General features: G+C 65.9%; 52 protein-coding genes and 1 pseudogene (1 of these 53 running past the window's edge). 21 read left to right on the top strand and 32 right to left on the bottom strand.

Translation table 11 applies throughout. The annotated features are described in order from the left end of the window. From MK313_RS00005 to MK313_RS00020, 4 genes and pseudogenes are all read right to left on the bottom strand, one after another. Positions 1-302: pseudogene (locus MK313_RS00005) on the bottom strand (glycosyl transferase); the annotation flags it as partial. Beyond that, the gene (locus tag MK313_RS00010) at positions 299-1,972 is read right to left on the bottom strand and encodes a glycosyltransferase (protein ID WP_287779224.1); all 1,674 of its coding nucleotides are present in this window, start codon (positions 1,970-1,972) and stop codon (positions 299-301) included. The pseudogene MK313_RS00005 and the gene MK313_RS00010, both read right to left, overlap by 4 nt. Before the next feature lie 79 nt (positions 1,973-2,051). Further along, positions 2,052-3,002, bottom strand: coding sequence for a hypothetical protein (locus MK313_RS00015; protein WP_008945728.1), 951 nt, complete (start codon positions 3,000-3,002; stop codon positions 2,052-2,054). 110 nt (positions 3,003-3,112) lie between these two features. Next, positions 3,113-4,036, bottom strand: a complete 924-nt coding sequence (locus MK313_RS00020) for a DMT family transporter (protein ID WP_008945727.1) — start codon at positions 4,034-4,036, stop codon at positions 3,113-3,115. Positions 4,037-4,204: 168 nt separating this feature from the next. Here MK313_RS00020 and MK313_RS00025 point away from each other — a divergent pair, with 168 nt between their 5' ends. From MK313_RS00025 to MK313_RS00060, 8 genes are all read left to right on the top strand, one after another. Beyond that, positions 4,205-5,392 carry a Bcr/CflA family multidrug efflux MFS transporter gene (locus MK313_RS00025; RefSeq protein ID WP_287779231.1) on the top strand — a complete coding sequence of 396 codons (1,188 nt, stop codon included), beginning with the start codon at positions 4,205-4,207 and terminating at the stop codon, positions 5,390-5,392. A gap of 41 nt (positions 5,393-5,433) precedes the next feature. After that, entirely contained in the window at positions 5,434-5,715 is a 282-nt protein-coding gene (locus tag MK313_RS00030) for a type II toxin-antitoxin system RelE/ParE family toxin (RefSeq protein WP_287779233.1), read from the top strand. 9 nt (positions 5,716-5,724) lie between these two features. Next, positions 5,725-6,042, top strand: a complete 318-nt coding sequence (locus tag MK313_RS00035) for a HigA family addiction module antitoxin (protein ID WP_287779234.1) — start codon at positions 5,725-5,727, stop codon at positions 6,040-6,042. 133 nt (positions 6,043-6,175) lie between these two features. After that, positions 6,176-6,892, top strand: a complete 717-nt coding sequence (locus MK313_RS00040; protein ID WP_008945725.1) for a ribonuclease activity regulator RraA — start codon at positions 6,176-6,178, stop codon at positions 6,890-6,892. 39 nt (positions 6,893-6,931) lie between these two features. Further along, a complete protein-coding gene (locus MK313_RS00045; protein WP_287779237.1) occupies positions 6,932-8,476 on the top strand; it encodes a UxaA family hydrolase in 1,545 nt (514 codons plus the stop codon). A gap of 22 nt (positions 8,477-8,498) precedes the next feature. Further along, a complete protein-coding gene (locus MK313_RS00050; RefSeq protein ID WP_287779239.1) occupies positions 8,499-11,387 on the top strand; it encodes a molybdopterin oxidoreductase family protein in 2,889 nt (962 codons plus the stop codon). 1 nt (position 11,388) lies between these two features. Further along, on the top strand, positions 11,389-12,135 hold the full coding sequence (locus MK313_RS00055; protein WP_287779241.1) for a 4Fe-4S dicluster domain-containing protein: 747 nt from the start codon (positions 11,389-11,391) through the stop codon (positions 12,133-12,135). Between the two features lie 26 nt (positions 12,136-12,161). Next, complete coding sequence (locus MK313_RS00060) at positions 12,162-13,109, top strand: dimethyl sulfoxide reductase anchor subunit family protein (protein ID WP_287779243.1); 948 nt, start codon at positions 12,162-12,164, stop codon at positions 13,107-13,109. 11 nt (positions 13,110-13,120) lie between these two features. Here MK313_RS00060 and MK313_RS00065 read toward each other — a convergent pair whose 3' ends face one another. Further along, positions 13,121-15,430, bottom strand: a complete 2,310-nt coding sequence (locus MK313_RS00065; RefSeq protein ID WP_287779245.1) for a molybdopterin guanine dinucleotide-containing S/N-oxide reductase — start codon at positions 15,428-15,430, stop codon at positions 13,121-13,123. A gap of 127 nt (positions 15,431-15,557) precedes the next feature. Between MK313_RS00065 and MK313_RS00070 the strand changes: the two genes are divergently transcribed. The 3 genes from MK313_RS00070 (at position 15,558) to MK313_RS00080 (ending at position 18,732) form a co-directional block, all read left to right on the top strand. Further along, complete coding sequence (locus MK313_RS00070; protein ID WP_287779247.1) at positions 15,558-16,583, top strand: ligase-associated DNA damage response exonuclease; 1,026 nt, start codon at positions 15,558-15,560, stop codon at positions 16,581-16,583. Position 16,584: 1 nt separating this feature from the next. Continuing rightward, positions 16,585-18,153: a cisplatin damage response ATP-dependent DNA ligase gene (locus MK313_RS00075; RefSeq protein ID WP_287779250.1), complete on the top strand. Its 1,569-nt coding sequence runs from the start codon at positions 16,585-16,587 to the stop codon at positions 18,151-18,153. 84 nt (positions 18,154-18,237) lie between these two features. Further along, positions 18,238-18,732 carry a PAS domain-containing protein gene (locus MK313_RS00080; protein ID WP_287779252.1) on the top strand — a complete coding sequence of 165 codons (495 nt, stop codon included), beginning with the start codon at positions 18,238-18,240 and terminating at the stop codon, positions 18,730-18,732. 7 nt (positions 18,733-18,739) lie between these two features. On the opposite strand, the gene pdeM is transcribed toward MK313_RS00080, so the two are convergent. Genes pdeM through MK313_RS00100 form a run of 4 tightly spaced genes read right to left on the bottom strand, consistent with a single transcriptional unit; the run spans position 18,740 to position 23,291 of the window. After that, positions 18,740-19,411: a ligase-associated DNA damage response endonuclease PdeM gene (gene pdeM / locus MK313_RS00085; protein ID WP_287779253.1), complete on the bottom strand. Its 672-nt coding sequence runs from the start codon at positions 19,409-19,411 to the stop codon at positions 18,740-18,742. Further along, positions 19,411-21,873, bottom strand: coding sequence for a ligase-associated DNA damage response DEXH box helicase (locus MK313_RS00090; protein WP_287779255.1), 2,463 nt, complete (start codon positions 21,871-21,873; stop codon positions 19,411-19,413). Before MK313_RS00090 ends, pdeM begins: the two co-directional genes overlap by 1 nt. A gap of 51 nt (positions 21,874-21,924) precedes the next feature. Then, the gene (locus tag MK313_RS00095; protein WP_287779258.1) at positions 21,925-22,197 is read right to left on the bottom strand and encodes a MoaD/ThiS family protein; all 273 of its coding nucleotides are present in this window, start codon (positions 22,195-22,197) and stop codon (positions 21,925-21,927) included. An 8-nt stretch (positions 22,198-22,205) separates the two neighbouring features. Next, positions 22,206-23,291 (bottom strand): WD40/YVTN/BNR-like repeat-containing protein, encoded by a 1,086-nt coding sequence (locus tag MK313_RS00100; RefSeq protein ID WP_287779261.1) that lies wholly within the window; start codon positions 23,289-23,291, stop codon positions 22,206-22,208. A gap of 90 nt (positions 23,292-23,381) precedes the next feature. On the opposite strand from MK313_RS00100, the gene MK313_RS00105 reads away from it, so the two are divergent. Then, entirely contained in the window at positions 23,382-23,828 is a 447-nt protein-coding gene (locus MK313_RS00105; RefSeq protein WP_121218972.1) for a MarR family winged helix-turn-helix transcriptional regulator, read from the top strand. Here MK313_RS00105 and MK313_RS00110 read toward each other — a convergent pair. Continuing rightward, positions 23,825-25,486, bottom strand: coding sequence for a glycosyltransferase family 4 protein (locus tag MK313_RS00110; RefSeq protein WP_287779263.1), 1,662 nt, complete (start codon positions 25,484-25,486; stop codon positions 23,825-23,827). The two genes, MK313_RS00105 and MK313_RS00110, sit on opposite strands and share 4 nt — an antisense overlap. A gap of 69 nt (positions 25,487-25,555) precedes the next feature. Beyond that, entirely contained in the window at positions 25,556-27,730 is a 2,175-nt protein-coding gene (locus MK313_RS00115) for a thiamine pyrophosphate-dependent enzyme (protein WP_287779265.1), read from the bottom strand. 111 nt (positions 27,731-27,841) lie between these two features. Between MK313_RS00115 and MK313_RS00120 the strand changes: the two genes are divergently transcribed. Then, positions 27,842-28,576 (top strand): SDR family NAD(P)-dependent oxidoreductase, encoded by a 735-nt coding sequence (locus MK313_RS00120; RefSeq protein WP_287779268.1) that lies wholly within the window; start codon positions 27,842-27,844, stop codon positions 28,574-28,576. Positions 28,577-28,582: 6 nt separating this feature from the next. On the opposite strand, the gene MK313_RS00125 is transcribed toward MK313_RS00120, so the two are convergent. The 9 genes from MK313_RS00125 to MK313_RS18175 all read right to left on the bottom strand — a co-directional run bounded on the left by MK313_RS00125 (position 28,583) and on the right by MK313_RS18175 (position 35,558). After that, the gene (locus tag MK313_RS00125) at positions 28,583-28,756 is read right to left on the bottom strand and encodes a hypothetical protein (protein ID WP_156816302.1); all 174 of its coding nucleotides are present in this window, start codon (positions 28,754-28,756) and stop codon (positions 28,583-28,585) included. Positions 28,757-28,829: 73 nt separating this feature from the next. Further along, complete coding sequence (locus tag MK313_RS00130) at positions 28,830-29,237, bottom strand: hypothetical protein (RefSeq protein WP_008945227.1); 408 nt, start codon at positions 29,235-29,237, stop codon at positions 28,830-28,832. A 129-nt stretch (positions 29,238-29,366) separates the two neighbouring features. Further along, on the bottom strand, positions 29,367-31,664 hold the full coding sequence (locus tag MK313_RS00135; RefSeq protein ID WP_287779272.1) for a xanthine dehydrogenase family protein molybdopterin-binding subunit: 2,298 nt from the start codon (positions 31,662-31,664) through the stop codon (positions 29,367-29,369). A 93-nt stretch (positions 31,665-31,757) separates the two neighbouring features. Then, entirely contained in the window at positions 31,758-32,546 is a 789-nt protein-coding gene (locus MK313_RS00140; protein ID WP_287779273.1) for an N-acyl homoserine lactonase family protein, read from the bottom strand. A 69-nt stretch (positions 32,547-32,615) separates the two neighbouring features. Further along, positions 32,616-33,005: a hypothetical protein gene (locus MK313_RS00145; protein WP_287779274.1), complete on the bottom strand. Its 390-nt coding sequence runs from the start codon at positions 33,003-33,005 to the stop codon at positions 32,616-32,618. Between the two features lie 84 nt (positions 33,006-33,089). Further along, positions 33,090-33,293: a hypothetical protein gene (locus MK313_RS00150; RefSeq protein ID WP_008945223.1), complete on the bottom strand. Its 204-nt coding sequence runs from the start codon at positions 33,291-33,293 to the stop codon at positions 33,090-33,092. A gap of 94 nt (positions 33,294-33,387) precedes the next feature. Continuing rightward, entirely contained in the window at positions 33,388-34,809 is a 1,422-nt protein-coding gene (locus MK313_RS00155; RefSeq protein ID WP_287779277.1) for an ATP-binding protein, read from the bottom strand. Then, complete coding sequence (locus MK313_RS18170) at positions 34,806-35,081, bottom strand: helix-turn-helix domain-containing protein (RefSeq protein ID WP_322098623.1); 276 nt, start codon at positions 35,079-35,081, stop codon at positions 34,806-34,808. The genes MK313_RS00155 and MK313_RS18170 overlap by 4 nt, the downstream gene beginning before the upstream one ends. Before the next feature lie 3 nt (positions 35,082-35,084). Beyond that, positions 35,085-35,558 (bottom strand): response regulator, encoded by a 474-nt coding sequence (locus tag MK313_RS18175; RefSeq protein ID WP_322098624.1) that lies wholly within the window; start codon positions 35,556-35,558, stop codon positions 35,085-35,087. 184 nt (positions 35,559-35,742) lie between these two features. Between MK313_RS18175 and MK313_RS00165 the strand changes: the two genes are divergently transcribed. From MK313_RS00165 to MK313_RS00175, 3 genes are all read left to right on the top strand, one after another. Beyond that, positions 35,743-36,603, top strand: coding sequence for a MipA/OmpV family protein (locus MK313_RS00165; protein ID WP_287779279.1), 861 nt, complete (start codon positions 35,743-35,745; stop codon positions 36,601-36,603). A gap of 111 nt (positions 36,604-36,714) precedes the next feature. Then, the gene (locus tag MK313_RS00170; protein ID WP_287779281.1) at positions 36,715-38,808 is read left to right on the top strand and encodes a tetratricopeptide repeat protein; all 2,094 of its coding nucleotides are present in this window, start codon (positions 36,715-36,717) and stop codon (positions 38,806-38,808) included. Further along, positions 38,809-39,090, top strand: a complete 282-nt coding sequence (locus MK313_RS00175) for a hypothetical protein (RefSeq protein ID WP_287779283.1) — start codon at positions 38,809-38,811, stop codon at positions 39,088-39,090. Between the two features lie 51 nt (positions 39,091-39,141). Here MK313_RS00175 and MK313_RS00180 read toward each other — a convergent pair whose 3' ends face one another. Continuing rightward, a complete protein-coding gene (locus MK313_RS00180; RefSeq protein ID WP_287779284.1) occupies positions 39,142-41,967 on the bottom strand; it encodes a DUF4347 domain-containing protein in 2,826 nt (941 codons plus the stop codon). Positions 41,968-42,396: 429 nt separating this feature from the next. Here MK313_RS00180 and MK313_RS00185 point away from each other — a divergent pair, with 429 nt between their 5' ends. Then, the gene (locus tag MK313_RS00185; protein ID WP_287779285.1) at positions 42,397-43,563 is read left to right on the top strand and encodes a hypothetical protein; all 1,167 of its coding nucleotides are present in this window, start codon (positions 42,397-42,399) and stop codon (positions 43,561-43,563) included. Between the two features lie 38 nt (positions 43,564-43,601). Here the strand turns inward: MK313_RS00185 and MK313_RS00190 are convergent, their stop codons facing one another. The 5 genes from MK313_RS00190 to MK313_RS00210 form a co-directional block, all read right to left on the bottom strand. Then, the gene (locus MK313_RS00190; RefSeq protein ID WP_008945216.1) at positions 43,602-44,348 is read right to left on the bottom strand and encodes an ABC transporter ATP-binding protein; all 747 of its coding nucleotides are present in this window, start codon (positions 44,346-44,348) and stop codon (positions 43,602-43,604) included. Beyond that, positions 44,348-45,106, bottom strand: a complete 759-nt coding sequence (locus MK313_RS00195; RefSeq protein WP_008945215.1) for an ABC transporter ATP-binding protein — start codon at positions 45,104-45,106, stop codon at positions 44,348-44,350. Before MK313_RS00195 ends, MK313_RS00190 begins: the two co-directional genes overlap by 1 nt. 10 nt (positions 45,107-45,116) lie before the next feature. Next, the gene (locus MK313_RS00200) at positions 45,117-46,256 is read right to left on the bottom strand and encodes a branched-chain amino acid ABC transporter permease (RefSeq protein ID WP_121219007.1); all 1,140 of its coding nucleotides are present in this window, start codon (positions 46,254-46,256) and stop codon (positions 45,117-45,119) included. 1 nt (position 46,257) lies between these two features. After that, a complete protein-coding gene (locus MK313_RS00205; RefSeq protein ID WP_287779290.1) occupies positions 46,258-47,280 on the bottom strand; it encodes a branched-chain amino acid ABC transporter permease in 1,023 nt (340 codons plus the stop codon). 86 nt (positions 47,281-47,366) lie between these two features. After that, entirely contained in the window at positions 47,367-48,707 is a 1,341-nt protein-coding gene (locus tag MK313_RS00210; RefSeq protein WP_008945212.1) for a substrate-binding protein, read from the bottom strand. A 187-nt stretch (positions 48,708-48,894) separates the two neighbouring features. Here MK313_RS00210 and MK313_RS00215 point away from each other — a divergent pair, with 187 nt between their 5' ends. The 4 genes from MK313_RS00215 to MK313_RS00230 all read left to right on the top strand — a co-directional run bounded on the left by MK313_RS00215 (position 48,895) and on the right by MK313_RS00230 (position 53,860). Continuing rightward, positions 48,895-50,346 (top strand): XRE family transcriptional regulator, encoded by a 1,452-nt coding sequence (locus MK313_RS00215; protein WP_287779293.1) that lies wholly within the window; start codon positions 48,895-48,897, stop codon positions 50,344-50,346. 186 nt (positions 50,347-50,532) lie between these two features. Continuing rightward, positions 50,533-50,907, top strand: coding sequence for a response regulator transcription factor (locus tag MK313_RS00220; protein WP_008945210.1), 375 nt, complete (start codon positions 50,533-50,535; stop codon positions 50,905-50,907). Positions 50,908-50,911: 4 nt separating this feature from the next. Continuing rightward, positions 50,912-51,160, top strand: coding sequence for a hypothetical protein (locus MK313_RS00225; protein ID WP_008945209.1), 249 nt, complete (start codon positions 50,912-50,914; stop codon positions 51,158-51,160). After that, a complete protein-coding gene (locus MK313_RS00230) occupies positions 51,161-53,860 on the top strand; it encodes a sodium:solute symporter family transporter (protein WP_287779297.1) in 2,700 nt (899 codons plus the stop codon). 283 nt (positions 53,861-54,143) lie between these two features. Here the strand turns inward: MK313_RS00230 and MK313_RS18195 are convergent, their stop codons facing one another. The 6 genes in view from MK313_RS18195 to MK313_RS00255 are tightly spaced (at most 47 nt apart) and all read right to left on the bottom strand, a layout consistent with a single transcriptional unit that may run on beyond the window. Beyond that, on the bottom strand, positions 54,144-54,506 hold the full coding sequence (locus MK313_RS18195; protein ID WP_407668692.1) for a cytochrome c biogenesis CcdA family protein: 363 nt from the start codon (positions 54,504-54,506) through the stop codon (positions 54,144-54,146). Next, entirely contained in the window at positions 54,410-54,931 is a 522-nt protein-coding gene (locus MK313_RS00235) for a hypothetical protein (protein ID WP_217895476.1), read from the bottom strand. The genes MK313_RS18195 and MK313_RS00235 overlap by 97 nt, the downstream gene beginning before the upstream one ends. Then, positions 54,928-55,620 carry an SCO family protein gene (locus tag MK313_RS00240; protein ID WP_287779302.1) on the bottom strand — a complete coding sequence of 231 codons (693 nt, stop codon included), beginning with the start codon at positions 55,618-55,620 and terminating at the stop codon, positions 54,928-54,930. Before MK313_RS00240 ends, MK313_RS00235 begins: the two co-directional genes overlap by 4 nt. A gap of 47 nt (positions 55,621-55,667) precedes the next feature. Continuing rightward, positions 55,668-55,964, bottom strand: coding sequence for a hypothetical protein (locus MK313_RS00245; protein WP_287779304.1), 297 nt, complete (start codon positions 55,962-55,964; stop codon positions 55,668-55,670). Next, positions 55,961-56,506 carry a TlpA family protein disulfide reductase gene (locus MK313_RS00250; RefSeq protein WP_086466083.1) on the bottom strand — a complete coding sequence of 182 codons (546 nt, stop codon included), beginning with the start codon at positions 56,504-56,506 and terminating at the stop codon, positions 55,961-55,963. Before MK313_RS00250 ends, MK313_RS00245 begins: the two co-directional genes overlap by 4 nt. Beyond that, positions 56,503-56,795, bottom strand: the 3' portion of a protein-coding gene (locus tag MK313_RS00255) for a c-type cytochrome (protein ID WP_086466084.1). 172 nt of this gene lie beyond the right edge of the window; the window shows 293 of its 465 coding nt (coding positions 173-465); its start codon lies beyond the right edge, outside the window — the gene reads right to left on this strand; the stop codon is at positions 56,503-56,505. Before MK313_RS00255 ends, MK313_RS00250 begins: the two co-directional genes overlap by 4 nt.

Consider the following 56,795-nt stretch of genomic DNA (forward strand, 5'->3'; position numbering starts at 1 on the left):
AGATGCACCGCCTGCGGATTCAGCAGGGCGAGAGTGCGGGCGAACTCGGCCAGGAAATGCCGGCGGTCGCGCTGGGACAGAAGGAAGCGGTCGAACTGGCCGCCCGCCAGCAGCGCGTCGCGTCCGTCCCGGCTGCGGCGCAGGACGGTGCCGGGATGCGGCGGCAGGTTGGTGGCGGCGGCCAGATGCGCCTCCGCCCTGCCATCCGCGTTCAGGGCGCGAACCAGCCGTGCCGCCTGAATCTCCGTGCCGCCCGGATGCGCGTCCGGATGATTATGGACCAGATGCAGGACCCGGATCACGCGGGCACGGGCAACGGCGTTTCGGCGAAGGTCGGATCGGCCATCAGCGCCGCGATGGCCTCGCCCCAGACCCTGTCCTGCAGCCAACCATTATAAGCCGAAGCGATGCCGCCGCGATGACCCGGATGCAGCGCCATTGAGGTCCGCTCCTGATGGGTCAATACGACATCGGCGCAGTAATGGTTCCGCCGCCCCAGCGCCCGGCAGGCCAGCGCCAGCGTGGAATCCTCGAAATCGCCCAGCACATAGCCGGCATCGAATCCGCCCGCCTGCCGGAACAGGCCGGCATCGATCATCAGGCAGGCGCCGGTGACGCCCGGCACTTCGCGGCTGACCAGTGCTGGCGGATGGTCGCCGGGAAAGCCCTTCCAGTAATGCCGGTTCACCCACCATCTCTGCTCCCCGTGCGAGAAGAACAGCCCGGCATGCTGCAAGCCGCCATCGGGGAACAGCAGGCGCGGCCCGGTGACACCGACATCCGGCTGGGCGCGGTGGAACGCCGCCAGCCGCGCCAGCCAGCCGGATTCTTCCGGCACAACATCGGCGTTCAGGAACAGCAACAGCGGGGCGTTGGCCAGCCCTGCCCCCAGCATGCAGGCCGGGCCATAGCCGTAATTCTCCGCACACACCGCCAGGCGACAGGCCAGCCCGTAGGTGCGGTGCAGCCCGTCCAGCCGGTCGCGCACCAGCGCCGCATCCTCCGGCCGGTCGAGCACATAGATCATTTCGGCATCGCGCAGGCCGGGATCGAAGCCGAAGCGCGCCGCCTGGATATCGAGGAAATCATAGGCACCATAGAGCGGCACGATGATGCTGACCGCGGCCTCCGACGACGCCGCACCGAAGCGCTGAACATCGGCCAGATGCCTGCCTGCCATCAGATCGCCATTCAGGGCGGAGAGCGCCGGATGCACGCAGCCTTCCAACAGGGCCGGTGTCACCGCTTCGGCGGGCAGGCTGGCCAGCAGCGCGTCGCGGCTTTGTGGCCGGGACAGGCGATGCACCGGGGAGACCAGTTCCTCGGTCAGGCCGCCCTGCAACGCGATTTCCAGCCGTACCTGCAGGCAATGGCAGGGGTCGCACACCAGTGGCACGAAAGCGGCGAAATTCGGCGGGCCCGGATGGGCGGGCAGGCCGTCCGGCGCAAAATGCCGGCGCACCGGATCGTCATTCAGCGGCAGAAGATGTGGCGTAACAGGCTGGCGCTCACCAAAGGGGCTGATCAGCGTCAGCCCTTCCACCGCACCATGCGGGTCCCACAGCCAACCGCGCAGGAACAGGCCGGCATCGCCGCAGGGTATCGCCAGCGTCAGCCCGGCACCGAAATCATAGGCGCGGTCGGCGCGCTGCCGGGCCGGTAGCGCTTCCAGCCTTTGCAACCAGGCGAAATCGGGACCGAAGGCCGGAGCGCTCATTCGCCCCAGCGCCTCGCGCAGGGCAAAGCGGACCTCCGTGGGATAGGCAGCAGTGCGCTGCAGATAGGCATCCGGCCCGGTTACGGCCTCAATGGCCGGTTCATCGGGCTGAAACCGCCCGAACCGCGTCAGCCCGTCCGCCTGCCGGCCGATAAATACAGCACCATCTGGCACGCCGCCGGCATCGGCGGCCTCCACATAACAGCACCCGCCTGCGAGACGGCAGGCAAACAGGATCGATGGCGTGCCGGCCATAGCGGCCCCTATGACATCCCAGGGCTGATATTAAAAATTGTTTCTGTATAAGAACGCAATCAAAAGGCGAGAAAGCCTGTCAGCGCATCGCGCTGGCGGTCCATTTCACGACCGGAGCATAGCGCTGGCTGAGGAACTGATAGGTGGACCGGATCAGCCGCACCGCATTCTCATCGGCGACAATCGGCGTCTCCCGCCAGAGATCGAAAATCTCATCCCATTCTAGCGAATAGCCGCGCAACAGGTCGCGCTTGTCGCGGATATAGCTGACGCTGTTCTCATAATTCAGCACCAGGCTGCGCACTTCGGACGTATGATCGTCCATATCGGTGAAGATCGCCTTGATATCCTTCTCCGGCGTCGAGAACAGCACCTTTACCCGGCTGATTTCGTCCTTCACTACGCGGCTGGTCTTGAACAGCTTCATCAGCTTCTCAAGCTTCTGCGCGATGGAATCGAGGGCAAGAAAATGCTCCCGCAGAGCCTCGAGATAGGAGAGTTCGCGCACCAGCGCCTCGATGCGCTGGCTCACCCGGTCGGTCGGCGACAGGGTGGCATCGGCCCCACCGCCGATTTCGCTGCCCAGGCGGGTAATGGCGCGATCGAGCTTTTCCTTGGTCTTGGGGTCATCGGCCACCTGCTCCAGCAGGTCCTCATCGACCAGCACCTGCTCGTCGCCGGACACCCAGGAGGCAAGCTGCACATCGATGCGCATGCGCGCGCGCTTGTAATGGCGCGGCTCGATGCTCCAGGAGGCAGAGCCGTCAATCACCTCGTTGGGTATGGAATCGCCGGGATGCACTTCCCGCACATGCTTCAGCGCCTGACCGACCAGGTCGATCAGCGGCGCGTCGGGATGATCGCCCTCGATCCTGAATTCCGTGCGCAGCGCATTGATCGGCAGCACGACCTTCAGATCGTCCGATGGCAGGTTATAGACAGGCTCACCCGTCAGGGAATCGCGGCGGAAATGGCCGCCCTCGATCTTGAACAGACGATGCTGAAACTGGAACTGGGTCGCTTTTTCCATCGCCGATGCCAACTCACCGCTTTTCGTGTGCGGTAACCATACGCCAAGAAAGTTAACGATCTTTAAATTCCAACCTAACTCCCACGACCAAGCCGCGCGGCGGAGTCCCGTCAGGCCACACGGACAATGCCGACAAGGCCGATCAGCACCAGGGCAAGCCCGATCATCTCCCGCCGCGACAGGCTCTCGCGGAACACGCGCTGCGAGACGATCAGGCTGAACAGCAACTCGGTCAGTCCCAGTGTGCGGACATTGGCGACCGGCTCCAGCGCCATGGCGGTAAACCAGCCGATGGAGGCCAGCGCCCCCATCATCCCAGCCAGCAGCGACAGCCGCCAGGCCTTCAGCACGGCCAGAACGACAGGCGCGTTACGCGCCAGCAGCCAGCCGCCCAGCAGCACGGTCTGGATGGTCTGCGCCCAGACCAGCGCGGTCGCTGCCCCCATCACCGGCGAGGCCGGCTCCAGCGCCAGGGCCGCGCCGCGATAGCCCACCGCCGACAGCGCGAACATCGTACCCGACGCAATGCCCAGCAGCGCCGGACGCGAGCCGAGACCGGCGATCAGCGCGGACAGCGACATCTTGCCCGCCGGCAGCGAGACCAGCATCACACCCGCCGTCGCCACCAGCATGGCGATGACCGCCGGCAGGGTGACCGGGTCGCCGATCAGCACCGCGCCGAACACCGCGACCTGCAGGATTTCGGTCTTGGAATAGGCCACGCCCAGCGCGAAATTGCGCTCCGCCATCGCCCGCAGCAGCAACGCCGTGGCGGCGATCTGCGCCACCGCCCCTTCCGCCACCCAGAACAGGAAGGACCAGTTCGGACCCGGCACTGCCTCGCCCGACGCACCCCAGACCAGCAGCAGCCAGGCGATGGCGAAGGGCAGGCCATAGAGGAAGCGCACCAGCGTCGCCCCCAGCGTGCCCAGCCCGGCCACCAGATGGCGCTGGGTGGCATTGCGGATCGTCTGGGCGAAGGCCGCCCAGAGGGTGATCGGTATCCAGATCCAGGCAAGGTCGGCGATGGACATGATGGGTCTCGGCAGGAAGCGGTGCCTGAACTCTACCGCATGAAGGCCGGGCCAGGCCTGCAATATGCGCAGGCCTCTTCCCGCATGCACCCCTGCCCATCGGATGCTATAGAGCGTGTCAGGCCGGCATCCTCGACATGCGGGCACACCGAAACCGACCGGACCAACATGCCTTCGACCCTTCGCCTGGCGCTGATCCTCGGCGCGCTGACCGCCTTCGCCCCCATGTCCATCGACATGTATCTGCCCGCCTTTCCGGCGCTGCAGCAGGATTTCGCGACCAGTGCCGGCAATGTGCAGCTGACATTGTCCGTCTTCCTGCTGGGGCTTGCCGTGGGGCAGCTGCTCTATGGCCCGCTGGCTGACCGCTATGGCCGCAAGCCGCCGCTCTATGTCGGGCTCACTGCCTATGTGCTGGCCTCCGGTGGTGCTGCGCTGGCCGGCGGTATCGACAGCCTGATCCTGCTGCGCCTCGCCCAGGCGTTGGGCGGCTGCGCCGGCATGGTGATTTCCCGTGCCATGGTGCGCGACCTGTTCGACGAGCGCGGCTCGGCCCGCATCTACGCCCATCTCATGCTGGTGATGGGGCTGGCGCCGATCCTGGCGCCGCTGGTCGGCGGGCAGATATTGCTGATCGCCGACTGGCGCGCGATCTTCTGGGTGCTGGCCGGCTTCGGCTTCCTCTGCCTGCTGGCGGTCATCTTCTTCTTGCCGGAGAGCCTGCCCGCCGAAAAACGCCGCCGCGACGGGCTGGGCCAGGTGTTCCGCACCTATGGCGGGCTGCTGGCCAACGGCCATTACCTTGCCTTCGCCATGACCGGCGGCTGCGTGCAGGCGGCGATGTTCGCCTATATCACCGGATCGCCCTTCGTGTTCATCGAACTCTATGGCGTGCCGCCCGAACAGTACGGGTTGCTGTTCGGCCTCAACGCCATCGGCCTGATTGCCGCCGCGCAGCTGAACCACCGGCTGCTTGCCCGCTTTGAGGGGCGCACGATCCTGAACGCCGTTCTGCCGCTTGCCGCCCTGGCCGGCGTCGCGCTGGCGCTGATCGCGGCGACCGGCATCGGCGGGCTGATCGGACTGCTGGTCCCGCTGTTCTTCTGCGTTGCCAGCCAGGGGATCGTCGGCCCGAACGCGCTGGCCGCCGCCATGGCGTCGCAGGGCAGGAACGCCGGCAGCGCCGCCGCCCTGATCGGCGTGCTGCAATTCGGCACCGGCGGCATCGCCGGCGCGCTGGTCGGGGTGCTGGATGACGGCACGGCCCGGCCAATGGCCTTCATCATCTGCGCCCTGCTGCTGGCCGCGCTGGCCTTGCGCCTGTTCGTGCTGCCAAGGATGGAAGCGAGGGTGTAAAGTACGCGTGACGTAACGCGTACCATTCGTTATAGTGCCGTGTGATTAAAAGCTTCGCCGACAAGGAAACGCGGGACTTCTTCGCCGGAAAGCGGGTTCGCCGCTTTGCCGGTATAGAACGTCAGGCATCCCGGCGGCTGCAAATTCTGGAATCTGCCGATTCCATTGAGGATTTGATGCTGCTGCCGTCCAATCGCTTCGAAGCGCTGGGCGGCAGCCGCAAGGGCCAGTACAGCATCCGTGTGAACGACCGCTGGCGGCTTTGCTTCCGTTTTCACGATGGCGAAGCGCAGGACGTGGAGCTGGTGGACTATCACCGATAGGGGATTGCGATGAGCAAGGAGAGTTTCGAGCGCGCTGGAAACGGCCTGCCGCCGATCCATCCCGGCGAGATACTGGCCGGCGAGATGGAGGTGCTGGGCCTGTCCGCGCGGGCGCTTGGCGAGGCGCTGGCCGTGCCGCCGAACCGCATCACCACCATCCTGAAGGGCGAACGGTCGGTCTCGGCGGATACAGCCCTCCGGCTTGCGCGGTTTTTCGGCACCTCCGCGAAGTTCTGGCTGAACCTGCAGCAGGAATACGACCTGAAAAAGGTTGAACAGGAAACCGGCGAGGCGATCCGCAAAAGCGTGCGGCCGCACGCAGCCTGAATAGCGCGGTAAATTCCCCCTCTGTAAATTGACAGGGCGGGCGGGGAATGCCTTACTGCCTGTTATCGATCATAACAACTGACGACGCCTGTCCCCAGACGGGTGACGTCCAGAAAATTCCACGGAGCGACCCATGGCGTTGAAGCCCGAAACCCGGGAAAAGCTGAAGAGTGTCAGCACGGCGACGATCTGCACGGCGCTGTACAAGCGCGGCTTCCGCAACCAGTTCATCCAGGATGTGCATCCGCTGAACCCGGAGGCCGGGCCGATGGTCGGCGAGGCCTTCACCCTACGCTACATGCCGGCGCGCGAGGATCTGAACCCGCTGACCGCCTTCCAGGACCGAGGCCATCCGCAGCGCAAGGCGGTCGAGGAATGCCCGCCCGACGCCGTGTTCGTGATCGACAGCCGCAAGGATGCGCGCGCCGCCTCCGCCGGCTCCATCCTGGTCAGCCGGCTGATGAAGCGCGGCGTGGCCGGCGTGGTCACCGATGGCGGCTTCCGCGACGCACCGGAAATCGCCCGACTGGCCATCCCCGCCTATCACAACCGCCCCTCGGCGCCGACCAACCTGACACTGCACCAGGCCATTGACATCAATGTCCCCATCGGCTGCGGCGATGTGCCGGTCTGGCCGGGCGATGTCGTGGTGGGCGATGGCGATGGCGTGGTGGTGATCCCGGCCCATCTGGCCGACGAGATTGCCGCCGAGGCGGTGGAGATGACGGCCTTCGAGGATTTCGTCACCGAGGAGGTGATGAAGGGCCGCTCCATCCTGGGTCTCTATCCGGCCACCGAGGAGCAAACCCGCATCGACTTCGCCGCCTGGCGCAAGGCGAACGGCCGCTAAGCACGCCATAGCCAGTCCTCCCTTTTCCTGAGGCCAGCCATGAACGCCTTCGCCAAGACCATGACCGGTCCGGTCATCCGCCTGCACCCGGACGACAATGTCGTCGTCGCCCGTATCCCGGTCGCCGCCGGCACAGAGATTCCGGGCGAGGGCATCACCTCCCGCGACGATGTGAAGGCGGGCTACAAGATCGCGTCGCGCGCCATCGCCAAGGGCGAGCCGGTGCAGAAATACAGCACCACCATCGGCTTCGCGGCGGAAGACATTCCGGCCGGCGCCATGGTGCACAGCCACAATATCGAGTTCCGCGAATTCGACCGCGACTATGCCTATGCCCGCGACTACAAGCCGGTCGAGCTGCTGCCGGAGGCGGAGCGCGCGACCTTCCAGGGCATCGTGCGGCCGGATGGGCGGGTGGCGACCCGCAACTACATCGGCATCATCTCCACGGTGAATTGTTCGGCCACCGTCGTGCATGGCGTCGCCGACTGGTTCACGCCGGAACGGCTGGCCGATTATCCCAATGTCGATGGCGTGGTGGCGCTGGCGCATCAGCTGGGCTGCGGCATGGAGCTGTCGGGCGAGCCGATGGCGCTGCTGCGCCGGACCATGGCCGGCTATATCCGCCATCCCAACCTGTCCGCCGCCGTGGTGATCGGGCTGGGCTGCGAGCGCAACCAGATCGCCGGGCTGATGATGGAACAGGGGCTGGAGGTTTCCGATAACCTCAAGACCTTCACCATGCAGGAGACCGGCGGCACGCGCAAAAGCATCGAGGCCGGCATCGAGGCGGTAAAGACGATGCTGCCGGAAGCCAACAAGGTCACACGGCAGACCGTTTCCGCCGCGCATCTGGCGGTCGGGCTTCAGTGCGGCGGGTCGGACGGGTTTTCCTCCATCACCGCCAACCCGGCGCTGGGTGCCGCGATGGACATACTGGTCCGCCATGGCGGCACGGCGATCCTGTCCGAGACTCCGGAAATCTATGGCGTCGAGCACACGCTGACCCGCCGCGCCGTCAGCCGCGAAGTCGGCGAGAAGCTGATCGAGCGCATCCGCTGGTGGAAGGACGATTACAACAAGGGCCGCGACACGCAGATCAACGGCGTGGTCAGCCCCGGCAACCAGATGGGCGGCCTCGCCAACATCTTCGAGAAGTCGCTGGGTTCCTCCATGAAGGGCGGCACCGGGCCGCTGATGGAGGTCTATAAGTACGCCGAGCCGGTGACCACCAAGGGCTTCGTCTTCATGGACACGCCGGGCTACGATCCGGTGTCCGCCACCGGGCAGGTGGCGGGCGGTGCCAATCTGATCGCCTTCACCACCGGGCGCGGCTCTATGTTCGGGGCAAAGCCGGTGCCCTCGATCAAGCTGGCGACCAACACGCCGATGTTCACCCGCCTGGAAGAGGACATGGACATCAATTGCGGCCTGATCATGGATGGCCAGGTGTCGATGCAGGAGATGGGCGAGCGCATCTTCCGGCTGCTGCTGGACACCGCATCGGGCAAGAAGAGCAAGAGCGAGGAGCTGGGCGTGGGTCGCTATGAATTCGTGCCCTGGCAGATCGGCGTGATGGCGTGAGCCGGAAAGCATTCAGCAAAGCATGACACAGCACCGCAAGCCCGACCTTCTGGAACGCCTGGCCGGCCCCGCCGAACAGGTGGAAACCTCCCCGAAGGTCGCTGACGAGACCAAATTCACGACCTGCTACATGTGCGCCTGCCGCTGCGGCATCAAGGTGCATCTGAAGGACGGCCGGGTCCGTTACATCGAGGGCAACAGGAACCACCCAGTGAACAAGGGCGTGCTGTGCGCCAAGGGTTCCGCCGGCATCATGACGCAATACTCCCCGGCGCGGCTGCAGAAGCCGCTGCTGCGCGTGGGTGAGCGCGGGGCGGGCGAGTTCAAGGAGATCGAGTGGGAGGAGGCACTGTCGCTGGCCACCGACTGGCTAGGCGGTATCCGCCAGACCGACCCGAAGAAGCTGGCCTTCTTCACCGGGCGCGACCAGAGCCAGTCCTTCACCGGCTGGTGGGCGGCACAGTTCGGCACCCCCAACTTCGCCGCGCATGGCGGCTTCTGCTCGGTTAACATGGCCGCCGCCGGCCTCTATTCCATCGGCGGCAGCTTCTGGGAATTCGGCGAGCCGGACTGGGACCATGCCGAATATTTCCTGATGTTTGGCGTGGCCGAGGATCACGATTCCAACCCGATCAAGACCGGCCTGACCAAGCTGAAGGAACGCGGTGCGAAGTATGTCGCGGTGAACCCAGTGCGTACCGGCTATGCCGCGATTGCCGACGAATGGGTCGGCATCCGCCCCGGCACCGACGGGCTGTTCGTCTTCGCGCTGATCCACGAGCTGCTGCGCACCAACCGCATCGATCTGGACTTCCTGGTGCGCTACACCAACGCGCCCTGGCTGGTGGTGCGCAATCCGGGCGGCGCCGATGACGGGCTGTTCGCCCGCGATGCCGACGGCAAGCCGCTGGCCTGGGATGCGAAGGCGAAAGCGCCGGTCGCGGCGACATCCGCCGATTTCGCGCCCGCGCTGGTCGGCGAGGTGACGCTGCCGGACGGCCGCAAGGCGGTGCCGGTGTTCGAGCTGCTGGCCGGGCGCTATCTCGACACCCAGTACGCCCCCGACGCGGTTGCCGAGACCTGCGGGGTCGCCGCCGACGATATCCGCCGCATCGCCGCCGAGATCGCGCATGTTGCCTTCGAGAAGCAGGTGGTGATCGACCAGCCCTGGACCGACTGGGCCGGCCGCCGGCACGAGAAGATGATCGGCCGCCCGGTCGCCATGCATGCGATGCGCGGCATCTCCGCCCATTCCAACGGCTTCCATACCTGCCGGGCGATCCACCTGCTGCAGATGCTGCTGGGCGCCATCGATACGCCCGGCGCCTGGCGCTACAAGGCGCCGTTCCCGCGCCCGATGCCGCCGGGGCCGAAGCCGGCCGGCAAGGAGGTAAAGCCGAACACGCCGCTGCCTGGCATGCCGCTGGGCTTCACCCACGGGCCGGAGGATCTGCTGGTCGAGGCCGACGGCACGCCGAAGCGCATCGACAAGGCCTATTCCTGGGAAGCGCCGATGTCCGCCCACGGGCTGATGCATATGGCGATCCACAATGCCTGGGCGGGCGATCCCTACCCCATCGACACGCTGTTCATGTTCATGGCCAACATGTCGTGGAATTCGACCATGAACACCGGCGGCACCATCGAGAAGCTGACCGACAAGCACGCCGATGGCAGCTACAAGATTCCGCGCATCATCTATTCCGACGCCTATTTCTCGGAGATGGTGCCCTACGCCGACCTGATCCTGCCAGACACCACCTATCTGGAACGCTGGGACTGCATCTCCCTGCTCGACCGGCCGATCGGCAGCGCGCACGGCCCCGCCGACGCGATCCGCCAGCCGGTCATCCAGCCGGACCGCGATGTGCGCCCGTTTCAGGATGTGCTGATCGAGCTTGGCGCGCGGCTTGGCCTGCCCGGCCTGGTGAAGGAGGATGGCAGCCCGCGCTACCCCGGCGGCTATCCCGACTATATCGTCAATCACGAGCGCAAGCCCGGCGTCGGCCCGCTGGCCGGCTGGCGCGGCGAGGATGGCAGCCTGCCCGGCAAAGGGGCATCCAACCCGAAGCAGCTGGAGCGCTATGTCGAGAATGGCTGCTTCTGGAAGCATGAGCTGGAACCCGACCAGCTCTACTTCAAGCACGCCAACAAGGGCTATCTGGAGGCGGCGGTGAAGCTGGGGCTGATCGATGCACCCGAGCAGATCGTGTTGCAGCTCTACAGCGAGCCGATGCAGAAATTCCGCCTCGCCGCCCTGGGCCATGGCGCTGTGCAGCCGCCGGAGCGCGACCGGGCGCGGGTGAAGGAATATTTCGACCCGCTGCCGATCTGGTATGTGCCGTTCGAGGAGGAGGCCGTCGATCCCGACGATTACCCGCTGCACGCGCTGACCCAGCGGCCGATGCCGATGTACCATTCCTGGGGCTCACAGAATGCCTGGCTGCGCCAGATCTACACACGCAACCGGCTCTATATCAGCCGCGAACTGGCGGCGGATGAAGGGCTGGAGGATGAGGACTGGGTCTGGGTCACCAGCCATCACGGCAAGCTGAAATGCCAGATCCAGACCATGGAAGGCGTGAACCGCGACACGGTGTGGACCTGGAATGCCATCGGCAAGCGCGCCGGTGCGTGGAACCTGGCCCCCGACGCGCCGGAGGCGACCAAGGGCTTCCTGCTGAACCACGCGATCAGCGAGCTGCTGCCGGACCGTGGCGGCTACCGCTATTCCAATTCCGACCCGGTGACCGGCCAGGCGGCCTGGTACGATCTGCGCGTGCGCATCGACAAGATCAAATCGACCGAGGCGCAGCGCAGCGAGCCGGTCTTCCCGACCCTCACCCCGCCCGACCTGCCACCGCGCCCCGCCGTGCTTCGCTACGGCGCCGCCAATAGCCGGAAGCGCTGAGATGACCGCCCTGCCCCCCACCAATCCCGGCCAGAAGAAGCTCGGCCTCGTCATCGACCTGGATGTCTGCGTCGGCTGCCACGCCTGCGCGGTGAACTGCAAGGAATGGAACACCAGCGGCCATTCCGCCCCCCTGACTGACCTTGCCCCCTATGGCGCCAAGCCGGACGGCGTGTGGTTCAACCGCATCCACAGCTTCGAGGCCGGCGAGGGTGCGGACAGCCGCACCGTGAACTTCCCGCGCTCCTGCCTGCATTGCGAGGAGCCGCTCTGCGTCACCGTCTGCCCGACCGGTGCCAGCTACAAGCGTGCCGAGGACGGCATCGTGCTGGTGAACCCGGACACCTGCATCGGCTGCAAGCTGTGCTCCTGGGCCTGCGCCTATGGCGCGCGCGAGTTCGACAGCGATGAAGGCGTGATGAAGAAATGCACGCTGTGCGTGGACAAGATCTACAACGAGAACCTGCCGGAGCAGGACCGGGTGCCGGCCTGCGTGTCCACCTGCCCGTCGCATGCGCGGCATTTCGGCGATCTGGGCGATCCTGAGTCCGAGGTCTCGCTGCTGGTCGCCGCGCGCGGCGGCTACGATCTGATGCCGGAGCTGGGCTACAAGCCGACCAACAAATACCTGCCGCCGCGCCCGCGCCAGAATCCGCTGTCGGGCTGTTCCTCGGCCCCCGCCGCCGATGCCGACGCGACGCCCGCCAAGGGCCTGCTGCGCTGGGTTGACCAGATGCTGTCGCGCTGATCCCGCTGCCCGGAATTATCCAGACGATGAACCCCGCCTTTTCCGTCATCTTCTTCACCACCGCTTCCGGCGCCGGCTACGGGCTGATCGCGCTGTTCGGCATCGGCGCCATGCTCGGCCTGCTGCCGAATGACCGCTGGTTTGGCGGCGTCAGCCTGGGCGTGGCGCTGGCGCTGGTCAGTGCCGGCCTGCTGTCCTCCACCTTCCATCTGGGGCACCCGGAACGCGCCTGGCGCGCCTTCTCGCAATGGCGCACCTCCTGGCTGTCGCGCGAGGGCGTGCTGGCGGTGCTGACCTTCGTGCCAGCCGGACTTCTCTGGCTCGCCTGGATGGTCTATGGGCCGGGCCTGTGGACCGCGATCCTGGGGCCCATCGCCGCCGCGCTGTCGCTGGCAACGGTCTGGGCGACGGCGATGATCTACGCGTCGCTGAAACCGATCCACCAGTGGCACAATAAATGGGTGCTGCCGAACTATCTGGCGCTGGCGCTGTTCAGCGGCGGCGTGCTGCTGTACGGGCTGCTGCACCTGTGGGGTCCGGCGCTGCCGCTGGCCGGCGAGGCGGCGCTGGTGGCTGGCCTGATCGCGCTGACGCTGAAGCGGCTGTACTGGAACTTCATCGAGCGCACAAAGGCGGAAAGCACGCCGGAGACCGCCACCGGCCTTGGCCATCTGGGCAAAGTCCGGCTGTTCGAGGCGCCGCATACCGAGAGCAACTACCTGCTGAAGGAAATGGGCTTCAAGGTCGGCCGCAAGCACGCCGCGAAGCTGCGCCGCATCGCGCTGGTGGCGGGCTTCTACATCCCGATCCTGCTGACCATGCTGGCGCTGACCTCCGCCGGACAGAGCGTGGCCGTGGCCTCATCCCTGCTGGCGGTGCTGAGCCTCGCCATCGGAATCCTGGCCGAGCGCTGGCTGTTCTTCGCCGAGGCGAAGCACACCGTCACGCTCTATTACGGCGCGGAACGGGTCTAAAAGGGGCGGGTCTAGGCGATCGCCGGCTGCCTGAAGGCGGTCACCTCCGGCAGCTCATCCCGCCACAGCTCGACCTCGACCAGACAGCTATGCGCCACCGGCCCCTGCGCCAGGCGCGAGGTGCCGCGGTCGCGGGTCAGCACGTTGGGATTGCCGTGCTTCTCCAGGCTGCCCGGATGCTCCGGCTCCAGCGGGTCGAACCAGGCGCCGGTCGGCAGCTGCACCACGCCCTTCATCACCACGTCGGAGACGATGACACCGGCCAGCAGTGCGCCGCGCCCGTTGAACACGCGCGCCACATCGCCATCCTTCAGCCCGCGCGCCGCCGCATCCTCGGGATGCAGCCACATCGGCTCGCGCCCCTGGATCTTGCTGGCGCGGCTGACCGTGCCATTGTCGAGCTGGCCATGCAAGCGCGTGCGCGGTTGGTTCGACATCAGATGCAGCGGATAGTCGCGCACCGCCTCCGACCCGAGCCATTCCTTCGGTTCGCGCCAGACCGGATGGCCGGGGCAATCGTCATAGCCGAAGCCGGCGATGGTCCTGGAGAAAATCTCGATCTTGCCGGACGGCGTATCCAGCTTCTGGGCATCCGGGTCGGCGCGGAACCCTTCGAACAGGGTGAAGGGCTTCTCCGGTGCCGGAATCTCGACATGGCCGACCTCCCAGAACGCCTCGAAGGACGGCACGGTGACGTCATGTTCGGCGATCCGCTGCTGCCAGACCTCATAGAGGTGGCGCACCCATTCCATCTCGCTGCGGCCCTCGGTGAAGGCCTCGCGGAAGCCCAGCCGCTCCGCCATGCCGGCGAAGATGTCATGGTCATGCCGCGCCTCGCCCACCGGCTCCACAGCCTTATGCATGGCCATGACGAAGCGGTCGCGCGGGCTGGAGCCCAGATCGTTGCGCTCCAGCGTCGTGGTCGCCGGGAAGACGATGTCGGCATGGCGCGCCGTGGCCGTCCACCAGGGCTCGTTCACGATCACCGTGTCGGGCTGGCGGAAGGCCTGCACCAGACGGTTCAGATCCTGATGATGGTGGAACGGATTGCCGCCGCACCAATAGACGATCCTGATGTCCGGGTAGGTGCGCTTCTCGCCGTCATAATCGTAGGTGCCGCCCGGTTCCAGCAGCATGTCGGCGATGCGCGCGACCGGGATGAAGTTATCGACCGACCCGCGCCCCGCCAGCATGTTCGGCGTCGGCAGCTTCTTGCGCGGCGCGCCCATCGCCGCCTCGCAGCCATAGCCGAAGCCGTAGCCGCCGCCGGGGAGGCCGATCTGGCCCAGCATCGCCGCCAGGGTAACGGGCATCCAGTAGGGCTGCTCGCCATGGTCGGCGCGCTGCAGCGACCAGGCGGTGGCGATCATGGTGCGGGTGCCGGCCATGCGCCGGGCAAGGCCACGGATGGTCTCCGCCGGGATGCCGCACAACCCCGCCGCCCAATCCGCATCCTTCGGCTGGCCGTCACTCTTGCCCAGCAGATAGGGCAGGAACTCGTTGAACCCGACCGTATAGCGGTCGAGGAAAGCCTGATCGTGGAGATTTTCCGTCACCAGCGTATGGGCCAGCGCCAGCATCAGCGCGGTGTCGCTGTTCGGGCGCACCGGCAGCCATTCGGCCTGGAGGAAATCCGCCGCGTCGTCGCGCAGCGGGCTGATGTTCACGAACTCCACACCGGCCTGCTTGCAGCGTTCCAGCCAGGGCTGGGTGATGTGCGAGCCGACACCGCCGGAATCGATCTGCGCATTCTTCAGCGGCACGCCGCCGAAGCAGACCATCAGCTTCGTGTGCTTCGCGATGCCGTCCCAGGAGGAAAGCGGCCCCTGCACCGATTCCAGTGAGCCAACGATATGCGGCAGCAGGGTGATGGCGGCGGCGTAGCTGTAATTCTGCACCTGCCTTGTGAAGCCGCCCATGCCATTCAGGAAACGGTGCAGCTGGGTGCGCGCATGGTGAAAGCGCCCGGCGCTCGACCAGCCGTAGGAGCCGCCGAAGATCGCCTCATTGCCATGGCTGTCGCTGACCCGCTTCAGCTCGGCGGCGGCGAGGTCCAGCGCCTTGTCCCAGGAGACCGGCACGAAGGCGTCGGCCCCGCGCAGATAGCGGCGGCCGCCCGGCCCATCCTCCAGCCAGCCCTTGCGGATCATCGGCTGGCGGATGCGGCTCTCGTCATACAGCGCCTCCGGCATGGAGGTAATGAGCGGCGACGGCGCCTCGTCCTTCTCGAAGGGGGTGACGCCGACAACCCGCCCATCCTTCACCTGGGCGCGGAACGCGCCCCAGTGCGAGCTGTGAATGACGCCCTTGCCGCCGGTCATGACTGCCTCCCTTATGGAACTTTATATTCTCAATAAGAGAGGAACGGTCCCACTTCAACATCCGCCGCCGTAAAGCAGACCTGCGGCGGTGGCCGAACAGCGCGAGCCACGCCATATAGTGGGCGTCATGTCGAACAGCAAAGCCGAGAACTGGCCGGGGAACTGGGTCGAGACACGACCCGAGGGGCTGTATGTCCGCCCCGGCGGATTCTATGTCGACCCCATGCGCCCGGTGGACCGCGCCGTCATCACCCATGGCCATGCCGATCATGCCCGCCCCGGCCACAGGGCGGTGCTGGCAACATCCGGCACACTGGCGATCATGCGCGCCCGCTATGGCGAGGAGACCGGCCAGGCACGGCAGGCGCTGGCCTATGGCGATAATATCCGCATCGGCGAGGTGGAGGTGGCGCTGCATCCGGCCGGCCATGTGCTGGGCAGCGCGCAGGTCAGCCTCACCTGGCGCGGCGCGCGGCTCGTCATCTCCGGCGACTACAAGCGCCGGCGCGACCCGACCTGCCCGGCCTTCGAGCCGGTACCCTGCGATGTGTTCGTGACCGAGGCGACCTTCGGCCTGCCGGTGTTCCGTCACCCGCCGGAAACGGAGGAGATCGCAAAACTGCTGCATTCGCTGACCGTGTTCCCGGAGCGTGCACATGTCGTCGGCGTCTATGCGCTGGGCAAGGCGCAGCGGCTGATCCGGCTGCTGCGCGAGGCGGGCTATGACCGGCCGCTCTATGTCCATGGCGCGCTGCAGGCGCTGTGCGACCTCTATGAGGCGGAGGGCGTACCGCTGGGGCCGCTGCGCCCGGCGCTGGCGGCAGAGAAGGAGGCTTTCCGGGGCCAGATCGTGCTGGCCCCGCCGTCGGCCATCGCCGACCGCTGGTCGCGCCGCCTGCCCGATCCGCTGACCGCCGCCGCCTCGGGCTGGATGCGGGTGCGCCAGCGCGCGAAGCAGCGCGGCGTGGAGATGTCGCTGGTGATCTCCGACCATGCCGACTGGGACGAGCTGATGCAGACGCTGGAGGATGTCGGCGCGCCGGAAGTCTGGGTCACGCATGGCCGCGAGGAGGCGCTGGTCCATGCTGCCCGGCAGCGCGGCATCGAGGCGCGCGCCCTGTCGCTGGTCGGCTTCGAGGAAGAGGGGCAATAGCGTGAAGCCCTTCGCCACCCTGCTGGATGCGCTGATCTTCACCCCGTCGCGCAACGCCAAGCTGCGGCTGATCGCCGACTATATGGCCAACACGCCGGACCCGGACCGCGGCTATGCGCTGGCGGCGCTGACCGGCGACCTCACCTTCCGCACCGCCAAGCCGGCGCTGATCCGCCAGCTGGTGGCCGAGCGTGTCGATCCCGAACTGTTCGGCTGGTCCTATGATTTCGTCGGCGACCTGGCGGAGACAGCGGCGCTGATCTGGCCGGAAAGACGCAGCAACCGAGACTGGCCGCATCTGGCCGAAGTGGTGGAGCGGCTGGACAGTGCCGGCCGCACCGAGGTGCCGGGCCTGCTGGCGGAATGGCTGGACGCGCTGGACGCGACCGGGCGCTGGGCGCTGCTGAAGCTGATCACCGGCGGCCTGCGCGTCGGCGTCTCGGCGCGGCTGGCCAAGACCGCCGTGGCCTCATTGGGAAATATCGACCCCGCCGAGGTGGAGGAAGTCTGGCACGGGCTGGAGATGCCCTACGCCCCGCTGTTCGCCTGGGTGGAGGGCAAGGCTCCGCGCCCCGCCGTGGAGGCCGGCGCCGGCTTCCGTCCGCTGATGCTGGCCAATCCGCTGGAGGAGCGCGAGATCGAGGCGCTGGATGCAGCCGCCTACCGCGCCGAATGGAAATGGGACGGCATCCGCGTGCAGATCGCCGCGCGCGGCGGGCAACGCCGGCTTTATTCCCGTACCGGCGACGATATCTCCGGCGCTTTCCCGGACATTCTGGAAGCGATGGCGTTCGACGCGGTGCTGGATGGCGAACTGCTGGTTCTGCGCGATGGCGAGGTTGCCCCCTTCAACGATCTGCAGCAGCGGCTGAACCGCAAGAGCGTGACGCCGAAACTGTTGCGCGAACACCCGGCGCATGTGCGGCTCTACGACCTGCTGTTCGATGGCGACGAGAACCTCCGCCCCCTGCCCTTCGATGCCCGCCGGCAAAGGCTGGATGCCTGGCACGCCCGGACCGGGCCGGACCGCATGGATCTGTCGCCGCTGATCCCCTTCGCGCATCTGGATGAGTTGAAGGTGCTGCGCGCCGGCGCCCGCGACGCGGCCATCGAGGGGCTGATGCTGAAGCGCGGCGACAGCCCCTATCTGGCGGGCCGGCCGAGAGGCCCCTGGTTCAAGTGGAAGCGCGACCCGCTGACGCTGGATGTCGTGCTGATGTATGCCCAGCGCGGGCATGGCAAGCGCTCCTCCTTCTATTCCGACTATACCTTCGGCGTCTGGCGCGGAACGGATCTGGTGCCGGTCGGCAAGGCCTATTCCGGCTTCACCGATGCGGAGCTGCTGGAGCTGGACAAATGGGTGCGCAACCACACGACCGACCGGTTCGGCCCGGTGCGCGCGGTGGAATCCGGCCTGGTGCTGGAAGTGGCCTTCGACAGCGCGCACCCGTCGGCCCGGCACAAGAGCGGCTATGCGCTGCGCTTCCCGCGCATCCACCGCATCCGCTGGGACAAGCCGCCGGAGGAGGCCGACCGCATCGAGACAGTGGCGGGGCTAGCCTTGACATAATGAAGTATGATTCAATCCCGGCAGTGTAAAGATAACGGGATACCGCGCCTTGCCCTTCGGATGTCCGCTTCTGGGAGCCGCTTTGTGACGGAGACGGCCCGAGACTGGTTTCTGGTCGATGATGCGACCGACCGGGGCGGCTGGAATCCGCTTGTCCGCGCGGCGCATGATTACTGGTTGCGGATTGCACCGCCCGGCCTTCTGCCGGGCCGCCAGCATATGGACCCGCTGGATATACCGGACCTGCTGCCACGCATCTGGCTGCTGGATGTCATCTGGCCCGGACCCGAATTCCGGTTCCGGCTGGTCGGCAGCCGCATCGTGAACCGGCTGGGCCATGACCCCACCGGCGAACGGCTGGAGGATGCGTCCCTCGATTATGAGCAGAATCCCAGCCTGACGGAGCGCTACCGGGCGACGGCGGAGCATCGCCAGCCGACCTACCGGCTGGGCCCGCAAAGACTGACCCGTACCCGCGATTTCGAGTTCGTGGAGAACATCTTCCTGCCGATGGCAGAGGACGGGCGGACAGTCGACATGCTGATGGCGCTGTCGGTGCTGGTGGACAGTCCGGACTAACCCCGATCTAACGCCTTCCAGGCAGGCTGTGCACCCTGGCGCGGCCGATCAAGTGAATGTCGAAGCCCTTCGGAAACAGCCGCCCGATCGCCGGGTCGGACACATCCAGCCCGCCGGCATAGGCGCCAAAGGCCGGCAGGATCAGCCGCCTGCCATCGGTGACGAAGCAACGCCCGGAGACCCGACGCGCCCGTGTCTGCACCGTCGCCTTCGGGTGGTAATGGCCGCTGACCTCGCCCATCGCACTGCCCGCCTCCGCCTCGTGCCGGAACACCAGCGGCCCCAGCACGATCTCGGGCTCAACGCGTCCGCCCCAGTCCACCGGCGGCGCCGGATCGTGATTGCCGGCGATCCACCGCCAGTCGCAGGATGCCGTCAGCCGCGACAGCAGCGCGACATCGTCGGCGTCCAGCCGGGTGGCGGCATTGCCATCATGGAAGCTGTCGCCCAGGCAGATCACCATTGCCGGCTTCAGCCGCGCCATCACCGCCTCCAGCCGGGCCAGCGTCTCCCGCGTGTCATAGGGCGGCAGCAGCGTGCCGTGCCGGGCATAGCCGCTGCCCTTTTCCAGATGCAGGTCGGCAGCGACCAGCAGGCGGCGCTCCTCCCACCACAGCGCGCCGCTGAAATCGGCGGTCAGTTCGGCGCCGTTGAGCAGGAATCGGGAGGCATTCGGCATCACAGGGGCAGGCTGGCTTGCGGCGGCAGACGGGTGGCCTCTTCGATCAGCGCCTCGGCGGCCTCATCCAGCAGATCGTCGAGGCCGGCACCATAGACCTGCTCCCGCCCGATCTCCAGCATCACCGGCACGGCCAGCGGCGAGATGCGGTCGAGCCGCCGGTGCGTGAGCCGGCCCCTGATGCGGCCCAGCATGGCGGACAGGCGGGAAATATCGGTCAGGCCTCCCGCCGCATCGGCGCGGGTGGCACGCAGCAGCATATGCGACGGCTCGTGCTTCCGCAGCACGTCATAGATAAGGTCAGTGCTGAAGGTGACCTGCCGCCCCGTCTTCTCCTGCCCCGGCGCGCGTTTCTCGATCAGCCCGGCGATCACCGCGACATTGCGGAAGGTGCGGCGGAGCATGCTGCTCTCATCCATCCATTCCTCCAGATCATCGCCCAGCAGATCCTCCGCGAACAGCTCGTCCATCGCGGCGGCCGGCACCGGCTTCACGCTCCACACCGCCAGCACATAATCGGAGGCGACGAAGCCCAGCGGGCCGAACCCCATCCGCTCCATCCGCCGTGTCAGCAGCATGCCCAGCGTCTGGTGCGCGTTGCGCCCCTCGAAGCAGTAGGCGACCAGGAATTCCTTGCCGCCGCGCGGGAAGCTCTCGACCAGCAGCCCGTCGCGGCGCGGCATGACGGAGCGGAACTGCTGCATGCGCAACCATTCCTCGACCGCGGCCGGCAGCGTCGGCCAGTTCGCATCATCCTGCAGCAGGCCGCGCACCCGGTCGGCCAGCGAGGTGGAGAGCGGCAGCCGCCCGCCGGCATAGGCCGGTATCTTCGGTGCGTCACCGGTGGCCGGGCTGGCCTGCACGATGGTCTCGCGCAAGCCGTCGAAGCGCAGCAGCCGGCCGGCGAACAGGAAGGTGTCGCCCGGCTCCAGCCCCATGACGAAATATTCCTCGACCTCGCCCAGCACCGGCCCGCGGTTCAGCCGCACCTTCAGCGTCACCGCCTCGACAATGGTGCCGACATTCATCCGGTAGCGCCGCAGATGCGACGGGTGCGACAGCCGCCATCCCCCTTTGCCATCGCCGATCAGCCGGCGGTAGCGGTCATAGCTGCGCAGCGCATAGCCGCCGGTCGCGCAGAAATCGAGCACATCGTCGAAGGTCTGGCGGTCCAGCCCGGCATAGGGCGCTGCGCGGCGCACCTCCGCATACAGCGCATCGGCCTGAAACGGCCCGGCGCAGGCGGTGCCGACAATATGCTGGGCCAGCACATCCAGTCCGCCGGGACGGGGCGGATCGCCATCCAGTTCCATGGCGCGGATGCCGTCCAGCGCCGCCTTGCATTCCAGCACCTCGAAGCGGTTGGCCGGCACCAGCAGGGCGCGGCTGGGCGTATCCAGCCGGTGGTTGGCCCGGCCGATGCGCTGCAGCAGGCGGCTCACCCCCTTCGGCGCGCCGACCTGCACCACCAGATCGACCGCCGCCCAGTCGATGCCGAGATCGAGCGAGGATGTCGCCACCACGGCACGCAAGGCGCCGCGCGCCATCGCCGCCTCCACCTTGCGGCGCTGCTCCACGGCCAGGCTGCCATGGTGCAACCCGATGGGCAGATTGTCCTCGTTCAGCCGCCACAGCTCCTGGAACACGATCTCCGCCTGGGCGCGGGTATTCACGAAGACGATGGCGGTCTTTGCCGCCTTCACCGCCTCATAGACCTCCGGCAGGGCGAACACGGCCATGTGCCCGGACCAGGGCATGCGCCCCTGTGGCAGCAGTATCTTCACCTCCGGCTTCGCCGCTTCTCCGCCGCTCACCAGATCGACATCGCCGGCATCGGCGCGGCCTTCCGACGACAGATAGGCCAGCAGCGGATCGCGATGCGCCACCGTTGCCGAAAGGCCGACGCGCCGGCAGCCGGGGGCGAGGCGCGACAGCCGCGCGAGGCCGAGGGCCAGCAGATCGCCGCGCTTCGTGCCGGCCATCGCGTGCTGCTCGTCCAGCACCACGCATTTCAGCCCGGCGAAGATTTCCGGCGCATCGGGATAGGAGAGCAGCAGCGCCAGCGATTCCGGCGTGGTCAGCAGCATCTGCGGCGGTTTCGTGCGCTGGCGCAGACGCTTGGATTGCGGCGTATCGCCGGTGCGCGTCTCGATGCGGACCGGCAGGCCCATCTCCGCCACCGGCTGTTCCAGATTGCGGTGGATATCGACCGCCAGCGCCTTCAGCGGCGAGACATAGAGCGTGTGCAGCCCGTCATAGCCACCATCCGCCAGCTCGACCAGGCTGGGCAGGAAGCCGGCCAGCGTCTTGCCGCCGCCGGTCGGCGCGATCAGCAATGCCGAGCGGCCTGCCTTCGCTGCGCGCAGCATGGCCAGCTGATGGTCATGCGCCTGCCAGCCGCGCCGGGCGAACCAGGCGCGGAAGCTTTCGGGCAGTATGTCGAGAGTCGCTTCGTCTGGCATCGCCGCAGATGTAAGCCGAAGCAGGGCCCGGTCAAAGCCCCTTCCGCGCGCTTACCCGCCGCTGACCGCCGTGATGATGAAGACCTCGGCACCCGGCGCAAGATTCGTATCGAGTGTCGCGCGCCGGCCTTCGACGAACACATTGATATGCCGGCGGATGGCGGGCCGGCTGTCGCACAGCCGGTCGCGCATGCCGGGCCAGCGTGCCTCCAGCGCGTCCATCAATTCCGCTACGGTGCCGGCGTCCAGCTGCAGCAGACCCGGCGCGCCGGGGAACAGCGGCAGCAGCGCCGCCGGCAGGGTCACCGTTACCGTACCGCTCATGCTGCCTCTCAGGCCGCCCGCAGCAGCGTCTCGACCGAGAAGATCGTCGGCAGGTGCTGCGCAAGGCAGGTCCAGTTCTCGCCCTCGTCATTGCTGGCATAGAGCGCGCCGCCGCTGGTGCCGAAATAGACCCCGGCCTTCTCCAGCCGGTCGGTCGCCATCGCCTGGCGCAGCACGCCGAAGAAGGCGTGTTCCTGCGGCAGGCCGTTGCGCTTGTCCTGCCAGCTCGCCCCGCGATCGCTGGTGCGCCAGACGGCCGCCTTCGCGCCGGGCATGTAGCGGCCGGCGATGTCGCCATTCAGCGGCACCAGGAACAGCGTGTCCGGGTCGTGCGGGTGGGCGGCGGCCGGAAAGCCGAAGCTGGAGGGCAGCCCCGCCTCGATACTGTGCCACTGCCGGCCGCCATCGTCGCTGCGGTACATGCCGCAATGATTCTGCTGATAGAGCCGGTCCGGCATGCCCGGTGCCATGACGATGGAATGGACGCACTGCCCTACTTCCGGATAGCGCTGATCCTCCGGATTATAGTCGCAGCGTGTGCCCTGGTTGCGCGGCTCCCAGCTCTCGCCGCCATCCTCGGTGTAGAACACACCGGCGGTGGAGATGCCAGCCCACAGCTTCTTCGGGTCGGTCGGATGCGGTACCAGCGAATGCAGGATCAGCCCGCCGCCGCCCGGCATCCACTGACCGCGCGTCGGATGCGCATTCAGCCCCGACACCGGCACCCAGCTCTCGCCGCCATCGCTGCTGCGGAACAGGCCGGCCGGCTCCACCCCGGCATAGAGGCTGCCATCGGCGGCGCGGGCAAGGCTCCAGACCGACTTTATCGGCTCCTGCCCCTCGGGATAGGCGAGGCCGGCGCTGGAATGGCTCCAGTTCTCGCCGCCATCGGTGGATTTCCAGACCGCCGGCCCGAACCAGGCATCGCCGCCGCCGGCGTAGATCGTGCCGGTCTGCGGATCGCCGATGACGTGGTTGACCGGCCATGTCTGGCAGAACGGGCCGCGCAGTGCGAAATCCTTCCGGGCCGGGTCGCTTTCCAGAATGAAGGCGCCCTTCTTGGTGCCCAGCAGAACCAGCAGTCTTTGCGTCATCCCATCCTCCGCGCTTGATTTTTGTCACCCCGCCTGCATGTGTCTTGGTCTGGGGCTTGACTTAAAAGTTGATATCAACATTAATTGATCATGTCAAAACGTGAAACCGTTCCGTTCGAGACGACCTTGCTGGTGCGCGACACCTGCCTGTGCATGCACACCCAGCGCGCGGCCCGGGCGCTGGCGCGCCGCTTCGACGAGGTGCTGCGGCCGGTCGGGCTGAATAACGGCCAGTTCTCCCTGATGATGTCGCTGAACCGCCCGGAGCCGGCACGCATGGGCGACGTGGCGACCCTGCTGGCGATGGACCGTACCACCCTGACCGCCGCGCTGAAGCCGCTGACGCGGCGCGGCCTGGTGGACATTCTGATCGACCCGAAGGACAAACGCAGCCGCCGGCTGGTGCTGACCGATGCCGGCCGCACCCTGCTGGCCCAGGCGGTGCCGGTGTGGGAGGAATCCCACGCCGAGATCGAGAAACTGCTGGGCGACGCCGATCCGCAGCGGCTGCGCGACGATCTGGTCGCGCTGTCCTAATCGAGGATCGTCACGATCCCGTATTTCGCCAGCCACGCCAGTCCCCGGAAGGCGATGGGCTGACGGTCGGGCGGCAGATGCCGCACCAGATCGTCCGCCCGCCATTCCGGCACCTCGGTCAGCCGCCGGCACAGGCTCCGGGCTTCCTCGACCGTCGGCAGCGACTGGGCGGCATATTTGATATGCGGGGAGGCATAGGCGGCCTCAAGATCCCACAGCCCCTCGGATGTCAGGCGCACCCGGCAATCCGCGCGCAGCGCCCGGCTGGGATAGGCGGCAAATTGCTGGAACGGGTCGATCCGCCAGGGGTCGGCCACGTCTCCGGTAAGCGGCACCAGCTCCGGCGCTCTGTTCCGGCGCTCCGCCAGTTCCGCCCACAGTGCCTGATAGGCCTTAACGATCACCTGCCAGTCATAGAGGTCGCGGGCTCGTGTGCGCCCGCTGTCGCCCATGCGCTGGCGCAGGCCGGCATCCTCGGCCAGCTTCACGCAGGCTTCCGCACAGGCATCGACATCGAAGCCGGTGAACAGGCTCGCCTTGCCGACATAGACGTCGTAGCGGTCGATGCCAAGCGCGTGGCGCACGGCAAGGTCGCCGCCCCCGCCCGCCCCCGGCGTCAGGGTGGGGATGCGGAACCCGTCAATGCCGTCGCGCACCGTGTCGCGGTAGCCGTCCCAGTCGCTGACCAGGACCGGCAGGCCGGCCGGTATTGCCTCCACCGGCGTCAGGCCGAAAGTCTCCTGAATATTGTCGCTGGGCGAGACGAAGAAATCCGCCGCCGACCAGATCCGCCGGTGCGCCTCCTCCTCCAGCGGGCTGACGACATGCACCGCCACCGACGGCGCGAACTGAGCGGCGGTGGTTCGGAAAGCACGCTCCAGCCCGGCATTGTGAAACCATCCGGCCTGGATCAGGTGCAGCTTGCGGCTGGTCCGCTGCGCCGCACGCTCTAGTGCCATATAGAGCGGGTCCGGGTTGGCCTTGGCATGCGCGCTCAGCCGGCCGACATACAGGGCGGCGATATCCTCCGGCCCGATCCCGAACCGCGCGCGCCAGGCGGCCCGATCCTCCTCACGCCGGGTATAGGCGCCGGTATCGACGCCCAGCGGTATCGTCCGAAGTTCGGGCAGTGCGGGCGGCGGTGCGCCCAGCCGCTGCCCCAGATAGGCGGCGACCTCCTGCAGCTGCCGCTCCACCGCGTCACGGCCAGCCCGCGAGGTGCAGATCAGCGCGTCCCAAGGCTGCACGGGGGCCAGCAGAAGATCGCCGATGGCATCCATCGCCCCGGCGGAGGCGATGGTGTGCGTCAGACCGCACAGGCTGTAGCCCCGCTGATTATAGCCACGACGCAGAAAGGCGGCAGGACGGAGGTTCGGACCGGCGAGGAACAGGCAGCCCGCCTCCGCGATGGCCGGCGCACTGTCCATCGGCGCCCAGCGCACCGTCCGCTTCGGACCTCCGGCGCACTCGGCAAGGGCTGCGAAGCGTTCCGCATCCTGCGCGGTGGTCGCGCAGCAATAGAGCGCATCCGCCACCGCGTGCCGGGCATAGGCACGCACGAATCCCTCATCCGCCACCTGCCGCCCCAAAGGCTTGCCGGCTGTGGAGTCCGGGCGATAGAGAATGGCCGCGTTGTGCCCGGCTTCCGTTGACCCCACCTCGCTCTCCCCGTCAGCGTCAAGGCGGCGAGTATCCCCGCAAGACGGGTATCCCTGCAAGATGGGGGCTTATCCGCCCTGGGCGGCCAGCAGACGCTGTAGGGCGGCCTCGATCTCCGCCTCGCCGACGATGGCGGCGCGTTCCAGCACCTTCGACACGCTGGGCGAGGCCTCCCCGCCTGCCAGCCGCTCCACCGGCTGGTCCAGCCAGTCGAAATAGCGTCGCTGGACTTCATCGGCCAGCCAGCCGCCATAGGAGGTGCCTCTCGCACCCTGTTCGACGATCAGCACATTGTTGGTCTTCTCGATGCTGGCGCCGAGCGTCTCCCAGTCCAGGCTAGCACGGTCCAGGCTGCGCAGGTCGATCAGCTCCACATCCAGCCCCAGCCGCTCGATCACGGCGAGGCATTTCGGCACCATGGAGAGATAGGTCAGTACCGTCGCCCGGCGCCCTTCGCGGCGCACCAGCGCCTTGCCCAACGGAATGATGTAATCCAGATCACCGTCGGGAATGCGGCCCATCGACTGGTAGAGATCGACATGCTCAATCACCAGCACCGGGTCACGGCAGGCCAGTGCGGCATTCATCAGCCCGACATAGTCGAAGGGCGTGGACGGGGCGACGATGCGCCAGCCCGGCGAGGTGGCGAAAATGCCGGCCGGGTCCATCGAATGCTGCGAGCCATAGCCCGTGCCCATCGCCACCTTGGTACGCAGCACCAGCGGCACCTCCGTCCCGCCGCCGAACATGTGGCGGGCCTTGCCGATCTGGTTGAACACCTGGTCGGCGGCGACCCACATGAAATCCGGGTACATGAATTCCACAACCGGCTTGTAGCGCCCGTCGGCGGCCAGCCCGCCGGCAAGGCCGAGGAAGGCCTGCTCGGCGATCGGCGTGCCCAGCACCCGGCCGGGGAAGGCATCCGCCAGCCCCCGCGTCGCCCCGTTGGTGCCACCTTTCAGCCGGTGGATATCCTCGCCCATCAGCAGGATCGATGAATCCTCTTCCATGCGACGGTGCATGACATCGGCCACGGCATCGACGAATTTCCGCTCGATCAGCGCGCCCTTGTAGCTGTGCTCCTCCTCCACGCGCCGGCCGGACAGCTCCGACAGGTCGCCCCTAATGCCGACATCGCGGAAGCCGGGATCGGGCCAGAGCGACGGCACGATCATCCGCCTATTGCCATCCGCCTGGGTGAGGGCGGCGCTCGCTTCCTGCATCGCCGCCACGGCTCGGGCGCGCAATCCGTCCACCTCGCACTGGGTCACCAGCTTGCGGTCGATCATCTCCCGCGCCACCCGGTCCAGTGGGTCACGGGCGCGCCAATCGGCCTCCTCCTCCTTGCTGCGGTAGCCGAAGGCGCTGCCCGGCAGCGGCCCGTTCTGGTGGAAATAGCGATAGACCTCGGCCTCGATCACCGTCGGCCCCTTGCCGGCGCGCATATGCGCCAACGCCTCGCCCATCGCCAGATGCACGGCCAGCGGGTCCATGCCATCGACCCGCCAGGCCGGAATGCCGAAGCCCAGTGCCCGGCCGGACAGCCGCGCCTCGCGCGTCGATTCGGCTACCGTTGTTGCAACCGCGTAGAGATTATTCTCGATGAAGAAGCAGATCGGCAGCGACCAGGCGGCGGCGATGTTCATGCTCTCCAGCACCGCGCCGATATTCACGGCACCATCGCCGAAATAGACCACCATCACATCGCCGGTGCCGGCCAGCTTATGCGCCAGCGCCGCCCCCGCCCCCGGCGGCACGCCGCCGCCGACGATGGCGTTGGTCCCCAGCGCGCCAGCCGCATCCCAGCGCAGATGCATGGAGCCGCCGCGACCCCGGCAATAGCCCTGCGAAAGGCCGAGGATTTCCGCCAGCGTCTTGCTCAGCACATCCTTCGTTTCGCCCTCCACCGCACCGCGCGGGTCATGGCCCTGCGGGCGGACATAGGACAGCGCCTTGGCGAGGAACTGGTGATGGCCGCGATGCGAGCCGCTGACCTGATCGGTCGCGCGCAGCGGCAGGATGGAGCCGACCGCGCCGCCCTCCTGCCCGATGGAGGAATGCACCGGGCCATGCACCAGCCCTTCGCCGGCCAGCACCAGCACCTCCTCCTCGAAGGCGCGGATCAGATGCAGCTGCGTCAGCAGGGAATCCAGCAGCGCCGGATCGGTCTTGTCCCAGTCGCGTTTCGTGGTGCGCAGCGCGCGCCAGGGGGCCAGCGGCGAAAGCTCTTCATAGTCGGGCACGGAACCCCTCCCCGTCAGCCGCCGGGCTTTACCGCGCCGCCAGCCGGTTGCTTAAATGCTTGATTAGCGTGACCTTACGGTCCGGGCTGAAGGGGAACAAGGGGGCAGGCCATGATTTCATTCGAGGGCAGGGTGCTGCTGATGAGCGGGGCCGCCGGTGGCATCGGCCTTGCCACCGCACGGGTCTTTGCGCGCGCCGGGGCCAGCCTCGCGCTGGGCGATCTGGATGAGCGGCGGCTGGAGGAATTAGGCGCTGCGCTCGACTTGCCGGCTGACCGGCTGCTGCTGGCTCGGCATGACGTGACCGACCCGGAAAGTTCGCGGAAGCTTGTGAAGCAGGCGCAGGAGAAGTTCGGCGGTGTGGATGTGGTGGTGCCGAATGCCGGCCTCTACCCGACCGATCCGTTCGCGGACATGAGTGCGGCCAGCTGGTCGCACACGCTGGCGGTCAATCTGGATGGGGTGTTTCATTTGTGCCAGGCGGCGCTGCCGGCGCTGCGGCCCGACGCCTCAATGGTGCTGGTCGCGTCCATGGCCGCGCATTATGGCAGCCCGACCCATGCGCACTATGCCGCCGCCAAGGGCGGTGTGCTGTCGCTGGCCCGGTCGCTGGCGAAGGAGCTGGCGCCGGTACGGGTCAATGCCCTCTCACCCGGCCTGATCGACACGCCGATGGTGCAGCCGCTGATGCAGGCGCGCGGGCCTGAATTGCTGAACGCCACCCCGCTCCGGCGGCTTGGAACGCCGGAGGAGGTGGCGAACTGCATCGCCTTTCTGGCCAGCCCTCTCGCCGGCTACGTCACCGGGGCGACGCTGCATGCGAATGGCGGGCTGTATATCGCCTGAAACCTGTTACGGGCGGTCGCAGGGGCCGTTATTCAGCCCTTCATAGGTGCCGTCCGCATTGGGATACTCGTACCAGACGACGGAGCCGTCAGCCGAGCAATTGTCGAAGCCGGCGAACCGGCCGCCGCAGGCGCTGAGCATGCCCACGGCAAGAATCACGATGAGGGTGCGTACCAACATAGCTCTACCTTTCGCTTGAGGCAGCGCGGGCGCGCCGCCAGATCCGGTTACGGGGAGGCTCTATCGCGTCAGATCAGAGCTGACGGCCCGCCTCGAAGGTCAGAAGCTCGACAGAGTTCAGATTGTGGAACTGATAGACCGGGCCGTTCTTGTAGACCCGCTGACAGTAATCCTCACCGCCACGGAACAGCTCCCACTTCACGCAGAACTTGCCGTCCGGGGTGATCTGCCAGTTGCCGGCCTCGACGCCGGTCGGGCGGCGCAGCTCGGCCTTGCCGCCAGGCATCACATACATGGCGTAGGTGGCGTTGGAGCCGCTCATCGTGCCGGTGCCGGTATTGCCGACAACCAGCGCCCGCACCTCAGTGGCAGACATGGCGGGACCGGCGGGCTCGTCCGGAATAGACGGGCCAAGCGGCGCGGGCTGTGTGGCGCAGGCGCCCAGCGCAAACACGGCGGCGCACAGGATATAGGGTTTCATGGCTCAACTCCCTGATTGGCAGTTCGGGGGTATGCAAGGCCGGCCAGATAGCGGCCCTGTTTGCTCTCCCCCCTATAACGGGCGCGCCTGCCTAACGGTTCCAGGATACCCTAATTTGCCAATCATAAGTTATTTCTTATGAATTGAACGCCACACCCTTTCCGCCGTCATCGGGATATCGATATGTGCCACGCCATAAGGCTTCAGCGCATCCAGCACGGCGTTCATGACCGGCCCCGGCCCGCCGATGGAGGAAACCTCGCCCACGCCCTTGGCGCCGATCAGGCTGTTGGGGCTTGCGGTCGGCGCCCAGCCGAGATCGAGCGCCGGCACATCGTCGGCGCGCGGCATGGTGTAATCCATGAAGCTGCCGGACAGCAGCTGGCCGGTCTCCGGGTCATAATGCGCGGCTTCCAGCAGCGCCTCGCCGACCGACTGGCCGATGCCGCCATGCAGCTGGCCCTGCGCCGTCGCCTCGTTGATGACCCGGCCCAGATCGTCGATGCCGGTCCAGCGCCGCACATCGACCTTGCCGGTGTCGGGGTCGATCTCGACCTCCACCGCATAAGCGCCGTTCGGGAAGGTGGTGTGCAGCCCCTCGAAATCCAGCTGCACGGCGCAGCCGGTGCCCATCTCGGTATCGCGCGCGGCGTCCGGCAGGGTTTCCCAGCCGGCGGCAACCTCGCCCAGGCTCAGCTTGCGGTCGGTGCCGGCGATGCGGAACTCGCCCAGCCCATATTCGATATCCTGCACCGCCGCTTCCAGCATCTGCCCGGCGACCGCGCGGGCCTGGTGGATCAGCTGCTCCGCCGTGCGGTGCACCGTGTTGGCGGCAATCGGCATCAGGTTGGAGCCGCCGGTCCCGCCGCCCTTGGTGAGGAAGTCGCTGTCGCCCTGCTCGACACGGATACGCTCGACCGGGATTTCCAGCGTCTCGGCGGCCACCATGGCCAGCGCCGTGCGGTGCCCCTGCCCGGAATCCTGCGTGCCGCTACGCACCGTCACCGTGCCGTCGGCATGGGCGATGACCTCGCTGCGCTCCGCCACCGACCCGCCGGTGGCATGCAGATGCAGGGTCAGGCCCAGCCCGCGCCGCAGACCGCGCGCCTCGCTCTCCGCGCGCCGGGCAGGAAAGCCGTCGATATCGGCGGCCTTCAGGATGCGGTCCAGGACGGCTGGGAAATCGCCGCCATCATAGGTCTCGCCCATCGCGGTCTTGTAGGGCAGATCAGCCGGCGTCACCAGATTGCGGCGGCGCAACTCGATCCGGTCGATGCCCAGCGTCTCGGCGGCATAATCGATCAGCCGTTCGGTGGTGGAGACCGTCTCCGGCTTGGAGGCGCCGCGATAGGCGTCGGTCGGCACGGTGTTGGTGAACAGCCCCTGCACCCGGTAATAGAGACCCGGAATCCGGTAGCAATGGCCGAACACGCGCACAGCACCCTTGGTGACGATGGTGGCCGCCACATGGTTGATATAGGCGCCCATATCGCCCAGCGCGTCGATCCTGAAGGCGAGGAATTTGTAATCCTTGTCCAGCGCCAGTGCCGCCCGGTCCACGCGGCCCCGGCCCATCGCGTCCGACACCATGCCCTCGGTGCGGCTGGATATCCATTGCACCGGCCGGCCGGTCGCCTTCGCCGCGACCAGCGCCAGCACCTGTTCCGGATAGGGCCAGATCTTCACCGCGAAGCTGCCGCCGACATCCTCCGTGATGACGCGCAGCTTGTCGGTGCCGACACCCAGACAGTCGGCCATGCTGGCGCGGATCGCGACCACACCCTGGCTCGGCGTCGTCAGCGTATAGCGCCCGCTGGCGGGGTCATACTCGCCCAGCGCGCCGCGCGTCTCGACCGGGGCGATGACGATGCGCGGATGCCGCACCGTGAGTTCCACCACATGGGCGGCCTTGGCAAACAGCCGCTCCGTCTCCTCGCGGTTGCCGATCTCCCAGTCGAGGCTGCGATTGTCCGGCAGGTCCGGCCAGACCTTTGGCGCGCCGGATTCGGCGGCCTGCTCCAGATCGACGATCACCGGCAACTCGTCGAGGTCCAGCACGATGGCCTCCAGCGCGTCCAGCGCCTGATCCTCGCTGTCGGCGATGACGGCGGCGACAGGCTCCCCGGCATAGCGCACCGTGCCCTCGGCCAGCACCGGGCGGTGGCGCACCGCCATCGGGCTGCCATCGCGGTTCGGCACCTCACCCGCCACCTTCAGCGGACCGATGCCGGCTGCCGTCAGATCGTCTGCCGTCAGCACCAGCCGCACGCCCGGCATCGCCCGCGCGGCCTCCACATCCAGCGTACGGATCGTGCCATGCGCCAGCGGCGCGCGCAGGACCGCCATGGTCAGCATGCCCTCGGGCCGGCGGTCGGCGACATACCGGCCCTTGCCGGTCAACAGGGCTTCATCTTCGAGGCGCAGCATGATCTCAATTCTGGCTGGGGCTGGCTGGAACGGATGGAACAGCGACTGTAGTGCGCAAAGCGGCGCGTTTGAAGCACCCGCAAACCGCGCCGGCTATTTTTCGCCGTCCAGCCGCACCACCCAGCCCTCCAGCCCGGATGCCGCCGCCGGATAGCGGTCCAGCACCATCGGATCGTGGCCGGGAATGACATCGCCCTCCGGCCCGGCCAGCGCCTTCACCGTGCGGTGCCCCTCCAGCATGTCGGCGACATTATAGACGATGGGGAAGGGCCGGCCCTGATCCATGTTGGCGTAGAAATGCGAGGCATCGGAGGCCAGCACCAGCCAGCCGCGCCGTGTGCGCACCCGCACCACCTGCAGCCCCGCCGTATGGCCGCCCAGCGCATGGACGGACACGCCCGGCGCCAGTTCCGACGCGCCGTCATGGAACCGTACCCGCCCGTCGAACACGCGGCGCACCATCGCCGTCACGTCATCCACCGCGAAAGGCTGGCTGAGCGCCGGGTGGCACATGCAGCGGCCGGTGCAATAGGCCATCTCCTTGTCCTGGAGATGGTAGGTGGCTTTCGGAAACAGGTCGTGATTGCCGGCATGATCGTAATGCATGTGCGTGACGATCACGTCCGACACGGCCTCCGGCGCGATGCCGATGGCCTTCAGCCCCTCGCCCGCCGGCCTTGTGATGGTGCGGCCGCGCTTCGCCGCCTCCTGTCGGTCGAAGCCGGTATCGACGATGAAACTGTGTTTCTCGCCGACGATGGCCCAGACGAAATAATCCAGCGGCATCGGCCCGTCATGCGGATCGCCGCCGATGAAATTCTCCGAGGCCTTGCGCGCATGATGCGCGTATTTCACCGCATAGACCTTGTAGTCTTCCGTCACGCCCTGTCCCTCCCTGACGCTTTTTCAGCAGTGTAGGACAGGATATGGCAGGGTGGAGACCGAAAACGGCTACTGCGTCTTCTTGGCCGGTTCCTTGTCGGTGCTGCCCGGCTCCACCAGCATGGTTTCGACCTCGGCCACCAGCTGACGGCAGCTGTCATGATCACCCTTGCGATCAGCATCGATGGCCGCTTCCAGCTTGTCGATGGCGCGGGTCTCATTGCCGGGGGCGCCAATCCAGGTATCGCGCGGCTTCGCGGAATCGGTGGCGCCGCTGACATCCTTGGCGCCGTCCTTGGTGTTTAGCACCACCTTGGCCTTGTCATCGACCATCTGCTGCTTGCCGGATTTCGTCTCGGCGATCAGCTGATTGGCGCGGCCGGCGCAATCCGAGGCGGCGGCGATACCGGGCAGCAGGCCAATCCCGACCAGGGCGGCGAACAGGCTGCGTCTGTACATGATTCTTCTCCCACTGGGGTTCCATTGTTTCCCTAACCAACTGGCAAGGGCGGCCCAATGTTCCCCAGAGAGGGAGAGAGAATGCTAGGGCCGGTCCTGCCGGGAGAACAGGCCGGCGGCAACATCCAGGATGCGCCGCCAATAGACCAGCAGCACGAAGCCCAGCAGGATCAGGGCGATGGCGACGAAGGCATTCACGATGTGGAAATCGTGGGCGTCCTCGGCGACGAACAGTCCCGTCAGCATGGCTGACAGGGACAGCATGATGCGAACGACCCAGCCCAGCATTTCAGTCTCCGTATGCGGTTCCGCCAGCGTATTTTATCGAACCATAGGGCAAGGGGAGCGCCCGGCCGTTGCGATAGATCAATATACGCGCATCCTATCCGCGTGCCTTCGGCAGGGTCACTGCAACCAGCAGCCCCCCTGCCGGTGACTCCTCCAGCCGGATGGTGCCGCCATGGGCCAGGATCACGTCGCGGGTGATCGTCAGGCCAAGCCCGGTGCCGCCAGTCTCACGGTTGCGCGAACTCTCCAGCCGCATGAAGGGGCGGAAGGCCTCCTCGCGCTGTTCCGCCGGAATGCCCGGCCCGTCATCGGCAACGGAAATGGCGAAGGCGTCCGGCCCGTCGCGCAGCGTCACCCGAACCTCACTGCCGAACTTGCAGCCATTGTCGATCAGGTTGGCGAAGGCCCGGCGCATCGCCACCGGCCGGCAGGTCAGGCCGGCATGATCGGGACCGTCATAGATAACGCGGCATCCCGCATCGGCCGCCGTATCGCACAGGCTGATCAGCAGCGCGCCGAGATCGACCGCGCTGTACGCCTCATCCTTCAGCCGGTTGCTGGCATAGGTCAGCGTCGCGCTCACCATCGCCTCCATGTCGTTGATGTCCGACAGCACCTGGCGCCGCTGGTCCTGGTCCGGCACATACTCGGCGAACAGCCGCAGCCGGGTGAGCGGGGTGCGCAGATCATGGCTGATCGCCGCGATCATCTGCAGCCGGTCATCGACGAACTGCTTCAGCCGGAGCTGCATCGCGTTGAAGGAACTGCCGATGGCCCGCAGCTCCGGCGCGTTGAACTCACCAACGAGACTCAGTTCACGGTCCCGGCCCAGCTTCTCCGCCGCTGCCGCCAGATCGTCCAGCGGCCGCACGATGCCGCGTGCCACCCAGACCGACGCCAGCCCGATCATCACCAGCGCAAAGACCGGCAACAGCATGTTTCGGATCATCCGCAGATTTTCCTGGCCGTCGCTGTGCGGCATCACCACCAGCCATTCCGAAGGGCCGATCCGGACGGCAATGCGCAGATCGCTGCTGAGCATGTTACTGCCCCTGTCGTCGAGCACATCCGTCATCACCGTCGGCAGCGGCGGCAGGATGATGACCAACGGGCGCGGCGAATATTCCGGATCGTCCAGATCATCCGCCATCATCAGCACATCCTGCGGTTCCAGGCCGAGCAGACCGACGATCCGCTCATGCAGATCGGCAAAGCCCCCTCCCCGCGCGGTATGCGAAAAATCCGGCGGCGTCTCCAGCGCCACAACATCGAGCCAGCGCCGGACCGGCAGGTCTTCCAGGACGGCGGCCCGTTCAGCGACGGGCACGGCGACACTGCGGTCGCGTATATCGCGCAGATTGTCGAGCAGCCAGTCGCGGTCGAAGAACATGATTTCGGGCGGGCGGATGAGCAGCGGCATCGCCTTATCGACAGCCTTGACCGCCAGCATCCCGCCAAGGACAACCAGCACGATGCGCGGGGCGAGCCTGAGCCGCGACCAGAAGGGAATTCTCACGCTGGACTCCTCGCTGCCATATCCTGCTGCAGGGCAACCGGCACGGCGAAAAAATAGCCTTCATTGCGGATGGTCTTGATGAAGACCGGGTTCTGGGGGTCGGCCTCGATCTTGCGGCGCAGCCGGCTGATCTGCACATCGATGCTGCGGTCGATGGCCTCGCTCATGCGGCCATGCGCCAGATCCAGAAGCTGGTCGCGATTCAGCACACGCTGCGGATATTCCAGGATCACCGCAAGCAGGTCGAACTCTCCACTGGGCAGGTCGGTCACAGCTCAGGCCGGAGAGGGTAGGGTGCGGAGTCTGGAATTCAGCTGCCAGCCGGCGAATTCGTACACCGCTGCCGTCGGGCGCTCGGCATTGATACTGGCCGCCCCCAGCCGGCGGGTAACGGCACGGATGCGGGCCAGCAGCTCGCGCGGGTTGAACGGCTTCACCACATAATCGTCGGCGCCGATCTCCAGCCCGATGATCCGGTCGGTGTCGCCGCTCATCGCGGTCAGCAGGATGATCGGCACGCTGCTCTGTGCCCGCATGCGGCGGCAGAGCGACAGCCCGTCCTCGCCCGGCATCATGATATCCAGCACGATGACGTCGATGCGCGCCGCCTCGCAGATGGTGAACATCTCCCGCCCATCGCCGGCCTGGCTCACCTTCAGCCCATGATCGGACAGGAACCGTGCCAGCATGGCGCGGATGCGATGGTCGTCATCGACGATCAGGACATGGTTCGTGGGTTTGACGGTCACGCTGCTTCCGGGGCCTCTGGTGTATCGAACTGGCGCCACTATATCACCGGGGTCAGAACCGTCTCCCGCGCTGCAACATTCTGAAACATTCCGTCACGTCCCAGACACCTGCCCGGCCGGCCACGCGCTTAAGGTGGCGACATCCGCCCCTGCCGGGGCTTTCAGCAAAAAGGCCTTACCCCTGATGAACAGCATGACCCCTGGCCGTCAATCGCGCCTTCTGCCGACCGCCGCGGCCCTGTCCGCCCTGGCGGTGATCACATTCTCCTCTGCCGCCCTTGGCCAGCAAGCTGGGCAGAAGCCCGGTCAGAAGCCGGCCGACAAAGCGGCAAACAGCGACTGGGACATCCGGCTGGGTGGTGGCGGGCTGGTCCGGCCGGAGTACGAAGGCAGCGACGAGTACAAGGTCTCCGCCCTGCCCGTCCTGATGGTGAACTACCGCGACATGGTCTTTCTGCACGGGACGACGCTGGGCGCCAATGCGCTGACCCTGCAGGGCCCCAATCCAGGTGACAAGCTGCAGGTCGGGCCGCTGGTCCGTTACCGCTTCGGCCGCGACCAGGACGACAGTGACGATCTGCGCGGCATGGGCGATATCGACGGCGCGGTCGAGCTTGGCGGCTTCATCAGCTACAGCACGGGCCCGTGGTCGGCAGGCCTGACGCTGTTCCGCGATGTCAGCGACGCGCATGACGGCATGACGGCGGAACTTTCGGCCGGCCATCGGATGCAGCTGGGCCCGAAGCTGATGCTGCGCAGCGAGATTTCCACCACCTGGGCGGACGATAACTACATGCAGGCCTATTATGGCGTGACCGGCGTGCAATCAGCACGCAGCGGCATGCGGCAATATCAGGCGGAAAGCGGCTTTCAGGATGCCGGCATCACCTTCGACCTCGACTATCTGCTGACCGAAAACTGGTCCATCACCGGCCGGGTGGGCTACAAGCGCATGCTGGGCGACGCTGCCGACAGCCCGCTGGTGGCGGATCTCGGCTCCGAGGACCAGTTCAGCACCGGCCTCTACATCACCTACAAATTCTAACGACGCCGAACGCTGGCGAAGCGCCGAACGGGACCCTGTCCACCGCCCGGCAGCATTGACAGATGCCGCGCTGCCGGGGAGAAGCTGACACACAGTTTCGGCAGGACAGGCATGAACCGGATCGGCATCGCCAGCGGCTTCGACGAAGCCTATCTCATCGATCTCGCACGGCAGGCGGTTCGCCGGGGGCTGATCCTCGCCGTGCCGCCGGCGCGGCTTGATGACTGCCGCCGGCAGGGCTTGCCCGCTGTCCCCTGGACGGAGGCAGACGTCCGGGCACCCTTTCCGGTTCTTCACTCCCTGACCGACCCCACGGAGGCCGCTTTCCGGGGTACGCCGGATATCGGCGTCGCCAGCCTCATTCAGGCCAGCCTGTCCAATGAGGGGCGGCAACGGGCGGCTGGCATGGCCCTGGTGCTCGCCGCTTCCGAATGGAATGCCCGCCTGCTGCGGGAGGCCGGGCTGACGGCGGTACGACGCCATCCAGCCGGCGTGGACACCGGCATCTTCCGGCCGGAGCCCAAGAGAAGCATCGCCCCGGGCAAATACCTTATCTTCTGCGGCGGTCCGCTCGCCTACCGCGCCGGACCGGACATCGCACTGGCCGCCTTCCGCCGCTTCCGTGACCGCCACCCGGAAGTCCTGCTGGTGCCGGGCTGGACATTGCCAGACCGTTTTGAATCGCCCTGGCCAACCTCCCTTCCCGCCCAGCCACCCCAGCCGGAAGGGGATGTGCTGGACATCGGCCCCTGGCTGGCCGGGCACGGCATCCCGCCGGACGCAATCCTCGACGCGCATCAATTGTCCGGGCCGGACCTGCCGCAGCTGCTGCGCCAGTGCGACCTGGCGGTTTTCCCTGATCGTGGCAGCGCCGGGACCAATCCGCTGGCACTGGCGGCAATGGCGAGCGGCGTGCCGGTCGTGCTGTCCGCCAATACCGGCAATCTCGACCTGATCGGCAAGCATCTCTACCCCCTGAAACAGCAAGCCGTGCTGACCGGCGCCCCAGACCTTTCCGGCTGGGGCGAGAGCAGCGTCGATGAGATGCTGGAGGCCATGCAGCGCGCCTATGACCGGCGCCCGGAAGCGGCCTCGAAGGCCAGGGCCGCGCTGGCGCTGATCGGCAAGAGCTGGAGTATGGACCGGCAGGCCGAAATTCTGGCCGCTGTGCTGGAAAGAGCGGCATCCGGCAAGCCGGTGACGCCGGAACCGTACATTGCCGACTACGCCTGGGGGCAGTGCCTGCACAAGGCCGACCGCTCCAGCGAGGCGGAGCGCGTCTATGCCGAGGTGCTGGCGCAAAGACCCGACCATCTGGCGGCCCGCATGGATCGCGGCAATGTCCGCCGGATCGGCGGTGACCTGCAGGGGGCGGAGGCGGATTTCCGCGGTGCGCTGGCCCTGATGCCAGGCGAGCCCCGTATCCTGCGCAGCCTAGGCAATCTCTGGCGCCGCGCCGGCGACCTGACCCGTTCCGCCGAGGTGCTGCGGCGGTCGGCGCGTCTCGACGGCAAGGCGGACACGCATTGGGATCTGGCCTTCACCCTGCTGCTGATGGGCCGCTATGCCGAGGCCTGGCCGCATTTCGAGCATCGCCATGAAGCGCTGGGCCTGCGCCGTGTCGGCCCCGCCACCCCGCGCTGGACTGGCGGTGCCGTTGCGGGCGAGACCCTGCTGGTGCTGGACGAACAGGGGCTGGGCGACAGCCTGCAATTCCTGCGTTTCCTGCCGCTGATCCCGCTGGGGCCGGGCGGGCGGGTGATCTTCGCCGGCAAGCCGGCAACACTGCCGGCGGTCCGCCGCCTGCTGCCGCCCGAGAATGTGTTCGACTGGGACGGGCCGCTGCCTACCGTCCAGCGTTGGGACGGTCTGATGTCCCTGCCCGCCCGGCTGGGCATCGCAAGGCCGGAGGATGTGCCGCCGCCGCCTCCCGGTCTCCGCGATCCGGCACGCGAAGCAAGATGGCGACAGGTGGTGCGCGGTCCCGACAATGTTAGCGGTGACCGGCCGATCATCGGCCTGTGCTGGCGCGGCAATCCCTATTTTTCCGGCGACAGGGAGCGCTCGCCCGGTCTGGCGCCATTGCAGTCTCTGCTGGCTGTTGAGGGCGTGCGCTTCGTCTCGCTGCAGGTAGGGCCGGGCCGTAGTGAACTGACGGAGGTGGAAGGAGGCGACCGTATCGCGGATGACTGCGGCCTTTTATAGGTGGCTGGGGCGGACGGGCTGGACGGCAGGGCCGAGCGCGCGAAATGCGAACACGTCATCTCCTCCTGCACCTCCGTCGTGCATATGACGGGCGCAGCCGGCACGCCGGGCTGGATCTTGCTCAGCGACCAGCCGGACTGGCGCTGGATGACGGACCGTAGTGATTCGCCCTGGTATCCGTCGCTGACCCTGTTCCGCCGCCGCACGCCTGAGGGGTGGGACGCGCTAGCCGCAAGGGTCGCCCAGGCTTTGGCCCACTGGCGCGACGCGCGAGCACGATAAAAAAAGCCTCCCCGAAGGGAGGCTTTTTGTCACTGGCATGCCGCCTGCCGGTCAGGCGTAGAAGGCGCTGTCGATATCGGCCGCGGTGAGGGCGCTGATGCCGAGGAAGGTGAGGGTTGCCCCAGCCACCTGGATAACCACGCCGGTCTCCGTTACCGTCTGGCTGGCAATCGCCGCCTGAAGCTCGGCCAGCGTCGCATTCTCCACTGCGAGGCGGTCGGTGCCCTGCTGGAAGTCGGTGATGGTCGGCGTCAGCACGGCGTTGCCGTAGTTCGGATCGAACCCCTTCAGCACGAACAGGTCCGCGCCATCGCCGCCGGTCAGCGTGTCATTGCCCTGGCCGCTGTAGATCACGTCATCGCCGGCGCCACCGGTGATGGAATCGTGGCCCTTGCCGCCACGCATCTGATCGTCGCCGGCACCACCCAGGATGGTGTCGCCATTCAGGCCGCCCTGCGCGATGTTCGCGCCGCCGCCGGTCAGGTCCAGCGTGTCATAGCCGTCACCACCGTCGAGACTGTCGTCGCCCTGACCGCCGAACACCGAGTCATTGCCGGCGCCGCCCAGCAGCGTGTCATTGCCATCGGCGGACCCGACCGTGTCATCGCCGGCACCGCCGTCGATATAGTCGTCATCCTCACCCAGCATGATGTACTGGCTGGCCTCGTCCGCGACGACATAGTTCTGGCCGGCGCCGCCATTGACGGTGGTCGCCCCCATGACCGAGGCGAACTCGATATTGTCGAGGCGCAGATAGGAGCCCGTGGGCAGGCTGCGCATATCGATGACGAAGGCTTCAGACTGGCTGGTCCCGGTCGAGCCGGTAATGACAATGGCCGTGGACAGCTTGGAATCCGTCGTCGTCGGAACGATGGTCCGCACGTCCAGCGTCGTGGTCTGCGCCAGATTGGTCAGGAAACTCTGCGCCCCGCCGACAAGCTGGGTCTCCGATGTGGAGCCACGGGTCTGGATCGAGGTCACGAGGCTGGTCAGCGCATCGGTCTTGGTCTGCGCCTGCGTCGGGCCTTCCGAGACAACGCTCGTGTTCCCTGGCACGGTCGCATTCACCACATTGCCATTATTGTTGGAATTCTGAACGAGCGCCGCCACGCCGGGCGTGGTGCCGGTATTGGTGATCGTCTCCGCCTTGTTGCTGGCACCGTCAGTTCCCGGTGTTGTGGGAATTGTCGGCGTCGTGGGTGTGACGATAACGGGATTCACAGGCGTCTCGGTAGCCACCGGCGCGACCAGCGTAATCGTCGACTGGCTGCCATCAAGCACACCCTTGAAGGTGCCGCTGGCCGAGGAAATACCGGTCAGGGTCAGGCTGTTGCCGCCGCCCAGATCGATGGTGCCGCTGGCCGCATTGCCGTTCAGCGCGGTCAGATCCGTGCTGGTAACGATGATGCTGTCGCCCAAGGCGAAATCGGCAATGGTATCGCCGTTAAATTCCGCGGCAGTGCCTGTGAAGACATCGTTGCCGGCACCACCATGTTGTTCGTCGGTTCCATCACCACCGCGCAGGGTATCGTCGCCAGCGCCACCCCAGAGCGTATCATTATCGCCGAACCCCGAGAGGACATCGTTACCATCCTCACCAAACAGCAGATCGTTGCCGGCATCGCCCGACAGCGTGTCACTGCCGTCACCGCCATAGAGCGTGTCGTTATCGTTCTGACCCCACATCCAGTCATTGCCGGCGCCGCCATACTCCAGATCGTCGCCGATGCCGCCGATGGTGGTGTCGTTGCCGTCACCGCCATAGATCGTATCGTTGCCGTCGCCACCGCTCAGTCCGTCATTGCCTGCGTCGCCATAAAGAATATCGTCGCCGTTCAGGCCATAGAGGAAGTCGTTGTTCTCGCCCCCATACAGCGTGTCATTGCCGTCACCGCCATAGGCCGTGTCGTTGCCAGCGCCGCCATAGAACAGGTCGTTGCCGGCTTGGCCATACAGCGTATCGTTGCCTGCACTACCATCGATCGTGTCGTTACCGTCACCGCCATAGAGGCGATCGGTACCCGACCCGCCCGTGATGTTGAAGACACCATCCAGTTCCAGCTTGCCATCCCAAAGTATGGCGCCGGTAGCGGCCGATCCGTCCACGGTCAGGGTCTGGCCCGCCGCGACCGTCCCGTTATCGGTATAAATCTGGACGGTGCCGCTCGTTTGGCTGATCGTGACCTTCTCGACATTGGTCAGGGTCGTGGCGTTAAAGGTTACGCTGTGCGCAACCGAAATGACGAGCGTGTCGGTGCCGCCCTCGCCATCGATGACATCGCTGGCGCTCAGCGCCCCCGTGAGGCCCGCCGTAATGGTATCGTCGCCATTGGTCAGGCCGGGCGTGTCATCACCCGTCGTCAGGGTGACATCCGCAAGCACGGCGCGGAACTCACCGGCCAGTCCGGCGGCGAAGGGCATCGGGACGGGCTGGCAGAGATCACGGCGGAACAGCGTCCAGTCGCCGCCGAGATCGGCATGGCCGACGAGGCTGTCCGTGGCGGCGACAGTACGGCCGGTCAGTGCCTCCAGCCGGTCCAGCAGGGCATCACCTTCGGCACCTGCCGCGACGCGGCAGCCATAGAGCGAGATCAGCCCGTCCGGCGCCAGCGCGGCACCGATGGTAGCCAGCGTATCCGCGCGCGCGTCGAGCAGGTCCGCCGTCAGTGGAGTTGCACCCAGATACAGAGTGCCCGGCGCGCCATGCGCGACCAGCAGAAGATCAGTAATGTCTGCCGCGCCAGACAGCCGGGCGGCAATATGGGACAGCGCGTCTTCCTGCGCACCGATCCGCGACACCAGCGCACCGTGCGGCAGGTGCCGCAACAGGGTTTCGATCTGCGGTACGCGCGAATCGACAAAAATCAGGCTGCTCACCACTCTATCCCCAAACGACAGGTTGAAAGTTGGATGAAGCTAGCCGGCGATTATTAAAATTTCATTTATTTTTTCGAGAATCGAAACGTGATCATTTGATAATATAAAGAGAAACAGCGATTAATCTGAACAGAAATGCATATATAGCCTACTTGAATACCATATATATTATTGATTTAAATTCCATTAATATGGAATATTAGCTGTTCCATCTTTTAGTCTACACAATGATCTCTACCCTGCCGGCCAGTCCCGCCCGACACAGAGCCAGCACAGGGCAAGAATCGCGCTTTGACGTTCCTTTCCGGACAGGCTGCTTTATTCTCGCCTCGTTCCGCCCTGCCCTTATTCCGGCTCTGGTAACCGAGCATGCCGTCAACCCATCCCCTTGAGAGTGTTGCGGAAGCTTCCGGCGGGGGCCGTACCATCTTGCTCACTTGGGAAGTTGGCGAGGGTTTCGCCCATGCGGCGCGACTGCTGTGGATCGCCCGGCAGCTGCGCCGGACAGGCTGGCGCCCGGTTGTCGCCGCGCGCGACCCGGAAACCTTGCGGAGCGCATATGAGGCCGAGGGGATAGAGCTGTTCCCGGCGCCGCAGCACGAATCCTGCTTTACCGGCACACCGCCGTTCCGCGCCGCCAGCTATGCCGATGTCATGGGCATCTGCGGCTATGCCGACCGCGACCGGCTGGCCGCCAGCATTGCTGCGTGGGAGTCCATCCTGGCGCGGCACAGGCCTGCCGCGATCATCACCGATTATGCGCCACTGCTGTCGCTGGCCGCCTTCCGCCGGATTCCGCTGATCCCCATCGGCGACGGCTTCGTCGTACCACCTGCCCTGCCGGAGGGCGGCTTTCCGCCGCTTGGGGGAAAAGTGCCGGATGTCTGGCCACCGGCCGACCTGCTGGCCAATGCCCACGCCGTACAGGCGGCACGCGGGCAACCCCTGCCGGAGAACCTGCCGGAGATCATCAATGGTATCGGCGGGGTGGTCTCCATACCGCCGGAACTGGACATCTATGCCGACTGGCGGCTGCAGCCCGCAGCCGGCCCGTGGGAGAAACCGGACGCCCCCTTGCCGAGGCCGGACGCGCCGCGCTTTTTCGGCTATCTGCGCCTCAGCCAGCCGCTGGCGCGGCGTGTGGTGAAGGCGCTGATCGACACCCGCATGCCGGGCGCGCTGTTCCTGCGCGATATTCCGCCGGGCCGGGCGGACGTGCTGGCGGGGGAGTTGCGGGATGCGGGCATCCGGCTGCACGGGACGCCGCCGCCGATCCGCGAGGCGCTGGCCCAGGCCAGCCTGTTCATCCACCATGGCGGCATCGGCTCGCTGACTGACGGCGCCACTTTGGGGCGGATGCAGCTGCTGCTGCCCCGCCATCGCGAGCAGAGCTGCAACGCGAAGCGCGCGCTGGAGACGCTGCCCGGCTGCTTCCGGATTGGCGAGAACGCCCGGGATGAAAGCCTGCGCGAAACCCTGCCGAGGCTGATGTCCGACCGTCAGGCTTTCCTCCGCGCGCAGGAAACCGCGACGCGCATCGGCGCCCGGCCGGAAACTGCCTGGGCCGCCCTGCAGCCGCTACTGGCCGGAATATAACCGCGCCGACCAATTCCGAGCCGGATCGTGGGCCGGCCTCAGATGGCGAGGTATTCGTTCCGCAACTCCGGGCTTTCCAGCACCGATTTGGCGGTTCCGTCGAACACGATCTGCCCCATATCGAGAATCAGCGCGCGATTGGCGAGTTCGAGGGCGGCCACCGCATTCTGCTCGACGATGATGGTGGTGATGCCGAGTTCCTTGATCTGGGCGACGATCTTTTCGATCTCCCGCACAATGACCGGCGCCAGCCCTTCATAAGGCTCATCGAGCAACAGCAGCCGGATATCGCGGGCCAGCGCGCGCGCCACGGCAAGCATCTGCTGCTCGCCGCCGGAAAGCGTTACCCCCTCCTGCTTGCGCCGTTCCGCCAGGCGCGGGAAATATTCATAGATCTTCTCCAGCGGCCAGCCTTTCGGCTCGGCGATCTGCGAGAGCTGAAGATTCTCCTCGACGGTAAGGCCCGGAATGATGCGCCGGTCTTCCTGCACGAACTGGATGCCGGATTGCGACGCCTGATAATCCTTCAGCGTATGCACGGCAAGATCGCCAAGCCAGATCTCGCCGCTTTTGAGCTGCGGGTCCTGTGCCCGCGCCAGCGTGCGCAGCGTCGATGTCTTGCCCGCCCCGTTGCGGCCGAGCAGCGCCACGATATCGCCTTCCGCGATATCGAAGCTGACACCCTGGACGATATAGCTCTCGCCGTAATAGGCGTGGATATCCCGGACACTGAAGAAGGGAGCGTCGGTTGCGCTCTCAGCCCTTGGCATAGTCACGGCGTTCATCAATGCGCACCTCCCAGATAGGCTTCCTGCACGACCGCGCTGCGCCTGACCTCTTCCGGCGTGCCATCGGCGATGATCCGCCCCTGGGCGAGCACAGTGACGCGGTCAGCCAGCGAAAACACGACATGCATGTCGTGCTCGATGATGACCTTGGTCATGCCGCGCGCCTTGATCTTCTTCAGAAGGTCGATGGTAGAGTTGGTATCGTGGCGCGACATGCCGGCCGTCGGCTCGTCCAGCAGAAGCAGCCGCGGGCGCTGCACAAGCCCCATGGCCAGCTCCAGCCGGCGCTTGTCGCCGCGCGACAGGCTCGCCGCCTGCGTGTCCTTGTATCCGGCGAGCCCGACATCGGCGAGCCAGTGCTCCGCCTCCTCGCGGATTTCCGTCTCGCCATCGGTTCCCCGGAAGGCATTGAGCCTGAACGCGCCGTCGCGCTTGGCGAAAGCCGGCACCATGACGTTCTGGAGCAGCGTCAGGTCCGGAAATATCTCCGGCGTCTGAAACACCCGCACGATTCCCATCTGGTTGATCTCGTGCGGGCGCTTGCCCGTGATGACCTCCCCATCGAAGACCACGGCCCCTGTATCGGGCGCGATACGCCCGATACACACGTTCAGCAGCGTCGATTTACCGGCGCCATTGGGGCCGATGATCGCATGGGTCGTCCCCTCGACGATCTGCAGATCGATGTCTGACAGCGCCCGCAGACCACCGAAGCTTTTATGCACGTCCGCGACATGCAGCACCGCATTTGTCATCTTGTCCCTCCTATTCCGCCGGTGCCGGATTGCCCGAGGGCGCCTTGCTTCCCGTGCCGCGCCCCTTGCCGATGCGCGCCCTGATCCTGCGCGCGCCCTCCATCAGGCCGCCCGGCAGGAAGATGACGATCAGCATGAAGATGAGGCCGAGCGTCAGGTGCCAGCCCTCGCCAACGAAGGGAGAGACGATCGAGACCACGAAATCCTCCAGCCCATCGGGCAGGAACGAGAAGATGTCTTCCAGCCGTGCCTTGTGGAAGGCCGAGAAGATGTTCTCGAAATATTTGATGACCGCCGCCCCGATGACGGGACCGACGAGGGTGCCGACACCGCCGAGGATGGTCATCAGCACGACCTCTCCCGACGCGGTCCACTGCATGCGCTCAGCACCGGCAAGCGGGTCCGTCACCGCCAGCAGGCCGCCGGCAATGCCGGCATAGATGCCTGAAATAACGAAGGCCGCCAGCGTGTAGGGACGGGTATTGAAGCCGGTGTAGGCCATCCGGGTCTGGTTCGACTTGATGGCCTTCAGCATCATCCCGAATGGCGACCGGTCGATCCGCATCGCCACGAAGAAACACAGGATCAGGACCACCGCGCACAGGTAGAAGGCTTCAAGGCCGCCGAGTTCGAGCCCGAACAGGTTGGGACGGGGGATGCCCGGCACATCGGTGAAGAATGCACGGTCGATGACCCGCGGGTCGTTGAGGGCGAGTTGCAGGCCGGTTTCGCCATTGGTGATCGGCGTGAACACCGAATAGGCGAGGTTGTACGACATCTGCGCGAAGGCGAGTGTCAGGATCGAGAAATAGATGCCGGACCGCCGCAGGCTGATATAGCCGATGGCGGCGGCAAACAGGCCGGAGATCAGGATCGCCAGCGCCAGCGCCGGAATGACGTTCATGGTCAGCAGCTTGAACGACCACACGGCCGCATAGGAACCGACGCCCAGGAAGGCGGCGTGTCCGAACGACAGGTAGCCGGTCATGCCGAACAGGATGTTGAAGCCGATGGCGAAGATGCCATAGATCGCGAATTTCTGCATCAGGTCCGGGTAGGCCGCGCCGAAAGGGGCCAGCCAGATTGGCATGGTCAGCACCGCCGCGGCGAACACCACCAGATAGACGAGGTCGTTGCGCAAGGCGTTCATGTCAGTTCTCCATCACGCCTTTGCGCCCCATCAGGCCGCGCGGCATGACCAGCAGCACGACGACGGCGACGAGATATATGATGACTTGGTCGATACCCGGCAGGATGCTGTTGACCTCGTTCATCGAGGCGAAGCTTTGCAGGACTCCGAGCAGGAAGCCGGCAAGGACAGCGCCACTCACCGAGCCCATGCCGCCAACGACGACCACCACGAAGGACAGGACCAGGAAGTCCATGCCGATATGGTAGTTGGGCGAGACAATGGGCGTGTACATGACGCCGGCGATTCCGGCGACCACGGCGGCAATGCCGAACACGACCGTGAAGCGCTTCTGGATGTCGATGCCCAGGAAGCCGACAGTCTGCCGGTCTTCCATGCCCGCGCGCACCACCATGCCATAGGTCGTATAGCGCAGGAACGCGATCACCATCCCCATGACGGCAAGCGCGAAGCCCAGATAGACCAGTCGCCACCAGGGATAGAAGATACCGCTGAGGCCGATCCATCCGCCAACATCGACACTGCCGGCCAACGCAGCCGGCGCACTTGTCGGTATCGGGTTGGCGCCGAAATTCGCCTTCACGATTTCCTGCAGGACAATCGCCAGCCCGAAGGTGACCAGGATCTGGTCCGCATGGGCGCGCTTGTAAAAGTGGCGGATGAGCCCGCGCTCCATGGTAATGCCGACAATCAGCATAACCGGAATGGCAAACAGGATGGAAAGCGGCACCGACCATTGCACCAGGATGGCGCCGAAATCACCGAGCCATGCCTGGACAAGCGGCGTGCGCACCTCCATCGGCGACCCCCACGGGGTCAGCCGGTCGGGATCGACGGTCACGGTCTCGAGCTTGAGCAGACGGCTGAAGACGACGGCACAGAAGGCGCCGATCATGAACAGCGCGCCATGCGCGAAATTGACGATGCCGAGCGTGCCGAAGACGAGCGTCAGGCCAAGCGCGATCAGCGCATAGGCCGCACCCTTGTCGAGTCCGTTGAGCAATTGCAAAAAAATTTGGTCCATGAGCCCCATCCGCTCCGGTAGAGAAACGATGCCTCAAGCGAGACGGCGACCGGCCCCCCCGGAGGCCGGCCGCCAGGGTCAGCCGATCAGCACTTAGTGCTGACCGGGCCCAATTCTCCGCCAAAGATCGATGGGTCATAGGTGACAGTCTTGGTCGGGACCTCTTTCACGACCTGCAGCAGATCGTACTTGTCCTTCGGGTTCTCCTTACCCTGCACGACCAGCACCGGCTTGAAGCACTGATGGTCGGAGCCGCGATAGAGCGTCGGCCCGTTGCCGAGACCGTCGAACTCGAAATCCTCCAGCGCCTTGACGACGCCTTCCGGATTGAAGGTTCCGGCGCGCTCGCAGGCATCGGCATAGAGCAGGGCCTGCACATAACCGGTCTGCGCGGCCTGCGACGGCGGGGTTCCATAGGCTTCGCCGAAGGATTTCGTGAACGCCTTGGTGCCTTCGTTCTGCAGCTTCCAGTCCCAGTTGGCGGTGCCGTAGATGCCCTTGATGGCATCGCCGGCGCCCTGCGCCATCAGCTCGGAGAACAGCGGCACGACAATCTCGAAATTCTTGCCGTTGACCTGCTTGTCGCGCAGCCCGAACTGAACCGCCTGGCGCAGCGAGTTCACCATGTCGTTGCCATAGTGATTGAGGATCAGCACATCGGCGCCGGAGTTCAGGACCGGCGTGATGTACTGCGAGAAGTCGGCAGCACCGACCGGCGTGCGAACGGTCTGCACCGTCTCCCAGCCAAGACCCTCTGTCGCGTTCTTGATCGATTCTTCCTGGGTCCAGCCCCAGGTGTAGTCGGCGGTGAGGTGATAGGCGCGGCGGTCCTTGCCATAGGCCTCGCCAAGCACTGGCGCGATGGCCACACCCGACATGTAGGCGTTGAAGAAGTGCCGGAAGCCGTTCTTCTTCTTGTCCTTGCCGGTGGTGTCGTTGGAATGCGTCAGGCCGGACATGAAGATGATGCCCATGTCCTGGCACAGCGACTGCACCGCAACGGCAACGCCCGACGAGGAACCGCCGGAGATCATGATGGCGCCGTCGCGCTCGATCATGCGGGTTGCCGAGGCACGCGCCGCGTCACTCTTGGTCTGCGTGTCGCCGGTGACGTATTCGACCTTCTTGCCCAGGACGCCGTTGCCCTTTAGCGCGGTGCCCTTGAAGGTGTTCAGCATGCCGCCGTCACCCTCGCCGTTAATATGCTTCACGGCAAGCTGGTAGGCCTTCAGCTGGTCCTTGCCCTCTTCGGCATAGGGGCCGGTCTGCGGACAGTTGAAGCCGAACACCACCTTGGAGCCGGTCGGGCTGTTGCAGAAGCTCTGCGCACGCGCGGCACCCGACAGAATCATGGGCATCGCAAGGCCGGCACCGACAAGGCTGGTGCGTTGCAGGAATAAGCGTCGGTTGATCTTCTCGATTGGCATCTTTTTTCCTCCCAGTTCGCGTTGCCGGCTGCTCGCCGGTCGGTCGACGGGTTCTTTGACCCTGCGACATCATTACGCGGGATTGTAACTTATTCAATAAGTCATTGGTAAATCACAGTTTTTTTGTAAATTATTTTATTGTCATCATAAGAAATTTGTCATTAATTTACAAACCAGGGGGTAAAGGATGGCAGCGAAACTCGTCGGGCTGAAGATCAGGACCCTGCGCATGCAGGCGGGGCTGTCCCAGAACATTCTGGCCCAGCGCGCCGGCATATCACCGTCCTACCTCAATCTGATCGAGCGCAATCGCCGCCCGGCATCGACGCTGTTGCTCGACCGGATCGCTGCCGAGCTGGCCGTCGATCGCGCGCAACTCGACGGCGAGGCGGAACGGCGCCTTGCGGATGAGGTACGCGAGGTCTCGGCGGAGCTGGCGGCCAGCGAGAAGCTGCCCGAACTTGCGTCAGCCGAGGAATTTGTCGGCCATCATCCTGGCTGGGCAGCGCTGCTCCTGCGCCTCTATCGTTCTTACCAGGATCGTGACGCCGCTGTTCTCGCCCTTGCCGACCGGCTTGAACATGACCCGTTCCTGCGTGACAGCGTCCACCAGATGCTGACCCATGTGACCTCGATTCGCTCGGCGGCGGAGATCGTGCAGGCCAGCGACACACTCGAATCGACCGACAGCCGCCGCTTCCTGGAGATTGTCGCCGGCGACAGCGCACGGCTCTCGCAAACGGCCATGGCCCTTGCCGCCTTCTTCGACAGTGCGCAGACCCGTGTGCGCGCCGCCACCCCGACCGAGAAGGTCGATGCGCTGATCGTGGCGTCGCAGAATTATTTCCCTGAACTGGAAGCCTATGCCGACGCTGTCCGCGCCGCCGGGGAGCACGAAACGCTGCTGCACGCCCCGCCTTCATTCGATGCGGCAGACAATGAGGAGCGGCCATCGCCCTTCGAGCAGCTGCGCGCGCAGGCGCGGCTGGGCGCGGCCGGCGAGGTTGCCGCGATCCTGTCGCGCCATGAGGGGTTCGAGCAGGATGGCGAGGCCTTCCGGCTGGCCGCCAATGCGCTGTTCGCCTACACCGCTGCGGCAGTGCTGATGCCGTACGGGCCGTTCCATGCCGCCGCGGAACGGCATCGCTATGATCCCAACAGGCTGGCCAGACTGTTCGGCGTTTCCTACGAACAGGCGGCACACCGGATGACCACGCTACGCCGTCCCGGCCGGGAAGGGGTGCGCTTCGCCTTCATGCGGGCCGACCCGTCAGGCTATATCAGCAAGCGTCTGCCCCTGCCCCGTCTCCCGCTGCCCCGCTACGGCAATGCCTGTCCGCTCTGGGTGATCTATACCGCGTTCCAGACGCCCGGCATGACGGCGCGCGCCTTCGGCGCCCTGGCGTCAGGCGATGATTTCCTTTTCTTCGCCCGCGCCGTCGAGAAGCAGCCGGCAATGACCGGCGGGGCGCGGCATCTGATGTCGATCATGCTGGCCTGTGATGGCGATGACGCGGCCCGCGTGGCCGCCGCCGACGGCATCGAAAGGCGGGCGGCAACAGTGCCCGTTGGCACGACATGCCGGCTGTGCGTCCGTGAGGCGTGCCGGCAGCGACAGGAACCGCCGCTGATCGCCTGAGCCGCCGCGTAGCAAAAGCGATGGCAAGAGGCGGTATTGCGCGCCGGAACACGGGCTTAGCCAAAAGGCTTGTTTGACCGCCATGCAGGCCCGATTATGGCATCAGTGGTCCCAGCATAAGAACCATGGCTGCCAAACAGGCGGTCAACAAGGTTGAAGAAGCGGACCGCAGGGGAGGACGAAACATTGGGGAGAACCAGAATACTGATCGTCGAGGATGAGCCGAACATTGTCGAATCGCTCAGCTACATTCTCAGACATGCGGATTTCGACGTCTCCATAGCGGAGAATGGGCTGGAGGCGCTGGAGCGGCTGCGTCGTGCGAAATTCTCGGCCATGATCCTCGATGTCATGATGCCGGGAATGAGCGGATTCGATGTACTGCGGGAAGTCCGCGCCGACCGCACCCTGTCCGGCCTGCCTGTCATTGTCCTGACGGCCAAGGGCCAGAGCCGCGACCGCCAGACCGCCAGCGAGGCCGGGGCGACCGAATTCATCACCAAGCCCTTCTCGAACGCCGAGATCATCGCCTGCATGCGACAGGTCACCGGCAAGGGCTGAAGCGGTGAAACACTGGGACAGCAGAACCCGGAATATCCGGGACGGCGCTGCGATACTCCCCGTCGCAGCGATATTCCTGCTCCTGCCGCCAACGATCCTCGTCTTCTCAGCCCCCGTCCTGATTGCCGGCATCCCGCTGATCGTCCTCTATGTTTACGGCGTCTGGGCCTGCCTGATCCTGTGCGCGTTGCTGGTGGCCGTGCGCGTCAGGGAAGTCGACGCGAACGGCGAGAACGATCAGGACGGCACCTGAATGCTGCATCCCGATCTCGTCATCGTCATCTGCCTTGTCTATGTCGCCGTTCTGTTCGGGGTGGCGTTCGCAGGCGACCGGCGGGCCAGACGCGACTCGGGCGGCTGGCTCTCGTCTCCGCTGGTCTATACCCTGTCGATCTCGATCTACTGTACCTCCTGGACATTCTTTGGCGCCGTTGGCTCGGCGGCACGGAACGGGCTGGAATTCATTACCATCTATCTTGGCCCGACCATCGTGTTCGTCGGATGGTGGATATTCCTGCGCAAGCTCGTCACGGTCGGCCGCGTCCATAATACGACCTCGATTGCCGACTTCATCTCCGCGCGCTTCGGCAAGAATCCGATGCTGGGTGCCCTGGTGACGCTGATCGCCGTCATCGCAACCGCGCCCTACATTTCGCTGCAGCTCAAGGCCCTGACCGACAGCTTCCAGGTGCTGACATATCCGCGCGGAGCGGTAACCGCGGCAAGCTCGACGATCGAGCCCGACTATGCGCTGGCCTTCTGGATCGCGGCGGGCATGTGCGTCTTCTCGATCATGTTCGGCGTGCGCAATATCGATGTGAACGAAAGGCATCAGGGCGTCGTCGCCGCCATCGCGCTGGAGGCGGTGGTCAAGCTGGTCGCCCTTCTGGCCGTAGGCCTGTGGGTTGTCGGCCTGTCTGACTGGGACCCGGCCGCGGCTTTCGCCAATGCGCCGGCAAGCATCATCGACCCCGCCGAAACCTTTGGCCCGCGCTGGCTGACCCTGCTGTTTCTCGCGGCGGCAGCCGTTATCTGCCTGCCGCGCCAGTTCCAGGTCACCGTGGTGGAGAATTCCAACAACAGCCAGATCAGGACCGCCTCCTGGCTGTTTCCACTGTATCTGCTGCTGCTGTGCCTTTTCGTGATTCCGATCGCCATCGCCGGGCTGGAGCGGCTTCCCAGCGGTTCCAACCCCGATCTCTTCGTGCTGACCCTGCCGATGCAGGAGAACAACAATACGCTGACCTTGCTTGCCTTTCTGGGCGGCTTCTCCTCCGCCACCTCAATGGTGATCGTATCCTCGATTGCGCTTTCGACGATGATCTCGAATCACATCATCATGCCCCTGGCCTTGCGGTTTTCGCTGCTGCCGCAGGCCAGTGCCAAGGCGATGCGCCACTTCATCCTGACCGCGCGGCGCGGGGCGGTGATCTTCGTGGTCCTGCTCGGCCTGATCTATTTGCGGGCAAGCAACTCCGAGGCGCTGGCCGCCATCGGCCTTGTCTCCTTCTGTGGTGTTGCCCAGTTCCTGCCCAGCCTTGTCGGGGGGCTGTACTGGAGCCGCGCGACCGCCGCCGGCGCGCTGGTCGGGCTGTTCGCCGGCCTCATCGTATGGGGATACACGCTCGTCCTGCCCAGCTTCGGGGAGAGCGCCCTGATATCGGCTACGATGATGGCCGATGGCCCGTTTGGCATCCTGTGGCTGCGGCCACACGCCCTGTTCGGCCTCACCGGCTATGACCCGCTCGTCCATGCGGTGTTCTGGAGCATGACCGCAAATATCGGGCTGTTCGTGCTGGTGTCGCTGATCAGCGAACCGACACCGCTGGCGCGTTTCCAGTCGATGCTGTTCGTCGATGTCTTCCGCCGCCAGACCGAGACCGAACAGCGCATCATCCGCCGCACGGCACGGGTCGCCGACCTGCGCCAGATCGCCGAGCGCATCCTCGGCCCCGCCGAGGCAACTGCAATGTTCGCGGATCGCGACGTCCACCGTTCGGTCCTTGCCGGCGATGAGACGATCTCGCGCGTCGAACAGCGGCTGGCGGCGAATGTTGGCGCGGCATCAGCCCGCTCGCTGATCTCGCGGGTGGTCAGCGACGAGACCATCAGTGTGCAGGAGCTGAAACGCATCGCTGGCGAGGCCGAGCAGATCCGCGCCTATTCCGAGGAGCTGGAGCGCAAGTCGCGCGAGGTGGAGGCCACGGCCGCGGCCCTCGCGGCGGCCAACCAGCGCCTGCGCGAGGTCGATGCGCAGAAGGACGAGTTCCTCAGCCAGATCAGCCATGAGGTGCGCACCCCGATGACCTCGATCCGGTCGTTCAGCGATATCCTGCTCGCCGAACCGGCCATGCAGGAGGAACGGAAGCTGCGTTTCCTCAACATCATCCAGAATGAAAGCATCCGGCTGACCAGACTGCTCGACAGCATTCTCGAAATCGACCAGCTGCGCACCGCCTCGGCGCGCCAGACGCCTGTCGATTTCGACCCGGAAGAGATTCTGACCTCCGCCCTGGAAAGCTGCGAGGCGCTTGCCCACACCGCCGGCACCACGCTGGTTCAGCAGCGGCACGAGGGCGCCGTTACGCTGTCGGGCGAACCGGACAAGCTGGCGCAGATCTTCATCAACCTGATCTCCAACGCCATCAAGTACAACGACGCGCCGAACCCCAGCGTGACCGTCTCCAGCCGCTCAGACCAGGGCATCTATGAAGTGCGTGTCGAGGATAACGGGCGCGGCATCCCCAGTGAGGATCACGAACGCATCTTCCTGAAATTCGAACGCGGCGCTATCGCGGGCCATCAGGGGGCGGGCCATCACGGGGCAGGGCTGGGGCTGGCCATTTCGCGCCAGATCGCCGAGCAGTTTGGCGGCAAGCTGTTCCTCGACGATAATGGCAAGGCTGGCGCCTGCTTCGTCCTGCAGGTCCCGATGGCCGGCGGCAAGGTCTAGATCAGGTCGCGCGGGACGATACAGAAGACGCCCATGTCCATGCGGGCCCAATAGCCTCGCGCCGCGCAACCACGCGCGCCCCCAAAAGGGGAAAGCAGAGCGCTGTCTTGATCGGAAAATTCAGAAGAAATTGGCGGAGGGGGAGGGTCCGGAATCGAACGTTCTCTGAGCGCGAGACGATCCAGGATGCCTCCGCCTTCAGTCGAAGCCGATAGGCGTTCCATCCCTTAACGGCCAGCGCGGCATCCGCCACCATCCCGGAAGGTGTCGCCCTCAAACAGCCTCAAACAGGATGACAATGGCGCCGCCAACGAAATTGAGCTCGCACCGGTAGCTCAACAGCATCTAACCGAGCGCGGTCGCGCTCGCGCCAAGAGCCAATGGTGGAGAACCCGACGACAAAGTAGAGGCCCATGCTCAATGCCTGCCGTCGACGGTGGGCAGACTCGATATCGATCGCGCCCGCCGTGTGTCCGGCGACATAGCCCGGCATCAAAGGCAGGACGCAGGGCGAGACGAACGACACCGCGCCGGCCAGAAATGGGGCTGTCAGGCCGATGCCGGAGGGTCGAGGGTCTCGCCCCTTTGAGAGGTTGCCGGGAACGCCATGGCAAAACGGAAGCCGGCGAGCGGGACGACGATCCATTGCAGGGCCGGGCTGACGCCGGCGTCGAGACCCGGGATCACCGGCATCAGGTCGCGATAGGCCCATGCCTGGCGCACCTCGATATTCAGCCATTCGCTGAAGATCGTGTAGGCAAGCCCGAAGGCAACAGTCCCCGCGACGACCGGAAGCCGGCGTTCGGTTGGCCACGCCCCGTTGCCGAGAAGGAACAGGGAAAGCATGACCGCGCTAAGGGCGATGAGAATGTCGCCACCGGTGCAGTGAACGGCAGCGAAGATGATCTCCCAAGCCGAGCCGGTTTCCCACAACCTATAGAGCGGCATGTGGGCGAACTCCCAGACCAGGTTCGCGGCGGCGACAAAGGCCATGTAGCGGCGCAGCGCCGAAAGCCAACTGATAGATCTTTCACCGCGCACCCGGTCCATGTCCGAATGGACGCCGGTCATCGGAACAGCCCCTTCACGCTGCCCCACCAGCCAGCCTCTGTCGGCTTGGATGGGCGATAGGGGGCGTTGGTCAGCCCGTTGATGTAAAGCACCAGGTTCAAGGGCTCGAAGCGCAGGCCATGGCACTTGGCGGCGAAGCGTCCGCCACGGTCGATCACATGCGTGACGACGCCATGCATCTGCTGGCCGTCATCAAGCGGCTCGAACTTGACGTTATAGGTCCCCGAGCGCGTTCGCGGTGCCTCCTCGGGATCGCCCGGGCGGCGGGTCAGGAACATCCAGTTGTACGGGTCGAGGCCGTGCGCCTCGCCATAGCTCTTCAGGACATCCGACGTGTCGGCCCCGGGGTCGGTCGTCACCGTGATGAACTGGACCATGTCCTTCATCGGCGTGGCGTTGATCTTCGATTGCACGTCGGCGATCAGGGCGGAGTGCAGGGGGCAGACATCCGTGCAGCCGGCAAATATGAAGTTCAGCACGACGATCCTGTCGGCGAAGTCCGACAGCTTGAAGATAGTCCCGTCGACATCGGCCAGTTCAAAGGGCGGGGCCGGGCCATCGATGGCCTGAAAGAACTGCTCCTTGCAGCCCATGACCCTGTCGAGATCGGCGCCCGGATGGTGCGCCAATGCCGGCACGGCGAAGGCGAGTGCGCCGATCAGAACAGCGGTTAATCGTGCGAGACTCATATCTTCTCCTCGGACATCCCTGCGGTCGATGACGCCGGTCGGCGACATCACTCCTGTCGTCTCCGCGGCCGCAGGCCTGCATCCGTCTCGCCATGGGTCGCGCAAGACTTTGCTCCGCCGCCGCGCATGCACAGGCCGAGGGCGCACATCGCGGCGCAGGGCGCGAGGGCGAGCAGGATCGGCGCCGCGCCGACGGCTGTCAGCCAGTTCCAGTTCAGGGCAAGCCCTGCGCCCAGCGCCCCGAGGCCCGCAAGCAGGACAATCCGGCGTTTCGACAGCCAGGGCACCCTGAGGAAAAATGGGATGCGCGGAGTTGCATTTGCGGCGATCCGTTTCGAGATCATCGTGTCGATTCCTTTCCTGTGTGTTCGGCGATGACGTCCTCGAAGAAGGCGACCATCTCCGGTGTGTCCCGTTCGGCCGGTCCGATCAGCCGGCCGAGCTCCCGCCCGTCCGGTCCGATGAGCAATGTCCCCGGGAGGCCGTAGATCCCGAGGTCGCGCGATGCCTTCATCGTCTCGTCGATGAAAATGCCCAGATGTTGGATGCCGATCTCATCGAAGAATCTGCGGACGGCACCGACGCCGGCGCGGTCTATCGACAGGGCCACGACCTCGAAGCGCCCGCCGCCGAGCGTTGTCTGAAGGCGGTCCAGTGTCGGCATCTCGTGTCGGCAGGGGGCACACCACGTGGCCCAGACGTTGAGAAGGACGACCTTGTCGCGCCAGCGGTCGAGCGTGAGCGCGTTGCCGTTCTCATCTGCGAACGAGACGGTGGCGAGCGGCTGCGGCGTGTCGTGCAGCGGGACGGCATTCGGCCCGTCCGCCATCGTCGCGGTCGACAAGACCAGCGCCAGCACGAACCCGAGCGCGGGTAAGGGCTTCATTGGCCTGCCTCCCTTTCGCGGCGGCTCATCTCGGCCTGGTATTGCTGCTCCCGCTCCGGCCAAGTGCTCTTGATGAAGTCCAGAACCGCGTGGATATCCTCGTCGGACAACACGCCAGCGAATCCAGGCATGTCGCTCTGATAGCCGCCGCCGACGACCGCGGCGGGTCCTTCCTTGGTGATGCGGAACAGGACACCGTCAGGGTGGTGCCAGGTGTGTCCCGAAGCGTCGTGCGGCGGCGCGGGCAGGCGACCCGACGGCAGTCGACTCTTCCAGTCCGGCTGGCCTT

It is taken from the genome of Oceanibaculum sp., from assembly GCF_022449305.1.
GTDB lineage: Bacteria > Pseudomonadota > Alphaproteobacteria > Oceanibaculales > Oceanibaculaceae > Oceanibaculum > Oceanibaculum indicum.

What these genes read in the sequence shown, in the direction of transcription:
- MK313_RS00010 (WP_287779224.1), bottom strand. Translation starts at nt 1,972, where the DNA reads ATGGCCGGCACGCCATCGATCCTGTTTGCCTGCCGTCTCGCAGGCGGG.
- MK313_RS00015 (WP_008945728.1), bottom strand. Translation starts at nt 3,002, where the DNA reads ATGGAAAAAGCGACCCAGTTCCAGTTTCAGCATCGTCTGTTCAAGATC.
- MK313_RS00020 (WP_008945727.1), bottom strand. Translation starts at nt 4,036, where the DNA reads ATGTCCATCGCCGACCTTGCCTGGATCTGGATACCGATCACCCTCTGG.
- MK313_RS00025 (WP_287779231.1), top strand. Translation starts at nt 4,205, where the DNA reads ATGCCTTCGACCCTTCGCCTGGCGCTGATCCTCGGCGCGCTGACCGCC.
- MK313_RS00035 (WP_287779234.1), top strand. Translation starts at nt 5,725, where the DNA reads ATGAGCAAGGAGAGTTTCGAGCGCGCTGGAAACGGCCTGCCGCCGATC.
- MK313_RS00040 (WP_008945725.1), top strand. Translation starts at nt 6,176, where the DNA reads ATGGCGTTGAAGCCCGAAACCCGGGAAAAGCTGAAGAGTGTCAGCACG.
- MK313_RS00045 (WP_287779237.1), top strand. Translation starts at nt 6,932, where the DNA reads ATGAACGCCTTCGCCAAGACCATGACCGGTCCGGTCATCCGCCTGCAC.
- MK313_RS00050 (WP_287779239.1), top strand. Translation starts at nt 8,499, where the DNA reads ATGACACAGCACCGCAAGCCCGACCTTCTGGAACGCCTGGCCGGCCCC.
- MK313_RS00055 (WP_287779241.1), top strand. Translation starts at nt 11,389, where the DNA reads ATGACCGCCCTGCCCCCCACCAATCCCGGCCAGAAGAAGCTCGGCCTC.
- MK313_RS00060 (WP_287779243.1), top strand. Translation starts at nt 12,162, where the DNA reads ATGAACCCCGCCTTTTCCGTCATCTTCTTCACCACCGCTTCCGGCGCC.
- MK313_RS00065 (WP_287779245.1), bottom strand. Translation starts at nt 15,430, where the DNA reads ATGACCGGCGGCAAGGGCGTCATTCACAGCTCGCACTGGGGCGCGTTC.
- MK313_RS00070 (WP_287779247.1), top strand. Translation starts at nt 15,558, where the DNA reads ATGTCGAACAGCAAAGCCGAGAACTGGCCGGGGAACTGGGTCGAGACA.
- pdeM (WP_287779253.1), bottom strand. Translation starts at nt 19,411, where the DNA reads ATGCCGAATGCCTCCCGATTCCTGCTCAACGGCGCCGAACTGACCGCC.
- MK313_RS00090 (WP_287779255.1), bottom strand. Translation starts at nt 21,873, where the DNA reads ATGCCAGACGAAGCGACTCTCGACATACTGCCCGAAAGCTTCCGCGCC.
- MK313_RS00095 (WP_287779258.1), bottom strand. Translation starts at nt 22,197, where the DNA reads ATGAGCGGTACGGTAACGGTGACCCTGCCGGCGGCGCTGCTGCCGCTG.
- MK313_RS00100 (WP_287779261.1), bottom strand. Translation starts at nt 23,291, where the DNA reads ATGACGCAAAGACTGCTGGTTCTGCTGGGCACCAAGAAGGGCGCCTTC.
- MK313_RS00105 (WP_121218972.1), top strand. Translation starts at nt 23,382, where the DNA reads ATGTCAAAACGTGAAACCGTTCCGTTCGAGACGACCTTGCTGGTGCGC.
- MK313_RS00120 (WP_287779268.1), top strand. Translation starts at nt 27,842, where the DNA reads ATGATTTCATTCGAGGGCAGGGTGCTGCTGATGAGCGGGGCCGCCGGT.
- MK313_RS00125 (WP_156816302.1), bottom strand. Translation starts at nt 28,756, where the DNA reads ATGTTGGTACGCACCCTCATCGTGATTCTTGCCGTGGGCATGCTCAGC.
- MK313_RS00130 (WP_008945227.1), bottom strand. Translation starts at nt 29,237, where the DNA reads ATGAAACCCTATATCCTGTGCGCCGCCGTGTTTGCGCTGGGCGCCTGC.
- MK313_RS00135 (WP_287779272.1), bottom strand. Translation starts at nt 31,664, where the DNA reads ATGCTGCGCCTCGAAGATGAAGCCCTGTTGACCGGCAAGGGCCGGTAT.
- MK313_RS00145 (WP_287779274.1), bottom strand. Translation starts at nt 33,005, where the DNA reads ATGTACAGACGCAGCCTGTTCGCCGCCCTGGTCGGGATTGGCCTGCTG.
- MK313_RS00150 (WP_008945223.1), bottom strand. Translation starts at nt 33,293, where the DNA reads ATGCTGGGCTGGGTCGTTCGCATCATGCTGTCCCTGTCAGCCATGCTG.
- MK313_RS00165 (WP_287779279.1), top strand. Translation starts at nt 35,743, where the DNA reads ATGAACAGCATGACCCCTGGCCGTCAATCGCGCCTTCTGCCGACCGCC.
- MK313_RS00170 (WP_287779281.1), top strand. Translation starts at nt 36,715, where the DNA reads ATGAACCGGATCGGCATCGCCAGCGGCTTCGACGAAGCCTATCTCATC.
- MK313_RS00190 (WP_008945216.1), bottom strand. Translation starts at nt 44,348, where the DNA reads ATGAACGCCGTGACTATGCCAAGGGCTGAGAGCGCAACCGACGCTCCC.
- MK313_RS00195 (WP_008945215.1), bottom strand. Translation starts at nt 45,106, where the DNA reads ATGACAAATGCGGTGCTGCATGTCGCGGACGTGCATAAAAGCTTCGGT.
- MK313_RS00200 (WP_121219007.1), bottom strand. Translation starts at nt 46,256, where the DNA reads ATGAACGCCTTGCGCAACGACCTCGTCTATCTGGTGGTGTTCGCCGCG.
- MK313_RS00205 (WP_287779290.1), bottom strand. Translation starts at nt 47,280, where the DNA reads ATGGACCAAATTTTTTTGCAATTGCTCAACGGACTCGACAAGGGTGCG.
- MK313_RS00210 (WP_008945212.1), bottom strand. Translation starts at nt 48,707, where the DNA reads ATGCCAATCGAGAAGATCAACCGACGCTTATTCCTGCAACGCACCAGC.
- MK313_RS00215 (WP_287779293.1), top strand. Translation starts at nt 48,895, where the DNA reads ATGGCAGCGAAACTCGTCGGGCTGAAGATCAGGACCCTGCGCATGCAG.
- MK313_RS00230 (WP_287779297.1), top strand. Translation starts at nt 51,161, where the DNA reads ATGCTGCATCCCGATCTCGTCATCGTCATCTGCCTTGTCTATGTCGCC.
- MK313_RS18195 (WP_407668692.1), bottom strand. Translation starts at nt 54,506, where the DNA reads ATGGATCGTCGTCCCGCTCGCCGGCTTCCGTTTTGCCATGGCGTTCCC.
- MK313_RS00235 (WP_217895476.1), bottom strand. Translation starts at nt 54,931, where the DNA reads ATGACCGGCGTCCATTCGGACATGGACCGGGTGCGCGGTGAAAGATCT.
- MK313_RS00240 (WP_287779302.1), bottom strand. Translation starts at nt 55,620, where the DNA reads ATGAGTCTCGCACGATTAACCGCTGTTCTGATCGGCGCACTCGCCTTC.
- MK313_RS00245 (WP_287779304.1), bottom strand. Translation starts at nt 55,964, where the DNA reads ATGATCTCGAAACGGATCGCCGCAAATGCAACTCCGCGCATCCCATTT.
- MK313_RS00250 (WP_086466083.1), bottom strand. Translation starts at nt 56,506, where the DNA reads ATGAAGCCCTTACCCGCGCTCGGGTTCGTGCTGGCGCTGGTCTTGTCG.